The sequence below is a fragment of the Dyella ginsengisoli LA-4 genome, from assembly GCF_000334915.1.
GTDB classification, from domain to species: domain Bacteria; phylum Pseudomonadota; class Gammaproteobacteria; order Xanthomonadales; family Rhodanobacteraceae; genus Dyella_A; species Dyella_A ginsengisoli_A.
This window is the reverse complement of sequence record NZ_AMSF01000055.1, coordinates 114,798-160,557: the sequence shown is the minus strand read 5'-3', so window position 1 is coordinate 160,557 and position 45,760 is coordinate 114,798. Positions and strand designations below refer to the sequence as shown.

The following is a 45,760-nucleotide window of genomic DNA, read 5'->3' as shown; positions in this document are numbered from 1 at the left end:
CCGCCAGGTTGCCACGGAACTCGTTGCCCTGCGGAATCCGCGCCAGCGCGTACGGCACCGGCTCGCCATCGACCAGCAGCACGCGCTTGTCGCCGGCGCTGATCTGCGGAATGAATTTCTGCGCCACCGCGAACTGCCGACCCTGGCCGTGCGAATCGCCACCCAGCAAGGTCTCCAGCATCGAATTGAGGTTCGGGTCGCCGGCCTTCACGCGGAAGATCCCCCGCCCGCCCATGCCATCCAGCGGCTTGAGCACCGCCTCGCCGTGTTCGGCGACGAAGGCGCGCAGTTCGGCCGGATCGCGTGCCACCAGGGTCGGTGCCATGCATTGCGGGAAATGCAGGGCGAACACCTTCTCGTTGCAGTCGCGCAGCGAGCGCGGGTCGTTGATCACCTGGGTGCCGGCCCGCTGTGCGGCCTCCAGCACCATGGTGTCGTACAGGAACTGCTGGTCGACCGGGGGATCCTTGCGCATCAGCACCACGTCGATATCACGCAGGTCCTGCCACTGCGCCGTTTCCAGTTCGAACCAGCCGGAGGGATCGTCCTTCACCTTCAGCGTGGCCAGCCGCGCCCATGGCAGGCCATCGCGCAGGGCGAGGTCGCCCTGTTCCATGTAGAGCAGCCGATGGCCTCGCCGCTGCGCTTCCAGCAGCATGGCGAAGGTGGTGTCCTTCACGATCTTGATGGCACTGATGGGGTCCATCAGCACGGCGACCGAGAGCGGCATGGGCTTCTCCGGGGTGGGGCGGGGGCGTTGCGGGGACAGGCATGTTCGCCGACCCGTCGATGCTGGGCAAGGCGCGCCGGCCCCCTCGAAGGGGCCGGTTGACCGTTTTCGCAAGCGCGACACACTGGGCAGCCAGCAGCCTTTCGGCTTGACGGGCCGGGGGGCAAGCGGTAAACAGCAACGACTGATCGGCGTTCTACGAAAAAACGCGTCATAACAACACCAAGCTGGACATTTTTAATCTGCTGCGATAGCGCCGAAGGCTGCCAAGGCGCTAACGCTGCTTCACCTGAGCCTGGGGCGGGCCGCAGGGGGATTGAGTGAACTTGAACGTGAGTGCTAACGGTCTGGCCGGTCTGAAGGTCATGGTGATCGACGACTCCAAGACCATCCGGCGCACCGCCGAGACCTTGCTGAAGAAGGAAGGCTGCGACGTGCTGACCGCCGTCGACGGCTTCGAGGCGCTGGCCAAGATCTCCGACCAGAAACCGGCGATCATCTTCGTCGACATCATGATGCCGCGCCTGGACGGCTATCAGACCTGCGCGCTGATCAAGAACAACCCGCTGTTCCGCTCCACGCCTGTCATCATGCTCAGCTCGAAGGACGGCCTGTTCGACAAGGCCCGCGGCCGCATCGTCGGCGCCGAGCAGTATCTGACCAAGCCGTTCACGCGCGACGAGCTGCTCGGGGCGATTCACCGTCATGTCGGTGCGGCGGCCTGACATGCACGACTACGGCGTCTGAGGGGAGGCCTGTGGCAAAGATTCTCATCATCGACGACTCGCCGACCGACGTGCGGGTCTTCACGACCCTCCTGGAGGGGGCCGGTCATGCCGTCTCGGCGGTCAGCACGGCCGAGGAAGGCATCGAGCGGGTGCGCGGCGACATGCCGGACCTGGTGATCATGGACGTGATCATGCCGGGTATGAACGGCTTCCAGGCGACCCGTACGCTGACGCGCGATCCGGCGACCTCGAACATCCCGATCGTGATGATCACCACCAAGTCGATGGAAACCGATCGTGTCTGGGGATTGCGCCAGGGTGCCCGGGCCTTCATCACCAAGCCGGTGAAGGAAAAGGAATTGCTGGCCTGCATCAACGACCTTTTGCCGAGTGCTGCATGAACGAGGCGGCCAATCTCTCCCCATTCGAGGTTCTTGCCCGCTACGAGCGTCTGTCGCTGGCCCATACCTCCGATACCCGGCAGACGATGGAGGCGCCCGGTCTGTGGCGCGGCATCGGCTATCGCGTGGGCTCGCGGTTGTTCGTGAGCAGCATCGACGAGATCAACGAACTGCTTGCGGTGCCGGTGATGACCACGGTTCCAGGCACGCAGCCCTGGCTGCTGGGCGTGGCCAACGTGCGCGGCAACCTGGTCCCGGTGATCGATCTGGGCCGGTTCCTGTTCGATGCGCGCACCCAGGTCACCGAGCGCACCCGCCTGCTGATCGTTCGGCAGGGCGGTGGCAATGTGGCATTGATGGTCGACGAGGTGTTTGGCCAGCGCACGGTGGACGAGATCCAGCGCCGCGATGCCGAGCCGGAGGACGACCCGCGTCTGGCGCGCTTCGTCGACGACCGTGTCGGCGAACAGAAACTGGCGTTGTTCAGCATGGGGCGGCTGGTTCGCGCTCCGGATTTCCGTCAGGCCGCGGCTTGACGGACGGAATCATGGTTGGGACGGCGTCCACCGACGCCGGAACAGGGGCGGCAAGTCTCGGGTTCGGGCACCTGACAGGGCTGGCGCGCAAACCCACAAGTTGTGGAAGGGTGAGGTGAACATGAGCACTACAGGGGGCATCGGCAAGGAACGCGGCTATACCGGCCTGATCGTTCTGCTGCTGATCTCGATCGGTTTGGCGGCCGTGGACTTCGTGCTGCTCAACCAGAAGAACGCCGAGGATCGCGAGGCGGTTGGCCTGACCACGCAGATCCAGGTGCTTTCGCAGCAGACCGCGAAGTACGCGATCGAGTCGGCCGACGGTAACGTCAACTCCTTCCAGGAGCTGGCCAGCACGCGCAATGCCATCGACTCGGCCGTGCAGCGGTTGACCAAGGGCGATCCCGCCGGCGGCATGCAGCCATACGCGGACAACAATGCCTCGCCGGCCGGCCGGGCGGTGACCGCATTGCAGAATGCCTGGTCCCAGCTCGACGGCGATATCGGCAAGATCCTGTCGAACAAGGCGGTCGTGCTCGATTCGGCGAGCCGTGCCGATACCCTTTCCAAGCAGATCCCGCTGCTCAACTCCAGCACCGAGCAGGTGGTCAACATCCTGCAGCAGCGCAACGGCAGCGCCGACCAGATGCTCGGCTCCTCGCGCCAGATGCTGGTGGCCGACCGCATGATCCGCCGCGTGCAGGAGGTGCTGCAGGGTGGTGACTCCGCGCAGTCCGCCGCCGATGGCCTCGCGCGCGACGCCCAGCTCTACGGCACGGTGCTCAACGGCCTGCTGGAGGGCGATAGCGCCGCCGGCATCCGGGCGATGAACGACGCCAACGCGCAGAAGATTCTCAAGGGCATGCAGCAGAGCTGGACGCAGTTGCAGGATCCGGTGTCCAAACTGGTGTCCGCGGCCGGCAACATCATCGACGTGAAGAGCGCCGGCAACCAGGCCTCGCTGGACTCGCAGAACGTGCTGCTGCGCGCCAACGAGCTGGCCGACCAGATCGGCAAGCTGCCACTGAGGCGCCTGTTCCCGAACCTGTGGTGGGGCATCTTCGGCGCGATCGGCACCGTCGCCTTCGCGCTGCTGCTGGTGTTCCAGCTGGTGCGCGACCAGCGTCGCCGCTTCCAGGACTCGGCCGAGCTGAACCAGCGCAACCAGGAGGCGATCATGCGCCTGCTGGACGAGATGGGCTCGCTCGCCGAAGGCGATCTGACGGTGAAGACCACCGTGTCGGAGGACATCACCGGCGCGATCGCCGACTCGGTGAACTACGCCATCGACGAGCTGCGCACCCTGGTGACCACCATCAACGAGACCTCCGAGCAGGTGTCCTCGTCGGCACAGGAAACCCAGACCACCGCCCGCCAGCTGGCCGAATCGGCGCAGGCACAGGCGCAGCGGATCAGCACCGCGACCTCGGCGATCAACCAGATCGCCAGCTCGATGGACAACGTGTCGAAGGACTCCGCCGAATCGGCCGACGTGGCCGAGCGCTCGGTGCAGATCGCCTCGCGCGGCGCCGAGGTGGTGCGCGAGACGATCTCGGGCATGGACTCGATCCGCGACCAGATCCAGGAAACCTCCAAGCGCATCAAGCGACTGGGTGAGTCCTCCCAGGAAATCGGCTCGATCGTGGAACTGATCAACGACATCGCCGAGCAGACCAACATCCTCGCGTTGAACGCGGCGATCCAGGCGGCCTCGGCCGGCGAGGCGGGTCGCGGTTTCGCGGTGGTGGCGGACGAAGTGCAGCGCCTCGCCGAACGCTCGGCGAGCGCGACCAAGCGCATCGAGACGCTGGTGCAGGCGATTCAGTCCGACACCAACGAGGCGGTGAGTTCGATGGAGCAGACCACTGCCGAGGTGGTGTCCGGAGCCCGCAAGGCCGAGGACGCCGGCAGCGCGCTGGGCGACATCGAGCGCGTGTCGCACGACCTGTCCGCACTGATTCAGAACATCTCCACCGCGGCGCGCCAGCAGTCCGCGGCGGCGACCGACATCTCCCAGTCGATGAACGCGATCCAGGAAATCACCTCGCAGACCTCGCAGGGTGCTAGCCAGACCGCTGACTCGATCGGTTATCTGGCGCAGTTGGCGAGCGATCTGCGCCGCTCGGTGGCGCACTTCAAGCTGCCGGGTTGATTCGGGCATTCACGACAGGGGGCAACCTCGCCGGTTGCGCTATGCCTTAAAGGCGCAGCCGCAGAGAGGGGCGCATGAGACTTCAAGACCACATCGATTTCACCACCCTGCAGTGGGTCAAGCCCGAGCTGGACGACACGCTCGCGGCTGCCCGTGACGCACTGGAGTCGTACGTCGACAATCCGGGCAACCGGGATGCGATGCGCTCGTGCGCGGACAGCCTGCACCAGGTGCACGGCACATTGCAGATGGTCGAGCTGTACGGCGCGGCGATGGTTGCCGACGAGATGGAGACGCTCTCCATCGCCCTGCTCGAGGACCACGTCGCCGAACGCGAGGAAGCCTACGCCGCGCTGATGCGCGGACTGATGCAGCTGCCGGACTATCTCGAGCGCCTGTCCAGCGGGCATCGTGACGTGCCGGTGGTGCTGCTGCCGTTGCTCAACGACCTGCGCGCCAGTCGCAAGGTGGCCGCGCTGACCGAGGTGGCGTTGTTCAGCCCTCGGCTGGACAACCCGCTGCCGGCCGAGGCGCCGCCGGCGGTCAGCGAGGCCCAGGCACACGCGCTGCGCAGCCGGGTCGCCGATCTGCGTCTGCGTTTCCAGCAGCATCTGCTCGGCTGGTTCCGTGGCCAGAATCCGGCGCAGCAGCTGCAGGGCATGCGCGACACCCTCAACGCCATCACCGGCTGCTGCCACAGCACTGCCGGTCGCCGCCTGTGGTGGATCGCCGCCGGCACCGTCGAAGGGCTCGAGCAGGGTTGCCTGAAGGAGCAATCGGCCGAAGTACGCCAACTGATCGGCAAGGTCGATCGCAGCATCCGCCAGATGCTCGAGCATGGCGAGGAAAGCCTGCGTGGCGGCGATGCCGACGATCTGGCCCGGAAGCTGTTGTTCATCGTGGCGCAGGCCAAGCAGCGCAGCCCCCAGATGGAACTGCTGCGCCGGACCTACGCGCTGGACAGCCTGCTGCCGGACGCCGCGGAGCTGGAGCACGCGCGTGGCTCGATGGCCGGCCACAATCGGGCGCTGCTCGATTCGGTGTCGCGGGCGCTGAAGGACGACCTGCTGCGCGTGAAGGAAGCGCTGGACCTGTTCCTGCGCCAGAGCGACGCCGACCCGGCACAGCTGGCCGCGCAGAGCGAGGTGCTCGAGCGCGTCGGCGACACGCTGGGCATGCTTGCACTGACCGTGCCGCGCCGGGTGGTCAACGAGCAGCGCCGCGTACTCGAGGAAATCGCCAGCCGCATGCGTGCGCCGGAAGACGAGACGCTGCTCGATGTCGCGGGCGCGCTGCTCTATGTCGAGGCGTCGCTGGACGATCACATCGAAAGCCTCGGCAGCAACGAGGACGAGCTGGCCTCCGACGCGCAGGCAGCGCCGACGCTGCCGCGCAGCGAGGCCCGTCACATCCTGTCCACGCTGATGCAGGAAGCCACCTCCAACACCACGCGCGTCAAGGACGCGATCGTCGGTTTCGTGGAGTCCGGATGGCAGCACCAGCACCTGAAGGACGCGCCGGCGCAGATGGACGAGGTGGCCGGCGCCCTGCGCATGCTGGCCAACAGCCGCCCGGCCGAACTGGCCGAGGGCATCGGTCGCTTCATCGGCAACGAATTGCTGGTCGACCGCCGAGTGCCCGGCAGCGTCCAGATGGATCATCTCGCCGACGCGCTGGCCGCCTTGGAGTACTACCTCGAGGCGGCGCGTGAGCATCGCGGTGGACTCGAGCACATCCTCGATGTCGCCGAGCACAGCCTGCAGATGCTCGGCTACTGGCCGGTGCCGCCCGCACGCGAGCCGCTGGTCGCCGAGATGGACGAGGCCGACGGCACCGCCACTGGCGACCATGGCGTCAATGAAGTCCCCTCCGCGTTGGCCGGGCTGGACGAGGAGCTTGCATCCCAGCCGGCGCTGTCGGAGTCGGTCAGTCTGGCCGGTGGCGATGATCTGGGGGCACTTGTTATCGGCGAAGCCACTGCGCCCGCCGAGCCGGCAGACGACGTGGCCGGCCTGCGCCTGGCAGAGACCGAGCACTCGGTGATGCCCGATGGCGCCGCGCCGGACGGCGGCGACGAATGGGTGGAGGTCGAGGAAGAGATCGTCGAGCAGCGACAGGCTTCCGATCCACTGGCCTCCCAGGCCGGTTTCCAGGACTCTTCCGACGGCATCGACGACGACATCCGCGAGATCTTCCTGGAGGAAATGCAGGAAGAGATCGACAACCTGATCAAGGCCGAACAGGCCTGGCTGGCCGATCCATCGCAGATCGCCGCGCTGACTCCGATCCGCCGTTCGTTCCACACCCTCAAGGGGTCCGGGCGCCTGGTCGGCGCGAGCGTGCTGGGCGAGTTCGCCTGGCGCGTGGAGAACATGCTCAATCGGGTGCTCGACCATACCGTCGAGCCGCACGATGGGGTCGTCGCGGTGGTGCGCCATGCCATCGAGGCGCTGCCACAGCTTCGCCAGGCCCTGAGCGGTGAAGGCACTCCGACTGCACCGCTGAGCGGCATCATGCGGGCGGCCGATCAGGTTGCCGCCGGGGAGCGCCCGGATCTGGCGGCCCTGCTGGCCACCAGCAGCGAGACCGTTCGCCGGGTCGTGCGTCGCCGCGTGCCGCGTTCGGCCGCTGCCGCCGCCGAGGTCCCGCCGGCGACGCTGGCCCATGTGGAGGAATCCGCGCCGCCCGCGCCCGCCGCACCGGAAGAGAGCATTCCGATGCCGGTGCTGCCCCCGGTGGATTCGGTCCTGTTGGAGATCCTGCGCAGCGAGGTGGCGCAATACCTGCAGACGATCCGCTCCTACGTCAGCCGCAGCAGCGAAGAGCTGCGCGTGGAAGACGGCCTGTTGCGTGCGGTGCACACGTTGCACGGCGCGATCGCCATGGTCGACATTCCCCTGCTGACCCAGTTGCTGTCGCCACTGGAAAGTCTGCTCAAGCGCCTGCGCGCCGCGCGGGTCCCGCTGTCGTCGGAAGGCGTGCACCTGTTGGCGCAGTCGGCCGATGCGGTGGATCAGGTGATGGCGCAGTTCGACGCCGCCGATCCCCAGCTGCCCGATTGCGACGCGTTGATCGCGCGCCTGAACGAGCTGCGTGATGCCCAGCCCGAGCCGCAGGTGGCACACGCGGTCTTCGATGCGCACGAGGACGAGGAGGCGCACGAAGAGGCGGAGGCCGCTGAGACCTCCTCCGCGGAGGAGGCGGAGCGTGACCAGGCGCTGGAAGACGCCCATCACGACCAGTTGGCCAGCGAGATGCTGGCAGCGCTGGACGCATTCGACCCGCGCGGACAGGCCGAGCCCCCGCCGGAGCCGCCGGTCGCGCCGCCTGCCGCCGAGGACGATTTCGCGTCCATGTTCGCCGGGCTGGTCGACGGGCGTGAATTCGGCGAGACGCCGGAAGCCGCCCCGGCCGATGCCGCACCCGAGGATCAAGCGTCCGCAGCCGACGAGGTTGTCGAGTCGTCCGGTCTTGCCGATACGGCTGAGCCGGACGACGGCGCCGGGTCGGACGAGGCACTCGAAGCCGCTGAAGACGACGTCACCGAACCGCTGGATTCCACCGCTCAGTTCGACCAGGAGCCCGCCGCGGAACCCGTGGCCGAGAGCGAGCCTGAGCCCGAAGCCGAAGCCGTCGATGCCCGGGTTCCAGAGCCTGCCGCCGAGGCGGCGCCCGTCGCGATCGAGCCGGTGCCCGACGCCGGCGAGAGCGAGGACGAATCGGGCGAACTCTGGCACGGCGACATCGATCCGGACCTGCTGGAAGTGTTCACCGAAGAGGCGCGAGAGATCCTCGACCACGCCGACGGTGCGTTGGCCGAATGGCGTGCCGAGCCGGGCGATCTGGCCCAGGTCCCGGTGCTGCAGCGCGACCTGCACACACTCAAGGGCGGTGCCCGCATCGCCGGCTTCGTGCCGGTGGGCGACCTGGCGCACGCGATCGAGACGCTTCTCGAGAAGCCGATCAGTGGCGACCCGGAGCAGACGGCGGCGCTGATCGGCGCACTCGAGGGTGGCTTCGATCAGCTGCACGCGCTGGTGCAGCGGATCGGCCAGAACAAGGGCATCCGCTACCCGCAGGCGATGATCGACCGGCTGCTCGTCCTCGCTGGCGAGGAGGCCCTCGTCGAACGCGACGAAGAGTCGCCGGTGGCTGCCGCGGCGGTGTCCGCGCCAACCCCGGTTCCGGCAACGGAGAACCTGCCGGAACTGCTGCCCGACGTGGTCGCGGAAGGCTACGACGAGTCGCGCTCGCCGCAGGAACAGATCCGCGTCCGTGCAGAGTTGCTCGACAATCTGGTGAACCACGCCGGCGAGGTGGCCATCTACCGCTCGCGCCTGGAGCAGCAGGTCGCCGGTTACCGCTTCAACCTGGTCGAACTGGACCAGACGGTGGTGCGCCTGCGCAGCCAGCTGCGCATGCTGGAGATCGAGACCGAGGCGCAGATCATCGCGCGCTTCCAGCGCGAGCACCGCGAAGCCGGCATGGCAGTGTTCGATCCGCTCGAGCTGGACCGCTTCTCGCAGCTGCAGCAGTACTCGCGTGCGCTGGCCGAGTCGGTCTCCGACCTTGTGTCGATCCAGGGCATGCTCGACGAGCTGACCCGTCAGTCCGAGACGCTGCTGATCCAGCAGTCGCGCGTGAGCGCCGACCTGCAGGAAGGTCTGCTGCGGACCCGCATGCTGCCGTTCGACACGATGGTGCCGAACCTGCGCCGCACGCTGCGTCAGGCGGCACAGGAAGAAGGCAAGCGCGCCCAGCTGTTCGTCGAGGGTGCGCATGGCGAAATGGACCGCAACCTGCTCGACCGCATCAAGGCGCCGTTCGAGCACATGCTGCGCAACGCGATCGCCCACGGCATCGAGTCGCCGGAGGACCGCCGCAAGGCCGGCAAGCCGGAAGAGGGATCGGTACGCATTCGCGTCGCCCGCGAAGCCACCGAGGTGGTGATCCGCGTCACCGACGATGGCCGTGGCCTGAACCGCGAGGCGATCCGCAAGCGCGGCGTCGAGCGCGGCCTGCTTCGCGCCGAGGCGAAGCCCAGCGACGACCAGCTGCTCGCCCTGATCACCCAGCCGGGTTTCTCCACCGCCAGCGCGGTGACCCAGCTGGCCGGTCGCGGCGTGGGCATGGACGTGGTGGCCAACGAGATCAAACAGCTCGGTGGCTCGCTGTCGATCGAATCGCAGGAGGGCAAGGGCACCACCTTCGTGCTGCGCCTGCCGTTCACGCTCGCAGTGACCCAGGCGATCCTGGTGCGTATCGGCGAATCCACCTTCGCGATCCCGATGACCTCGGTGCAGGGCGTGGCCCGCATCACTCCGGACGAGCTGGCGATCCATCTCGCCTCGGACGAGCCGTCGTTCCTGCACAACGGCGAGGACTACGGCATCCACGACCTGGCCGAGCTGCTCGGCCTGCCGTCGAGCTACGCCGCGGACGAGCCGCAGCTGCCGCTGCTGCTGACCCGCGCCGGTGACCTGCGCGCGGCGATCCGCATCGATGCGGTGATCGGCTCGCGCGAAATCGTGGTGAAGTCGGTCGGCCCGCAGGTGAGTTCGGTGCCGGGCCTGCTCGGCGCCACCATCATGGGCGACGGCTCGGTGCTGATGATTCTCGACCTGCCGCCGCTGGTGCGCCACGGCATCGCCCGTCGCGAACAGCGCCTGGCCGAGGGTCTTGCGCCGGTGATGGCGCCGGTGGTGGAGGAGGTCCGCACCAAGCCGCTGGTGATGGTGGTGGACGACTCGATCACCATGCGCAAGGTCACCGGTCGCGTGCTCGAGCGCCACGACTTCGAGGTCAATACCGCGAAGGACGGCGTCGACGCGCTGGAGAAGCTGCACGAGCAGCGGGTGCCGGACCTGATGTTGCTGGACATCGAAATGCCGCGGATGGACGGCTACGAGCTGGCCGAGCACATGAAGGCGGATCCGCGCCTGCGCGATGTGCCGATCATCATGATCACTTCGCGCACGGGCGAGAAACACCGCCAGCGCGCGTTCGATCTGGGCGTGGACCGCTACCTCGGCAAGCCTTACCAGGAGGCCGACCTGCTGGCGCAGATCCACGAGGTACTGGAGCAGAAGGCGATGGAGCTGGCCAATGGCTGAAGGTACGGCCGTCGTCCTGCTGTTCGGTGACACGGATCTTGGGACGCTGCTGCGTGACGTGCTGCAGGAGCGTGGAGCCCGCATCGTCCACGAAGGTGGCCCCGACGAGCTCGATCGTGCATTGGTCGAGCGGGTCGGTGCCGACGTCGTGGTCATCAACCTGGGCGACGACGTCGACGAGGTGATGGATCGGCTCGATGCGGCGATCGAGGGAGACCACCCGCGGGTGGTTTTCAACGAGGCCGAGTCCAGCCGCGCGCTCGACGGTTGGGCGAGGGCACGTTGGGCGCGTCACCTGGCGGCCAAGGTGCTGGCCAGTCAGGACGTCGATCCGCCGCGTCCGCCGGGTGTCGCCGACGTCCCCGCTACGGAATCACCCGACGCGATGCAATCCGGAATGCATGGGGCCGGGGGCGCCGCAGAGGACGAGAGCTTGCCCAGCGGCCATGATGCCGAAGTCGCTGCGGAGTCCGAATCGCTCGAAGCGGAACTGGAGGCGTTGCTCTCGGGCGAGCCGCTGCCCGGCGACGATCCGGCTGCGGGCGACGCCGCCACGGCGACCGCGCCGGTCACGGCTTCGCAGCCGCCGGAAGGGGACGATGCGCTGGACGACTTCGAGCTCGACGAGCTGCTGCTCGATTCCCACGACCATCCGCCGCTCTACGACGGCAATTTCACCGATGGCGTCGCCGAAGCGGCCCCGCAGGAAAGTCCGGCATCGCCTGCCGCCGATGGCGTCGATGATGGCCTGATCGAGGACGTGCTGCGGCTGGCCGATGCGGATGACGACAGTCCCCATGCCGTGCCGGCAGCGCCGCCGGCCGGTGGCGCCGCCGAGCTTTTCCAGCGAACCGACAGCTGGTCGCTGATCGACGATGACGATACCGTGGGGCCGCCGCCGCTTCCGGCCTCACCGAAGCCTTCGGCCGACGAGTTCGGGATCGAGAAGATCAGCGCGCTGGATTTCCTGGCGCCGGAGTCCGGGGACGAGACACTGCACGTCGAGCCACGCATGACGCTCGAGCTGGTGTCGATGGAAGAGGCGGTCGCGCCGAAGCCCTATGAACCCGTCGGCGGCGGCGAAATGATGCTCGAGGAGCTCAGTGGCGGACTCAGCCGGGTCGTGCTGCTGGGGGCGACGTTCGCCAGCAACGATTCGGTGCGCTCGTTCCTGTCGCAACTGCCGGCGGGCATGCGGGCGACGATCATCCACGTGCAGCATCAGGGCGATCGGCCGGTGGACGAGTTGCTGCAGTCGCTCGCGCCGTCCTGCAAGTTGAACAGCCGCATCGCCCAGCAGGGCGAGCAGGCCCGGGTCGGCGACCTGATCGTGGTGCCTGCCGATCATCAGCTCCGCGTCACGCGCGATGGCCGGATGGAACTGAAGCCGGCGCAGGCAACGCCCTCGGCGACGCCGTCCATCGACGCCACCTTCAGCGCCATGGCCAACGTGTTCGGCGTGGACGCCCTGGCGATCGTTTTCGCCGGGCAGGCCAACGATGCGGTCGCAGGCTGTCAGGCCGTGCATGACCGTGGTGGTCGGATCTGGGTGGAGGATGCCCCGGGCGAACATTTTGCCGACATGGTCAGCGGAGTGATGGCCGAGCACCTGGTCGACTTTTCCGGCACGCCGGCCGAATTGGCGGCGCGCCTGATCGAGGAATACTGATGAGCGAACAGCCCCTACCGCGCGAGATCCGCTGCGTGCTGGTGCCGGCCGGCGACCTGCGCCTGCTGCTGCCGAACGCCACGATCGCCGAAGTAATCACCATGCCGGCGCTCGAGCCGGTCGAAGGTGCCCCGGAGTGGGTGCTCGGACGCATCGCCTGGCGTGGCTGGAGGGTGCCCCTGGTGGCTTTCACCAAGCTGGCCGGTGCCGGCGAAGGCGATCAGGAACTGGCCGTCCGCGTCGCCGTGCTGAAGGCACTGGGCGACAACCCGGAACTGCCATTCATCGCCGTGGTGACGCGGGGTTTCCCCCGCCTGACCACGCTCAACGCCGAACTGATCATTCCTACCCACGATGGCACGGCGCTGCCTCCGGGGGTACGCGCCCAGGTGCTGGTGCGCGACGATCTGGCGGTGATTCCCGACCTGGAGATGCTCGAGCGCGAACTCACCGGCGTGCTCGTCGCCGAGGCCTGAGCCGGCTGCATCCCTGGAGGACGGCGCGCCCTATGGGCGCGCCGTTCGTCTTTTCGCGATCAGAAATCGCCGTGCAGCGCCTGCAGTGCAGCCAGTGCCGCCAGCCCTGCGGTTTCCGTGCGAAGGATGCGCGGACCCAACTGCAGTCCGCGGAAACCGTTTGCCTCGAGGCTGGCGACATCGCGTTCGCCCAGGCCGCCCTCCGGCCCCACGACCAGGATCGCCCCCGCGGCAGGTGGTACCAGATCGCGCCCGCGGCCGTCGCCCTCCGGCAGCAGCGCGAGGCGCAGGGCACCGTCATCCGGCAGTGCGCCGAGCCAGGTCGCCAATGGCAGCGGGGCGACGATGCGCGGGAGGACGGCTCTCCCGCACTGCTCGCAGGCGCTGGCGATCACCGCCTGCCAGTGCGCCAGGCGCTTGGCAGCCCGCTCGCCGTCCAGCTTCACCTCGGAGCGCTCGGTGACCAGCGGTACGATCGCCGCCACGCCCAGTTCGGTGGCCTTCTGCACGATCAGGTCCATCTTCTCGCCGCGCGCCACGCCCTGGGCCAGCACCAGCGGCAGCGGCGATTCGCAGGTGACTGGTGCGCGGCTCTCCACGGCCACTGTCACCTGCCGCTTGCCCACCTCGGCGAGGCGCCCGGCGTAGTCGTGGCCGTCGCCGTTGAACAGCACCACCGGTTCGCCGGCGGCCAGCCGCAGCACGCGTGCGACATGCTCGGCCGCCTGCGCCGGCAGCGTGACCGCGGAGCCGGGTGCCAGGGGCTGTTCGACGTGGATACGAATCGTGCGCATGAAGTGGCCCGGAAATGTTCAGCGTGCGAGCGCGTGCTCGATGCCCGCGAGGGCGGTGTCGACCAGGTGATCGAGTTCCGCCTGCGTCGTGACGTAGGGCGGCATGAAGTAGACGATGTTGCCGAGCGGGCGGAGCAGCGCCTCGTGTTCGAGTCCGTAGAGGTAGACCTCCAGCCCGCGCCGCTCGCCGGCCGGGAACGGCGTGCGGCTGGCCTTGTCGGCGACCAGTTCGACCGCGGCGATCATCCCGGTCTGGCGCACATCGGCCACGTGGGGATGGTCGCGCAGCGGCGCCAGCCGCCCGGCCAGATGCGCGGCCAGCGCGCGGTTGCGCTCCAGCACCGGCTCGTCGCGGAAGATCGCCAGCGTCTCCAGCGCCACCCGGCAGGCCAGCGGATTGCCGGTGTAGCTGTGCGAATGCAGGAAGGCCTTGCCGGCGCTGTACTCGGCGTAGAACGCGTCGTAGACGCCGTCGGTGGTGAGCACCACCGCCAGCGGCAGGGTGCCTGCGGTGAGTCCCTTGGACAGGCACATGAAGTCCGGCGAGACGCCGGCCTGTTCGCAGGCGAACATCGTGCCGGTACGGCCGAAACCCACCGCGATCTCGTCGGCGATGAAGTGCACGTCGAACTCGTCGCACAGCGTGCGCAGGCCGGCGAGGTAGTCCGGGTGATACATCCGCATGCCGCCGGCGCACTGCACCAGCGGCTCGACGATCACCGCACAGGTTTCGTGCGCGTGCTGCTCCAGCAGGGTGCGCAGCTCGCCCAGCCGGCGCGCCGCGATCTGTGCCGGCGTCTCGCCCGGCTCGCCCTCGTAGGTGTCGGCCGAGGGTGCCAGGATCGGCGTCAGCAGCAGCGGCGCGTAGGTCTTGCGGTACAGCGCCACGTCGCTGACCGACAGCGCGCCCAGCGTCTCGCCGTGGTAGCTGCCGGTGAGCGCGATGAAGCGGGTCTTCTCGCCGTGGCCCCGGTTGAGCCAGTAGTGGAAGCTCATCTTCAGCGCCACTTCGATCGCCGCCGAGCCGTTGTCGGCGAAGAACACCCGCTCCAGTCCCGGCGGGGTGAGGCGCACCAGCTCCTCGGCCAGCGCGATCGCCGGCTCGTGGGTGAAGCCGGCGAAGATCACGTGTTCGAGCTGACGGGCCTGGTCGGCCAGCGCCGCGGCGATGCGCGGGTTGGCGTGGCCGAACAGGTTGGTCCACCAGGAACTGATCCCGTCGAGGTAGCGGCGGCCGTCGGCATCGATCAGCCAGGCGCCTTCGCCGCGGACGATCGGCACCATCGGGACGCGTTCGTGGTCGTGCATCTGGGTGCAGGGGTGCCAGACGTGGCGGAGATCGCGCGCGGCGAGCGCGCGGTTGCTGCGGTCGTGCTTGTTCATCCGGCTATGATCGTGGGCTGGCGCCGGGCACTCAAGCCGCGGCATCGCCCGATCCCGGAGTCCGGCCCGTTGAAGTGGTGGAAAGTCCTGCTGCTGTGCCTGGCGACGCTGCTGCTGGCGCTCGCGCTGCTGGTGTGGTCCGCGCCGGCGCGCTGGGTTGCGCCCTGGCTCAACGCACGCATGCACGGCGTTGCGCTGCGTGGCGTTTCCGGCAGCGTCTGGGACGGCCAGGCGGAGGCGCTCGTGGCGGCCGACGGCACCGATCTGGGGCGACTGCGCTGGACGCTGTCGCGCCGCGCCCTGCTGGGTCGGCCGCAGGGCAGTGTCGAGCTCGCCGGGTCGATGCTCGATGCGCAGGGCGGCTTCTTCCGCGAAGACGACACGCTACGCTGGCATGACGTGCGGCTTCGGCTGGCGCTGGATCGCCTCGTGCCGCCGCCGGCCACGCCGTTCGGACGGCCGCGGGGCGAACTGCGCGGCCAGCTGGCGCATGCCACCCTGCGCGGCGGCTGGCCGGTATCGATGGATGGCCAGCTGCGCTGGCTGGACGCGGCGGTCGACGGTGCGGATGGCCTGTTGCCGCTGGGCAACCTGGCCGCGACGCTCACCGCCCGCGCGGGGGTGATCCAGGCGAGCCTGCACGATGATGGGCACGGGCCGCTGCAGCTGGACGGACGCCTCCAGGCCAGTCCGCTGGGCTGGCGTCTGCAGGCCGAGCTGGCGCCGCGCGGCGACCACCCTGCGCTGGCCCGCTGGCTGGCCCGCTTCGGTCCACCGGACGCCCAGGGCGTCGTCCACCTGCAGCGCGGTGCCGGACTCGGCGCCGTCCCCGCTTCCAACGGAGTCTCCCGATGAGCCACCCCGATCTCGCCCCCGCCCTGGCCGCTGCCCGCGAAGCCGCCGCCGCCGCCGCCGAGGTGATCCTGCACTACTGGCGCCGGGGCGTGGACGTGGAGCTGAAATCCGACGACACCCCGGTGACCGTGGCCGACCGCGAGGCCGAGCTGGCGATCCGCGCCATCCTCACCCGGGCACTGCCGGAGGCGGCGATCTACGGCGAGGAGTTCGGCCTGGATGGCGATCGCGACGGTCTGCTGTGGCTGGTCGATCCGCTGGACGGCACCAAGAGCTTCGTCCGCCGCACGCCGTTCTTCTCCACCCAGATCGCGCTGATGTACCGGGGCGAACTGGTACTGGGCGTGTCCAGCGCGCCGGTATACGGCGAGACGATGTGGGCGCATGCAGGCGGGGGTGCCTGGCTGGACGGCAACCGCGTCCAGGTGGCGCCGACGGCGACGATGGCGCAGGCGGCGATCTCCACCGGCAACGTCAAGACGCTGACCGCCGACGCGCGCTGGGACGCGCTGGGCCAGTTGATCCGCGATTCCAACCGCATCCGCGGTTACGGCGACTTCTGTCACTACCACTTGCTGGCGCGTGGCGGCGTGGATCTGGTGATCGAGTCGGACGTGAACATCCTCGATGTGGCCGCGCTGGCGGTGATCGTGCGCGAGGCCGGCGGCGTGTTCACCGACCTGGAGGGAGCGCCGCCGACGCTCGATACGCGCGGCGTGCTGGCCGGTGTGCCGGCGATCCACGCCGAGGCGCTGTTGCGACTGCGCCGCTGAGTCGCAGCCGGGCGGCAAGGGACGGGCTACAATCGTCCGATGGCCAAGCTCCCGATCATCCACGCCCGGCGCGACGTCGCGCAGAGCACCTTCCTGCGCGCCGAGCAGCTCGACCTGGAGTTCTCCAACGGCGAGCGGCGCACCTACGAGCGGCTGAAGTCGCATGGCCTCGGTGCGGTGATCATCGTGCCGATGATCGACGACCGGACGGTGCTGCTGGTCAACGAGTACGCCGCCGGTCTCGGTCGCTACGAACTGGGGCTGCCCAAGGGGCGGCTGGACCAGGACGAAACGGTCGAGCAGGGCGCCGACCGCGAGCTGAAGGAAGAAGTCGGCTACGGCGCGCGCAAGCTCACCATCCTGCACCACCTGTCGCTCGCACCCGCCTACATGACCCACATGGCGCACGTGGTGCTGGCGCAGGACCTGTATCCCGAACGCCTGCAGGGCGACGAACCGGAGGAACTGGAAGTGGTGCCCTGGAAACTGGATGAGCTGCACGCCCTGATCGCCCGCGACGACGTCACCGAGGGACGCTCGATCGCCGCCCTGTTCATGGCGCGCGAATACCTCGCCGGCCGGTTCGAACGCTCATGAGCGCCGTGCCATTCTCCCCGCTGCTGGCCCGTGTCGCCGCCATCGCCCGCCAGGCGGGCGAGGCGATCATGACCGTCTACGCCAGCGATTTCGACGTCGAGCACAAGGACGACCGCTCGCCGTTGACGGCCGCCGATCTCGCCGCGCAGGCGGTCATCGCCCAGGGCCTGGCGTCACTGGACGAGGTGCTTCCGGTGATCTCCGAGGAAGCCCGCGCCTGCGACTGGGACGTGCGCCGGGGCTGGGATCGCTACTGGCTGGTCGATCCGCTCGACGGCACCCGCGAGTTCGTCAAGCGCAACGGCGAGTTCACCGTGAACATCGCGCTGATCGACCATCACCGTCCCGTGCTCGGCGTGGTGCTGGCGCCGGCGATGGACGAGGTCTACGCCGCCGAGCGCGGTGGTGGTGCGTGGATGCGCCGCGACGACGAGGGCTGGTTGCCGATGCGCAGCCGGGCGCTGTCCGATCCGCCGGTGGTCGCCGGCAGCCGCTCGCACGGCGGCAGCGATGCGGTGCTGCTCGAGCAGTTGCTGGGCGGCCCGTTCACCACGCTGGCGATGGGCTCGTCGCTGAAGTTCTGCCTGATCGCCCGCGCCGACGCCGACCTCTACCTGCGCCGCGGCCCGACCAGCGAGTGGGACACGGCTGCCGCGCAGTGCGTGCTGGAGGAGGCCGGCGGGGCGGTGCTCGATCTGGAAGGCATGCCGCTGCGCTACAACCGGGGCGAGTCGCTGCTCAACCCCGAGTTCGTTGCCGTCGGCGACTCGGAAATCGATTGGGCCGAGCGACTGGCAAGAGCTCAGGAGTGAGTGGAGGGGAGTGAGGAGTGAGTGGAGAGGAGTGAGAAGTGAGAGAGAGCAGGTGTCCGGTGTTGGTGCTGTTTCCTTGACTCGCATGCGGATGCGACGCTCCACTCTCACTCCTCACTCCTCACTCCTCTTCACTCACTTCTCCCACCCATGACTCAACGCCACAGCCTCGACGATCTGCTCGCCATCATGGCCCGCCTGCGCGATCCGCAGGGCGGCTGCCCGTGGGATCTGCAGCAGGATTTCGCCACCATCGCCCCGTACACGATCGAGGAGGCCTACGAGGTCGCCGACGCGATCGATCGCCAGGACTGGCCCGACCTGCGCGACGAACTCGGCGACCTGCTGCTGCAGGTGGTGTTTCATGCGCAGATGGCGCGCGAGCGCGGACTGTTCGAGTTTGCCGATGTCGCGCATGCGATCAGCGACAAGATGATCCGCCGCCATCCGCATGTGTTCGGCGATGTCGCCTACGACGACGTCGAGGCGCAGAAGGCGGCGTGGGAGGCGATCAAGGCCGAGGAGCGCGCGGCCAGGGGCGAGACGCACGATGCCAGCGCGCTGGCCGGCGTGTCGCGCGGCCTGCCGGAGTGGAAGCGGGCGCAGAAGCTGCAGGAGAAGGCCGCGCGGACCGGCTTCGAGTGGCCGGACCCGGCGCCGGTGCTGGACAAGCTGGCCGAGGAGGTCGAGGAGGTACGCGCGGAGTTTGCCGCCGGCGCCGATACCGGACGGCTGGAGGACGAGATCGGCGACGTCGCCTTCGTACTGGTCAATCTCGCCCGGCATGCGGGCGTGGATTTTTCGCAGGCCCTGCGCCGGGCCAACGCCAAGTTCGAGCGCCGCTTCCGGCGCATGGAGGCATTGGCGGACGAGGCGGGCCAGCCGCTGGACCAGCGCGATCTGGCGGCACAGGAACTGCTCTGGAACGCCGTCAAGCGCGAAGAGGATCGCGGCGGCCAGGCGTAGGACGCAGGTATCGCCCGCACCCGCCGCCGCCGTCCGCGGCTTTAACTGCCGCCGCCATCCTTTGCCGTCGCACCCTGCTTCTGCTCCCAGCGCGCGCGCATCCGTTCCATCTCGGCCCGGTGCTTCGCCTCGTTGGCCAGGCTCTCGTCCAGGCTCTTGCGCATGGTGGCGATGGCGGCATCGAGGTTGGTCGGCTGTGCCTGCACGCGCGCCAGCTGGTGGTAGGCGTAGGCGCGCACCCGCGGATCCTGTGACTTGGCCAGCACCTCGTCGTACACGGCGGCGAGGTCGCGGGTGCGGCCGGCCTGGCGGTAGAGGTGCTCCAGTCCGCGCAGGTCGGCGATCACGCCGCGGCCCTCGTCACCCATCCGGTGCATGCCGGGACCGTGGCGCATCCAGTCGCCGTGGCGGCCCATGCCGGGTGCGCCGGGCATGCCGTGCGGGCCGGCCATCGGTGCCGGCGGAGCCGGGGGCGTCTTGTCCTGCGCGAAGGCGAGGGAAGCGCTACCCGCGATCAGCAGGGCCAGGGTGGAAGCGAGCAGGGTCTTGTGCTGCATGGGGATCTCCACGGGAATGCGTGGACGTCATGAACGTGGTGCCCCCGTCGCCGTTGACCGGTCGCAGCGATTGCAACCTTTCGGCGCCGGGGTGCATCTGAGCGGGGTATTCCTTCCATCGGAGATCGACATGCGCCACCTCCTGCTGTTCGCCGCCCTGCTCGCCCCGCTGCCCGTGCTGGCGGCCAACCAATGCAAGTACGAGGCGCCGCGCCAGCTGCACGACGACCTGAAGGGCGTGCGCAGCGTGCAGATCGCCGTGCATGCCGAAGACCTGCACGTGACCGGCAGCCCGTCCGCCACGGCGCTCACCCTGGATGGCCGCGCCTGCGCCTCCAGCAAGGACGTGCTCGACAGCCTCACGGTGGAATCGCATCGCGACGGCGACCAGCTAATCATCGAACTGGCCCGCCACGAGGGCATGCACTTCAACCTGTTCGGCAGCTCGTACAGCAGCCTCGACGTCAACGTCCAGCTGCCGGCCGGCATGCCGCTCACCGTGGCCGTGGGCTCGGGCGACGCCGATGTGAGCGACGTGCAGCAACTGGACAGCCAGGTCGGCTCCGGCGACCTGCATGTCAAGCGCATCGCCGGGCGCTTCGCCACCAGCGTGGGCTCCGGCGACGTCGACGCCAACGACATCGGCAGCCTGTCGATCGGTTCGGTCGGTTCGGGCGATGCCCGTATCGATGGCGTGCGCGGCGATGCCCGCGTGGGCAGCATCGGTTCGGGCGATGTGACCATCAAGCGCGTCGGTGGCAGCGTGCGTGCCGATACGCTCGGCTCGGGCGACCTCAACGTGCGCGATGTCACCGGTGATCTCTCTCTCGGTGCCAAGGGCAGCGGCGATGTCGACTACAGCGGCGTGAAGGGCAAGGTCAGCGTGCCCCGCGACGACGACTGAGCCGTCGGCCTCAGGCCAACCAGCGCGCCGCCAGGTAGACCAGCGGCGCGCACACCAGCAGGAATGGGATCGACACGCGGTGGAATTGCCGCAGGCCCTGCGGCAGGCGCGCCAGCCGCAGGGCGATCAGGTTGGCCAGCGAGCCGACCACCAGCCCGAAGCCACCGACGTTGACGGCGGTGGCCAGGGCGAGCGGATCGTGCGCGCGGCCCAGCAGCAGCACGGTGGCCGGTACGTTGCTGATCAGCTGGGAACCGAGCAGGCCGCCGAGGAACAGGGTCAGTGGCTGCCCGAAGTCGAAGTGATCCAGGACCGCACCCACGGCCGGCAATGCGCTGAAATGGCCGAGCCCGGCGAAGATCGCCGCAAAGGTCGCCAGCAAGGGCCAGTCGATCCGCTTCAGGCTGTCGCGTGCCAGCAGGGCGAACGGCAGCAGCAGGCCGAGCGCGCCTTCCAGCGCCAGCCCGTGTTCCATCATCAGCACCATCGAGGCCAGCGCCACCAGCGACAGCACGGCCAGCGGCGGGAACAGCGGTCGTCCGTCCAGGGCGTAACGATCCAGCGTGATCCTGCCGCTCGGCAGCCACAGCGCGGTGAGGGCCAACAGCAGCAGCGATGCCACCACCGAAGCCGTCAGCATGCCCTGTACGAAGGCCAGGAACGGCAGGTGCGAGGACTGCCACAACAGCAGGTTCTGCGGGTTGCCGATCGGGCTGAGCATCGATCCGGCGTTCACCGCCAGTGCTTCCAGCACCACCATCCGCGCCAGCGGCAGGTTGGACAGGCCGGCGATGGCGACGGTCAACGGCACCAGCAGAAACAGGCTGACGTCGTTGGTCAGGACCATGGCCAGCACTTCGGCGCTGGCCACCAGCATCAGTCCCAGCCCGCGCAGCGAGTGCGCACGAGTCACCAGCACGATTGCCGCACGCTGCACCAGGCCGCTGTCGCGGATGCCCTGGATGGCGATCATCAGGCCCATCAGGCCGGCCAGGGTCGGCACCTGCAGCCAGCCCTGGTAGCGGTCCAGCGGCTGCGGATCGGCCAGCGCGAGCAGGACGGCGAGCGAGCCGAATGCGGCCAGCAACCACTCGGTGCGCAGCCAAGGCAGCAGGCGCGACTCGAACGCGTCGCGCAGGGACCTCACCACCCGCTCAATCCCTCGACCGCGTATACCTGCTGCCAACTGGGGCGGGCGCGGATCAGCTCGGCCAGGCGCGCCAGTGCCGGCCACTGGCTGGCCGGACGCGGCATGTTGCGCGACCAGCGCATCAGCATCGCCAGCAGCAGGTCGGCGGCGCTGAAGTCGTCGCCGAGCAGGTAAGGGCCATTCGCCGCCAGCTCGCGGTCGAGGTAATCCCACACGCCCTCGATCTTCGCCGCCAGCGCGGCGCGGACCTGCGGCGGATGCTCGGTCGCGCCCAGGTCCGGTGGGTAGAACCAGAAGCGGAACGTCGACATCAGCGTGTTGCTGAGGTAGACCAGCCACTGCTCGAAGGCGTCGTGGGCGGCGGTGCCGGGCGCAGGGGCGAGGCCGGCCTGCGGATGGCGGTCGGCCAGCATCATCAGCAGCGCGGCGGACTCGTGCCGCGGCTGGCCATCGATCATCAGGGTCGGCACCACGCCACGGGGGTTCAGCGCGAGATAGGCCGGGTCGCGTTGCGCGCCGCGCTCGATGTCCACGAGCTGCAGCTCGAACGGCGCACCGCTCTCGATCAGCGCCATGTGCACCACCATGCTGGCGGTGCCGGGGGAGTAGTAGAGCGTGTACATGGCGTACCTCGAGGCCGGGGAGTCGCTGATGGTGGCGGCGTGCTCAGCCCTCGCGCAAGAGTCGCATCGGCGACGTGCGGGTCACCCGCCGCGTACCCGCCAGGCCGAGCAGCATCACCACGACCGCGGCAACCAGCGCGTCCAGCGCCAGCGCGCCGAGCGGCGGCACGAAGTGCTCGATGTGAAACACCGCGCGACCCAGCCACCAGCCGGCGCCGGCCGCTCCGATCGCCGCCGTCAGTCCGGCCACCGCTCCGAGCAGGGCGAACTCGCAGGCCGCCGCCACCCGCAGTTGCCCGCGCCGGGCGCCCAGGGTGCGCAGCAGCGCCGCTTCGTGCCGGCGCTCGGCGGCGCTGGAGGCGAGCGCCGCCGCCAGCACCAGCGCTCCGGCCAGCAGGCTGAAGCCGAGGATCCAGCGCACGGCATTGCTCACCCGCTGCACGATCTCGCGCACACGGTCGAGCAGGGAGTCGACATCGACCAGGCTCAGGTTGCTGTAGTCGCGTGACACCCGCGCCAGTCCGTCGGCCTGGTCGCGCGGCAGGTAGAAACTCGCCAGCCAGGTGTGCGGCAGGGTATCGGCGTGCGCCGGATCCAGCAGCAGGAAGAAGTTCACCCGGAACGAGCTCCAGTCGACCTGGCGCACGCTGGTGACGGTGGCATCCAGGCTGCGCTCGCCGATGGTGAAGCGCATCGTGTCGCCGAGCTTCAGGTGGAACATGTCCCGCCACATCGTATCCACCGAAACCTCGGCGTGCGCCGGATGCGCAGCGAACCAGGCGCCGGCGACCACCTGGTTCGACGGCGGCAGCGCGCCGGCCCAGGACACGCGCAGCTGGCGGTCGACCCAGTCCTTCGCGCGTGGGTCGGTGAACGTCAGCTGGTCGGCGGGCACGCCGTTGATCGCAGCCAGCTTGCCTACCGCCAGCGGCAGCATGTTGAGCTCTTTCGCCCCCAGCTTCCGCACCGCGTCGTCGAAGCCGCTGCGCTGGTCGTCCTGCAGGTTCAGCACGAACCAGTTCGGCGTGTCGGCCGGCAACTCACGGCGCCAGCCGTCCAGCAGCGAGGGCGCGACCACGGCGAGCAGCAGCAGGGCGACCAGTCCCAGGCTCAGCGCGGTGGCCTGGATCAGGCTCAGTCCCCGGCGCCGGGCCAGTGCGGCAAGGCCGAGGCGAAGGGCGGGATGCGCCCCGGGCGCCACCCGCCGCGCCAGCCACAGCAGCAGCGCCGCGAGGGCAGCCGCGAACGCGGCCACCCCGAGCAGGCTGGCGGCGAGGATGCCGGCCATCTTCAGCGAATCGCTCTGCAGCCAGATCAGCGCGGCGGCCACCGCCAGCGGCACCAGGTACAGCACGTCGAAGCGGCGCACACGGCGGGCCAGGCTGGCACGGAACACGGCCACCGGCGGTACGTCGGCGAGCCGGGCCAGTGGTGGCAGGGCGAAACCGGCCAGCACCGCCAGGCTCACCGCCGCGGCGGCGAGAGCGGGCAACAACGGCAGCTCGGTCGGCACGTTGCCGAACAGTTGGCTGGCCACCAGCCATGCTCCCTGCGCGAGGGCGAGGGTCAGGGCGATCCCCAGCGCCACGGTCGGCAACGCCAGCGCACCGAGCGTGCCGAGCAGCAGCGCCAGCACGCGCCGCCGCGGCGTGCCCAGCGCGCGCAGCAGGGCGACTTCCGGAGTCTTGCGGCGGGCATAGCGCTGCGCCGCCAGGGCGATCGCCACGCCGGCCAGCAGCGCCGAGAGCAGGGCGGTCAGTCGCAGGAAGGCGCTGGCGCGGTCGAAGGCGGTGCGCATGCGCTCCTGGGCCTGTTCCGGCGTGATCAGCTGCGCCCCCTGCGGCAGCGTCCGGGACTTGGCCCAGCGTCGCCAGCGCTGCACCTGGTCCGGCTCGCCGGACAGCAGCAGGCGATGTCGCGCGCGGCTGCCGACGCCGAGCAGACCGGCCGCCTCGGCGTCGGCCAGACTCATGATCGCCCGCGGCGCCAGCGCAAAAAGCTCGCCACCATCAGGCTGGCGAACCAGTTCCGCGGCGATCTGCAGGTCGCGCCCGCCCACCTGTACCGTGTCGCCGACCTGCAGGCCCAGCGCGACCAGTGCGCGATGATCGAGGTAGACCGAGCCGGTGCCAGGTGCATGCCCCGGGCGTGTGAGACCCTGGCGATCGGCCAGTTCCAGCGTGCCGCGCAGCGGGTAGGTCGCGTCGGTGGCCTGCACGTCGAGCAGCTGGCTGTGACCGTCATGGAAGGCGACGCTGGGGAAGCTGGCGACGTGGTTGGTGCGCAGACCGTCGCGGCGCGCCTCGTCGGCGAAGGCGGGAGGGAGCGTCTGGGGCGCGCTGATGCCCACATCGCCGCCGATCAGCTCCGCCGCGCTGGCCAGCAGGCCGCGTTCGATGCGGGTGGCGAGCGTGGCCACCACGCCGAGCGCCACCACCGCCAGCACCAGCGAGGCGGCCAGCGTGCGCAGTTCCGGCAGGTGCCATTCGCGGCGCAGGCTGCGCAGGGCCAGCGGCATGATGTTCATGCGGTGGTGCCCTCGGCCGCATGCACCACGCGGCCTTCGGCCAGTTCGATGCGGCGCTGGCAGCGCGCGGCGAGCGCCGCGTCGTGGGTGACCAGCACGAGGGTGGTCCGGCGATCCCGGTTGAGCGCGAACAGCAGGTCGGCGACATGTCGGCCGGTACGCTGGTCGAGATTGCCGGTGGGCTCGTCGGCGAACAGCAGGCGCGGTCCGTGCACGAAGGCCCGGGCGATCGCCACGCGCTGCTGCTCGCCGCCGGACAGCTGGGCCGGATAGTGCCGTCGCCGCGGGGTCAGCCCGACTGCCTCCAGCGCGTCGCGCGCTCTGGTCCGTGCGTCGCGCGCGCCCTCCAGTTCCAGCGGCAGCATCACGTTCTCCTCGGCGGTGAGCGCGGGGAGCAGGTGGAAGGACTGGAACACGAAACCGACCAGCCGCCGACGCAGGTCGGCGCGGGCTTCCTCGTCGAGTGTCTCCAGCGGCTGGCCATCGAGGCGGATGTGGCCGCTGCTCGGCAGGTCCAGCCCGGCCAGCAGGCCGAGCAGGGTGGTCTTGCCCGAGCCGGAGGCGCCGACGATGGCGAAACTCTCGCCCTCGCGCACCGACAGGCTCACGCCCTGCAGAATCGCCAGCGTGCCCTCGGGGCCGCTCACCGACTTGCTAACATCGATCGCCTCGAGCACTGGAGCGGATGGATCACTCATGCGTCGTTTCCTCTACGCCTTGGGCCTGCTGCTGTGGGGAATGGCCGTCGCCCATGCGGCGCCGACCCGGAGCGTGCTGGTGCTGGGGGACTCGCTGTCGGCCGCGCACAACATTCCGGTCGAGTCCGGCTGGGTGAGCCTGCTGTACGGGCGTCTGGCCAAGATGGAGCCGCCGTGGCGCGTGGTCAATGCCAGCATCAGCGGCGAGACCTCGCTGAGCGGGCGCAACCATCTGCCCGGGTTGCTGGCGAAGGAGCGGCCGGCGGTGGTGGTGATCGAGCTGGGGGCCAACGACGGCCTGCGCGGCTTGCCGCTGGATGCGCTGCGCGACAACCTGGCCGCGATGATCGACATGGCCCACGAGGCCGGCGCGAAGGTGCTGCTGCTGGGAATCGAGCTGCCGGTGAACTACGGGCCGCAGTATCGCGATGGCTTGCGCTCCATCTATGCCGATCTCGCCCGGCAGAAGCACGTGGCTCTGGTGCCGTTCCTGCTCGACGGCGTGGCGCTCGATCCGTCGCTGATGCAGGACGACGGTCTGCACCCCACGGCTGCCGGCGAACCGCACGTTCTTCAGAACGTATGGCCTGCCCTCGAGCCCCTGCTGCGCAAGGCACCGCGTTGACCGCCGGGGCCCGTTTGACCGGCGGGTGAACGCGCGTCGAGATCCTTCACATCGTGGTCACCGGGTCGCCCGCTAGCCTTTCACAAACGTGAAAACAGCAACTGCAGGACGAGCATATGAGCACACGTGACGAACAGGCTGGACTGGTGCTTCTGGTGGAGGACAACCGCCAGATTGCCGAGATGGTGGGTGAATTCCTGGAGCGCCGCGGCTACTCGGTGGACTACGCCGCCGATGGCGTAAGTGGTCTGCATCTGGCCGTGACCAACAGCTACGACGTGGTGGTGCTCGACCTGATGCTGCCGGGCATGGACGGCCTGGAGGTCTGCCGCAAGCTGCGCAAGGACGCCAAGAAGTCCACCCCGGTGCTGATGCTGACCGCGCGCGACACGCTGGAAGACAAGCTGGTCGGCCTGGAGGCCGGCGCCGACGACTACCTGGTCAAGCCGTTCGAGGTACGCGAGCTCGAAGCCCGTCTGCGCGCCCTGATCCGCCGCGACCGCCGGCAGGTGTCGACCGAGGTGCTGACCGTGGGCGACATGACTCTGGACACCGCCACGTTGCGCCTGACCCGTGCCGGGCAGGAGCTGACCGTCTCGCCGATCGGGCTGAAGCTGCTGGCGATCCTGATGCGCGAATCGCCGCGCGTGGTCAGCCGCCGCGACATCGAGCGCGAGATCTGGGGCGACACACTGCCCGACTCGGACACCCTGCGCTCGCACCTCTACAACCTGCGCCGGGTGATCGACAAGCCGTTCGACAAGCCGCTGCTGCACACCATCCATTCGGCCGGCTACCGCCTCGCCGACCTCGAGGCCGAGGTGGCTGCCGCCACACAGCCGGCTTGATGCGAAGGAGGCCGCGCCACTCGGCAACATCATGAAAAGCAGGGGTTCGACTCAGCTATCGGGGGCGTTTCGCAAAGGAGCTTTCCAGCGGCGCATTGCGGGTATCTTCGTGTTGCAGCTGGTAGCGCTGGTGATCTGCGTCACCTTGGGTATGTTCAGCATGGCGCCGGTGGGCGCCGTGCTCGTATTGATCGTCATCGTGTCCGTGCTGGCCTGGCTGGCGGCACGGCGCGAGTGGCGACCGGTCAGTGCACTGGCGCGGCTGGTGGAGGGGTGGGACGAACACCCGGACATCGCCGCGCTGTCGCCGGATCGCCTCGGACGGGGCACCGACGCCGACCTGGCCTCTCTCGCGGGTGGACTGCATTCGTTCGCCCAGCGCATCGCCGGTTACACCGAGCGCGAACGCAACTTCACCCGCGATGCCAGCCACGAGCTGCGCAGTCCGCTCACGGTGATCAAGATGTCGGTGGACATGCTGGCCGAGGAGCAGGCGCTCAGCGGTTTCGGCGAGCGTTCGCTGCAGCGGATCCGACGTTCGGCGCGGGAGATGGAAGCGCTGGTGGAAGCGTTGTTGATCCTCGCCCGCGAGAAGGACAACGGCGTCGACGACGAAGTGTTCGTGGTCAACGATGCGATCGGCAGGGAGCTGGGTTTCGCCCGCGACATGCTGGCGGGGCGGCCGATCGAGTTCGAACTGGAGGAGCCCGCGCGATTCGCCCTGGAGGGGTCTCCGCGCGTCTTCGCCGTGCTGTTCTGGCAGCTCATCCGCAACGCCTGCCAGCAGACCGAGCGCGGCCGCGTGGTGGTGACGGTCATGCCGGATGCGGTGGTGGTATCCAACCGTACGGAGCCGTTGCCCGCCGACGCTGAAGCGGGCGGGCCGGCCCGGCCGAATGCCGATCGTCACGGCTTCGAGCTGGCGATTGCACGGCGGATCAGCGAACGCTTCGCCTGGCCGCTGGAGCTGCAGACCCGCGCGAGCGGCGAGAACGTCGCACGCATCCGTTTTCCGCAGGTCCGGGCGGCCTGAGACTCCCTCGCGCCGGCGCGAGGGAGCGTCGTGCCGGATCAGCCCCCCAGGGCGGGCGACACCGCAAAGCCGCAGCCGGTCTTCGCCTTCACCTCGTCGACCGTGACTCCCTCGTTGAGCTCGATCAGGGTCAGGCCCTGGCCCTTGGCCACCTCGAACACGCACAGATCGGTGATGATCAGGTCCACCACCTGCTTGCCGGTGAGCGGCAGGTCGCACTGCTGCTTGATCTTCGGCGAGCCATCCTTCGCGGTGTGCTCCATCAGCACCACCACGCGCTTGACGCCCGAGACCAGGTCCATCGCACCGCCGGGGCCCTTGACCATCTTGCCCGGCACCATCCAGTTGGCCAGGTCGCCGTGGCAGGACACTTCCAGGCCACCGAGGATCGACAGGTCGATGTGGCCGCCGCGGATCATCGCGAACGAGTCTGCGCTGGAGAAGAAGCTGGAGCCGGGCAGGGTGGTGATGGTCTGCTTGCCGGCGTTGATCAGGTCCGGGTCGACCTTGTCGTCGCTGGGGAACGGACCGATGCCGAGCAGGCCGTTCTCCGACTGCAGGGTCACGTCCATGCCCTCGGGGATGAAGTTCGCCACCAGGGTCGGGATGCCGATGCCCAGGTTGACGTAGAAGCCGTCACGCAGTTCCTTCGCCGCGCGCTGCGCCATCGCGGTGCGCGTCGGGTTTTCCTTGCCGGTGTTGGCGCCGGCGACGGTGCGGAACTCGATGCGCTTCTCGTAGCTCGCACCCTGGATGATGCGGTCGACGTAGATGCCCGGCACGTGGACCTGGTCCGGGTCGAGCTCGCCGACCTCGACCAGTTCCTCCACCTCGGCCACGCAGACCTTGCCGCAGGTGGCGATCATCGGGTTGAAGTTGCGCGCGGTCTTGCGGAAGACCAGGTTGCCCAGGCGGTCGCCCTTCCACGCCTTGACGATCGACACGTCGGCGTGGATCGCCTCCTCCAGCACGTATTCCTTGCCGTCGAAGGACTTGGTCTCCTTGCCCTCCGCCAGCTTGGTGCCGAACGCGGTGCGGGTATAGAAGCCGGGGATGCCGGCGCCGCCGGCGCGCAGCTTCTCGGCCAGGGTGCCCTGCGGCACCAGGTGCAGCTCCAGCTCGCCGGCCAGCACCTGGCGCTCGAACTCCTTGTTCTCGCCCACGTAGGACGCGTACACGCGCTTGACCTGGCGGGTTTTCAGCAGCGGGCCCATGCCGAAGTCGTCCACGCCGGCATTGTTGCCGACGATGGTCAGGCCCTTGGTGCCGGCATCGAGCAGGGCGCCGATCAGGTTCTCGGGAATGCCGCACAGGCCGAAGCCGCCGGCCGCGATCGTCATGCCGTCGAACAGCAGGCCGTCAAGTGCCTTGGTGGCGTTGGGGAACACCTTGTCCATCGCAGTGCCTTCTTCTGCTTGGGGAATCAGCCTTCAAGGATACGACGGATGGGTGTCGGCCTGCCTCGTACGAAGGTCCGATGGGGCGAACCGTGGTCGTTGGGCTTGCGCCAATCGTTTACGCGTGTAAACATAAATCAGTGATTACATGTGTAAACGGAGTGCGTCGTGATCAGCGAAGCCGAAGCGGTGGTGATGGAGGTGCTGTGGCGCAGCGCGCCGCGCAGTGCCGAGGAGATCCTGGCCGAGGTCGGCCAGGCCCAGCAATGGCAGGAGGGCACGGTGAAGTCGCTGCTCAACCGCCTGCTGAAGAAAAAGGCGGTGAAGGCCGAGCGTGACGGCCGCCGCTACCTGTATTCACCGCTGCTGGCCCGCGAAAAGTACGTGCACCAGACCAGCAAGAGCCTGCTCGACCGCCTGTTCGAAGGCCGCGTCGCCCCGCTGGTGGCGCACTTCTCCGAGCAGCGCAAATTGTCGAAGAAGGACATCGCCGAACTGCGCCAGTTGCTGGAGGAGCTCGACGATGAGCAGCCTTGAGGCACTGGCCTACGCCTGGATGAACCACGCGGTGCGGCTGACCTGGACCTTCACGCTCGCTACGGTGCTCGTGCTCGCCCTGCGGCGGCCGCTGCGGCGGCTCGCCGGCGCCGAAGTCGGCCCGGTGCTGTGGCTGCTGGTGCCGCTGTCCCTGCTCGCGGCGCTGGCCCCGCACCCGGCCATGCCGTTAGAAGCGCTGCCACCGGTAGTGGTGCGCATCGCCGGTGGCGGAGCCTGGGTGGCGCCTCCCGCACCGGCCGGGTGGACGGTTCCGTGGCACACGCTGGCGATGGCGGCATGGCTGCTCGGTGCGCTGGCCGTGCTTGCCTGCGTGGGCATTGTCCAGCGCCGCTACCTGCGCCGGCTCGCCGGTGCCCGCGCAATCGATGTTGCAGATACCCGCACCCCGGTATGGCAGGCCGCCGACAGCGATCTCGGGCCGGCCGTGGTTGGTGCCCTGGGCCTGCGCATCGTGCTGCCCGCCGATTTCCATACCCGCTACACCCGGACCGAGCAGGTGCTGATCCTTGCCCACGAGCAAGTGCATGCCCGGCGCCGCGACGGCCTCTGGCGCCTTCTCGCGCAGGGACTGGCCGCGCTGTTCTGGTTCCACCCTCTGGCCTGGTATGCGCTGGCCTGCCTGCGCCAGGACCAGGAGCTGGCCTGCGATGCCGTCGTGCTGCGCGAGCACGGTGCCCCGCGCCGGGACTACGCCAGCGCCATGCTGAAAACCCAGTCCTCGCCGCTGATGCTGCCGGTGGGGTGTTCCTGGTCCGCGCGTCACCCACTCACGGAGAGAGTCGCCATGCTGAAACTGCCCGTCCCCACGCATGCCCGCCGCCTGGCCGGCCGCGCCGCGCTCGGCATCATCGCGCTCGCCGGTTCGTTCGCCGTCTATGCCGCGCAGTCGGCGCCGCCAGTGCAGCACGCGCCAGTAGCGGCCTTCACGCTGGAGCTGGCGGTCAGTGTAGGCGGGCAAGCTCCGCATCTGCACGCCACCAGCTGCCTGAAGGGTGCCGACGACACCTACCGCTTCGTCAACCACGAGGACAAGGCGCTGCCGCCTTGGCAAGGGCAGGTCGGGATCGTGCCTGCACCCGATGGCCAGATGGAGATCCATGCCAGGATCACGGGCGGGTCACTCAAGGCACCGGTGACACCGACCGTGCGCACGCGTGTCGGCCCGACGGCGACGATACAGATCGGTCGGGTGGTAGCCGGCGTGGACCACACACTGCGCCTGGACCTCACTGCCTGGCCAGGGTGCGGCACGCCTCGCCCGACCGTCGATGACGGCAACGTGCACGAGCGGTTCGCTGGAAGCGCCCGCGCCGTGGCCCAAGGCATCGCACAACGGGCCGGCCTGACCATCGGAAATCCCGAGAGCCTCGACGATACCCGGCCCATCAAAGGAAACTTCGAGGGAGTGCCGCCTACCGTTGCTCTGTGGGTGATCGGCAACACGTTGGATATGAAGGTGGTCGTCGACGGCAAGACGGTTCGCTTCGTGCCCAAGTAACTTGGCCGAAAGGGTGCGTTGGCATCGCTATACTTCCTCCGTCACTCGGGAGTAGAAGATCGTGATGCCGCCGCGCCTGCTGATGCTTCTTGCCGCCGCCGGTCTCTCGGCGGCGGTTCACGCGGCCAGCCCGGTGCTGGTGATCCATGCCGGAGCCGGCGCGCCGCGCAAGGACATGCCGCCGGCGCGCGAGAAGGCCATCCGCGCCGCGTTGACGCAGGCGCTGCTGAAGGGCTACGCCGAGCTCAAGGCGGGCAAGCCGGCCATCGACGGCGTGACGGCCGCGCTGGTGGTGCTGGAGGACGATCCGCTGTTCAACGCCGGGCGCGGCTCGGTGTTCACGCACGCCGGCACGCTGGAAATGGATGCGGCGATCATGGACGGCTACACGCTGCGCGCCGGCTCCGTGGCCGCGATCGACCACGTCAGGAACCCGATCCTGGCGGCCCGTGCAGTGATGGAGCATTCGTCGCACGTGATGCTGGTTGGCGCCGGTGCCGAAGCCTTTGCCAGATCGCAGGGCCTGGCCATGGAGAGCGATGCCTGGTTCCGTACCGAGGAGCGCTGGCAGCAGCTGCAGCGTGCGCTGAAGGAGGATGCGGCCAACCAGCCGCATGCCGATGAGGCCACCGCCAAGCACTTCGGCACCGTGGGCGCGGTCGCGCTGGACGTGGACGGCCATCTCGCGGCGGGCACCTCCACTGGCGGCATGAACGACAAGCTGCCGGGCCGCGTGGGTGATTCGCCGATCATCGGCGCCGGCACCTACGCCAACTCCGGCTGCGCGGTGTCCGGCACAGGCTGGGGCGAGTTCTACATGCGCACCGTGGCCGCGCATGCGATCTGCATGCGGGTGACCCAGCTGCGCATGCCGATCGCCCGCGCCGCGGCCGAGGTGATCAACCAGGAGATTCCCGCGATGGGCGGCAACGGCGGCGCGATCGCGCTGGACGAGCGCGGCCATATCGCGATTCCGTTCAACACCGACGGCATGTTCCGCGGCTGGATCGATGGCTCCGGCCAGCCGCACGTGGCGATCTTTGGCGACGAGGACGACGGCACCGGCGAGCCTTTGCCCGCCCCGGCGCCGGACGATGCCGCCACCGGCCGCTGAGCGGCGCCGGTCAGTCCTCGCGATCCGGGCGTTCGCGCACCGGATGCTTGCTCAGCTTGCGCTGCAGCGTGCGGCGGTGCATGCCGAGCCGGCGCGCGGTTTCGGAAATGTTGCCGTCGCACTCGGTCAGCACGCGATGGATGTGTTCCCACTCCAGCCGCCGCAGTGCCAGCGGTGCCTCGGGCGTCTCGACCACCTCGTCGTCGTCGGCATGCGGGCCATCGCCCTCGGTGAGCGCGCGGACCACGGCATCTGCGTCCACCGGCTTGGCCAGGTAGTCGTGCGCACCGCGCTTGATCGCCTCCACCGCGGTGGCGATCGAGGCGTAGCCGGTGAGCAGCAGGATGCGCATGTCCGGCACCAGCCGGTGCAGGTCGGGAATCAGTCGCAGGCCGCTGTCCTCGCCGAGCTTGAGGTCGAGCACGCAGTAGCGCGGCTGGTGGCGCCGGGTCAGCGCGCGCGCCTCGTCGGCGTTGGTCGCGTTGATCACCTCGAAGCCCCGCGAGCCCATGGCCCTGGCCAGCACGCGACCGAAGGTCGGGTCGTCGTCGACGATCAGCAGGGGACGGGCGGAGGCGTTGAGGTCGGTCATCACGGTATCCACGTTGGCGTATCGCTCTATTTTGACGGCTGCGGGGCCTTGCGTGCACCCTCGCGGCGCGGCGGGGCCGGCGTGATCGATGTCAGCGGCAGGCGCATGCGGACCCGCGCGCCGTCCGCGGTGTTCTCCGCGGTGAGTTCGCCACTGAGACGGTCGGCGGTCGCTTCGGCCAGCGTCAGGCCGATGCCGAGCCCGCCCTGCTTGCCGCTGTAGCCGAGTGCGTGGCCCGGCTCGTCCGGCAGGAAGCCCGGGCCGCGGTCGCTCACGTCCAGCTCCAGCCAACCGCCATCCCGGCTTACCCGCAGTGCGACCCGGTTGGAGTCGCACATCGCCGAGGCGTCCGCCGCGTTGTTCAGCAGGTTGATCAGCGCGTGCCGCAGCCCGGGCGGGCTGCTCAACGCCGCCCCGGCCACCGCGTCGGCCATGTCCAGCTCCAGCTCGGCTTCCGGCCGCAGCAACTGGAAGCGCTCGAGGCAGCCATGCACGAAGCTGCCGACGTCCATCTGCTCCTCTTCCTGCGACAGCTGCGCCTTGCCGAAGGCGACCATCTCGCGAAGGATGCCGCGGCAACGCTCCACCTGCTCTTCGAGCAGTTCGAGATCCTCGGCCAGCGGCTGGTCGGTGGCGTGTTCGCGGCGCAGCTCGGGCAGCAGCATGCGCATGGTGGCCAGCGGGGTGTTCAGCTCATGCGCTGCACCCGCCGCCTGGGTCGCGATCGCCAGGATGCCCTCGTCGCGCAGCGCGCGCTCGCGCACCCGCTGCACCTCGTCCTGCTGCAGGCGCACGGCGGTGGCCAGGCGGTTGATGAAGAAGCCCAGCAGCATCGCGGTGATCGCGAAGTTCACCGCCATGCCCAGCACGTGCAGCTCGAAGCCCGCGCGGCCCTCCATCATCGGCGGCAGCGGCAGGTAGTGGCGCAGCAGGAATACGTAGGCCAGGCAGGTCAGTGCAGCCACGGTCAGCAGCGCCGGGATGGTGAGTGCGGCAGCACCGAGGGCGATCGGGATCAGCAACAGGGTGACGAACGGATTGGTGGCGCCGCCGGTGAGGTACAGCAGGGCCGAGAGCACCAGCGTGTCGGCGGCGATGTGGCCGATCGTCTCCCACTCGCGTACCCGCCACGGCATGGTCAGCCGGAACGAGGCGAAGGCCGCGAAGATGGCGTAGAGCCCGATCACCACCAGCAACGGCAGGACCGGGATCTCCATGCGCATCCACAGCGCCGCGAACAGCACGGCGCTGCTCTGGCCGGTGATCGCGCACAGGCGCAGCCAGGCCAGGGTGCGGGTCAGCGCCGATGGGGCGAAACGCTGGGGCGAGGCAGGATTGAGCAGGGGCATAAGTAAGAAGGCCCGCCGGGTGGCGGGCCTTGGTGGCTCACGGGGCGGGCGTATCGTAGCCCTCTTCGCTGCGCGAAGCGGGGAGTGGATCGTGATTGGTCGCCACGTCGGAGTGACTGGCCGACAGCCGGTTCATCAAAGGCAGCACCGCGATCGCGATCACCGTGCAGCCCACGCCGACCATGCCGAGCTTGTTGAACAGGCTGGTGTAGATGTCCAGCGACTGCACCGGATCCTTGATGCCTTCCGGAATGTGCGCATAGTTCGCCACGACGCTGCCCAGGTACTGCGAGATGCCCGAGGCCACGTAGTAGGCACCCATCATGAAGCCACCCATGCGCGCCGGCACATAGCGGGCGATCATCGCCAGGCCCAGGCCCGACACGAGCAGCTCGCCCAGCGAATACAGGCCGTAGCCCCACACCATGATCCACGACGACACCTGGCCGTTGACGGCCCAGCGCGCGCCGACGCCGTAGATGAAGAAGCCGATTGCCACCGCGGCGAAGCCCCAGGCGAACTTGGCGGCGACGGAGATGTCCTTGCCGGCGCGGCCCAGCGAGTTGTAGATCAATACCAGCACCGGGCTGAGCAGCACGATCCAGATCGCGTTGAGCGACTGGAACTGCTCCGGAATCCACGTGAAGACGTGCCAGCCGAACAGGCTGAAATCCAGGTTCACGTTCTTCTGCGCGAACAGGTTCAGCGACGTGGACATCTGCTGGTAGAAGATGAAGAAGAAGATCGTCTGCACCGTCAGCACCAGCGCGGCGGTGAGGCCGGCGCGCTCGTCGCGGTGGCTGGAACGGATCAGGTGGATGAAGATGCCCAGGATCACCACGCCGGCGGCGTACACGCACACGCGCGCGACCGCCTCGTTCTGCAGGATGAAGGCCGAGACGAACACCAGCACGATACCCGCGCCGAGCACGCCGGCGAGCTTCTTCAGGTCGACCGGCTTGTTGTCCGCCGGCGAACCGATGTGGGCGAGCGTGCGGCTCATCAGCGCGTAGTTGACCAGGCCCAGCGCGAGACCGACCGCGCAGGCGCCGAAGGCGGTGTGCCAGCCCCAGTCGTCGCCGTAGTGCTGGCCGACGTAGTCGCGGATCCACGGGGTGAGCAGCATCGAGATGGTCGAGCCGATGTTCACCGCCATGTAGTAGATGGTGAAGGCGCTGTCGATCTTGGTGTCGTCGCCCTCGTAGATCTTGCGCACGAGGTTGCCGGCGTTCGGCTTGAACATGCCGTTGCCGACGATGATCACGCCCAGCGAGATGTACAGGAAGCCGGCGCTCTCGGTGGGGATCCACAGCAGCGCATAGCCGAGCATCAGCACGATCGCGCCCATGCGCATGGTGCGGCGGGTGCCGATCAGCTTGTCGCCGACCCAGCCGCCGATCGCCGGCGTCACGTAGATCAGCGCCGCCGCCGCGCCCCACACCAGGTTGGAGCGGGTGTCGACAAAGCCGAGCTTCTTGATCATGTAGGTGACCATCAGCACCTGCATGCCGTAGAAGCCGAAGCGCTCCCACATTTCGATCAGGAAGACGGTACTGAAGGAGCGGGTCTGCGAGACGGGCGGATTCTGGATGGCCATACCTTTTCCGTGCGGGTTCATGCCTTGGCACCGCACGTGGCAGCACCTCTCGAGTGTGGCCCCGGGCAGGGCACAGCCTCGGAAGGGTACCCGATTCGGCCCGGCCTTGTAGTTGCACCGCAAAAGGGCAAAGGGCATCCGCAGGAACGTGTGGCATGATGCGGCCCACTCGCATCCCGCCCCTGCGGCGGGGGCTTCAGATTGATCCTGGAGAAAGAAACCGATGCCCGGCAGTGGATTTCGCGGCAACCCGCGCCAGCTCTGGAACGCGTTCCGCTGGTCGATGAAGGGGCTGCAGGCGGGCTGGCGGCACGAGGCGTCGTTCCGGCTCGAGGCCATGCTGGCGGTGGTGCTGGTGCCGCTGGGCCTGTGGCTGGGTCACGGGCCGCTGGAGAAGATCGCGCTGGTGCTGCCGGCGGTGCTGGTGCTCTCCGCCGAGCTGCTCAATTCGGCGATCGAGGCGGTGGTGGACAAGGTCAGTCCCGACTTCCACGAACTGGCCGGGCGCGCCAAGGACATGGGCTCGGCCGCCGTGTTCCTGCTGCTGCTGCTCACCGTGCTGTGCTGGGGGCTGATCCTGGGGCCGCGCTGGCTCTGAGCGGGCGGCATCGGCGCGGGCGTCGTATGCTGGTGGGGATCGGGGATTGCCCCGCCGTCTCCATTCACGGGAGTGAAGCGATGAAACTGCTGCGAACCTGCCTGATCCTGCTTCTGGTGGCCGGGCTGTCCGGCTGCGGCTACAACGCCATCCAGCGCCAGGACGAGGCGGTGAAGGCCTCGTGGTCCGAGGTCATCAACCAGTACCAGCGACGCGCCGACCTGGTGCCCAACCTGGTCGCCACCGTGAAGGGCTACGCCCAGCACGAGGAGAAGGTGTTCGTCGAGGTGACCGAGGCGCGCGCCAAGGTCGGCTCGATCAAGGTCGACGCCGACACCGTCAACGATGCGGCGAAGCTCAAGCAGTTCCAGGCGGCGCAGGGCGAGCTGTCCAGCGCGCTGTCGCGGCTGATGGTGGTCAGCGAGAACTACCCGCAGCTGAAGGCCGACGGCCTGTTCCAGAACCTGCAGGCCCAGCTGGAGGGCACCGAGAACCGGGTGACCGTGGCGCGCAACCGCTACGTGCAGGCGGTGCAGGCGTACAACACGCTGATCCGCACCTTCCCCAACAACCTCACGGCGAAGATGTTCGGCTACCAGGTCAAGCCCAACTTCAGCGTGGAGAACGAGCAGGCCATCTCCACCGCACCGAAGGTCGACTTCGGCTCCGCCGCGCCGGCCGCACCCGCCTCGGCGCATTGATCCGATGCGTCGCCTGACGCACCTGCTCCTGCTGCTCGCGCTGGCGTGCGTCACGCCGCTGCGTGCAGCGGACGTGCCGCACCTTACGCGCCACGTCACCGATCTCACCGGCACGCTCACGCCGCAGCAGGTCGACGCGCTGGACGCCAAGCTGGTGGCGCTGGAGCAGCGCAAGGGCGCCCAGCTGGTGGTGCTGATGGTGCCCTCGCTGGACGGCCAGGACATCGAGAGCTACTCACTGGCGGTGGCCGAGGCCAACAGGATCGGCCGCAAGGGCACCGACGACGGCATCCTGCTGCTGGTGGCCAAGAACGACCGCAAGGACCGCATCGAGGTCGGTTACGGGCTGGAGGGTGCGGTGCCGGACGCGGCCACCGCGAGGATCCGCCGTGAGTACATCGAGTCGCGCTTCAAGCAGGGCGATTTCTACGGCGGGCTGGATGCCGGCGTCGACGCGCTGACCAAGCTGATCGACGGGGAGCCCCTGCCGGCGCCCAAGGAGTCAAGCCGATCGCGGGGCGGTCTGGATATCGGGCATGCGATGCTGATCGGCCTGTTCGTGGCGTTGTTCCTGCGCCGCCTGTTCGGCCGGGCCCACGTGATCGTGCGCACGCCGCTGGGCGCGGCGCTGACCGGCGGCCTGCTGTGGCTGCTCGCCGCGACGGTGGGTGTGGGAGTGCTCGGTGCCGTCATCGGCGGCATCGTGATGCTGATGCCTGGCGGTGGCGGGCGTTCCATCGGTGGCGGTGGCTGGGGCGGCTGGGGCGGATTCGGCGGCGGCGGCTGGGGCGGCGGCGGGTTTGGAGGGGGCGGATTCGGCGGCGGCAGCGGCGGTGGCTTCGGTGGCGGCGGCTTCAGCGGTGGCGGCGGCAGCTTCGGCGGCGGCGGTTCTTCGGGGAGCTGGTGATGGGACGGATCGAGCGACTGTCACGCAACCTGTTCGGCGCCTGGTTCCAGCTGCGACGCTGCTTTCCTTCCACGCTGCTGGACGAGATGGCCACGGCGATCCACGACGGCGAGCGCCACCATTGCGGCGAGCTGCGTTTCGCAGTGGAGTCGCGCCTGTCGCCATCGGCAGTCTGGGCGGGAGTGACCGCACGCCAGCGGGCGCAGCAGGTGTTCTCCCAGTTGGGTGTGTGGGATACCGAGCTCAATACCGGTGTGTTGATCTACGTGCTGCTGGCGGAGCGCCGGATCGAGATCGTCGCTGATCGCGGTCTGGTCGAACGGGTGGAGCGGGGGGCATGGGAGCGTGTCTGCGCCGGAATGCGCGCGGCGTTCGCCGCCGGGCACTGGCGCGAAGGCAGCCTGGAAGGAATCACCGCGATCCATGCGTTGGCCGTGGCAAGTTTCCCCAGCGACGGCCGGGACAACCCGGACGAGCTGCCGGATCGTCCCGTGCTGCTCTGAAGAAAGAGGCCGCCCAGGGGCGGCCTCTTTCCTTTCGGGCGTCAAGGCTCAGCCGCCCTTGCCGATGTGCTTCTCGAGGAAGGCCTGCAGTGTGTTCAGCAGGTCGATGTTGTTCTTCTCGTCGTAGAAGCCGTGTCCTTCTCCCGGCTTGACCAGGGTCTGGTAAGGCTTGTGTGCCGCATCGAGCGCGGCGGTCATGGCCTTGAACTGGGCGAAGGGCGCGCGCTGGTCGTCTTCGCCGTGGATCAGCAGCACGGGGACGTCGATCTTGTCGGCGAGCTTGTCCGGCGAATTGGCGTCAAGCGTGGCGGTGTCGTCGCCCATTTCGGCGCGCAAGGCGTTGCGCCCCAGCTCGCTCTCGCGAGTGTCGCCCTTCTTGTAGCGCATGGCCATGTCGTAGATGCCGGCGTAGCCGACGGCGCACTTGAACAGGCCGGGGGCGCGGATCGGCGCCATCATCGCGGCATAGCCGCCGTAGCTGGCGCCATAGACGCAGATCCGCTTGGGATCGGCGTAGCCTTGGGCGATGGTCCACCTGGTCCCGTCGATCAGGTCCTGCACGATGCCGGTGCCCCACTGCTGGTAGCCGGCCTGCTGGAAGTCCACGCCGCGTCCGCCCGAACCGCGGAAATTGATCTGCAGTACCAGATAGCCGCGGTTGGCGAGGAACTGCGCGTCGCTGTCGTAGAACCAGTCGTCCTCGATGCCGATCGGGCCGCCATGCGGCAGCAGCACCATCGGCAGGTTCTTTTCGCCGGCGCCTCTGGGCAGCGTCAGGATCGCCTCGATCGGCGTGCCGTCGCGGGCGATGAAGGTCACCGGCCGCCGTTCGGCCATCTGCGCCGGATTGATCCATGGCTCCACGTCGAACAGCTTCTGCACCTTGTAGGTACGGGTATTGATGAGGAAGTAGGTGCCTGGCGTGCGGTCGCTGCTGACGCCGAACAGCAGCTCGCTGCCGTCGTCGCTGAAGTTGACGAAGTGCACGTAGCTGCCCGGGAACTTCAGGCTCAGCGCCCGGTGCAGCTTGGCCATCGGCGCGTTCGGATCGACGTAGCGGGGCGTCGGCACACCGGTAGCCAGCGTCGTCGCGAAGGGCTGTTCCGGCTTCGCCGTCCATTCGATCACGCCCACGCTGCCGAAGTCCGCGCGGGCGATCACCTGGCGGTCGCTGCCGTCCTCGGCCATCGATACGAGCGAACTGGGGCCGCCGTCAGCGCTGTAGGTCGCATACACGTGCTGGCCGTCGGGCGTGCTTTCCAGCGGGTTGAACCGGACGCCGACCTGGGACGGCGTCATCGGCGACCAGCTCGAGCCCACCCGGTGGTAGACGACGTAGTCGAAGTCGATGTTGGTGCCGAAGGCGTAATGTGCCTGGCCATCCTTGCCGACCATGAAGCTCATGCCCGACACGCCGATGTCACCGATCAGGTGTCGCGTGTTGCGCTCGGCATCCACGTCGTACAGCGAGCTCTGGTGGTTACTGTCCCAGCCTTCGGCGGCCATGTAGAAATGGCCGTTGGCGTGGTCCGGTTTGCCGTCGAAGAAGCCCCAGCCGCGGTCGGTGCCGCGGGTGGATGCGCGCCTCCCGTACTTCATGGCATCGATGCCGAACAGGTAATCCTGGTTCTTGCCGTCGAAGTCGGTAGCGAGGATCTCGCCGGTCAGCCTGGGCTGCTCGATCGAGCCGTACTCGCGGCCCTTCTCGATGATCAGCCGGGTCGGGCTTACCCAGACGAAATTGGCTGGCACCTCGTACTTGGGCATCCGCAGCATGCTGGCCGGATGGCTCATGTCGGCAACCTGGAAAACCACCAGCGCGTGCGCGCCATCGTCGCCATCCATGCGTACCGCGAGGTACTGGCCGTCCGGCGACAGGCGTGGCGTCGATATCGCGGGATGCCTGGCGAACGACTCGACTGGAATCAGATCGGTGGCGCCGGCGGCCACCGTCACGCAACCCAGCACTGCGCCCAACAGCGCCATCCCAAGATGCTTCTGCATGTGTATCCCCCTGGATGCTCCTCCATGCGCGACCGGGCGCGGAGGAGCCTCGCGCCCGGTGTCCCGGCAACTCGACCGGGTCCCCTGTTTCCCTGAATGGGCAGTATATCCATCCGCCGCGGCACCCCTTCGGTTTTCCGGAACGGCGGGCCGACGGCTAGACTTGCCCTTTTTGCCGTCGGCTCGCCATGACCCAGCCCTTTGTCGTCCAGTTCGATCCCGTGGCCTTCAGCCTCGGGCCATTGCAGGTGCACTGGTACGGACTGATGTACCTGTTAGGCTTTCTGCTGGTCGCGACGCTGGCCGAGTACCGTCGGCGCAGGGGCCGGTTGCCGGTGAGCCGCGACGCGCTGGGCGACCTGATGTTCTACGGCATGATGGGCGTGATCGTCGGCGGCCGCGTCTGGTACATGCTGTTCTACTACGCCGGCGGCCCCGGCTGGATCTGGCGCGACCCGCTGGCCCTGTTCAAGGTGTGGGACGGAGGCATGAGCTTTCACGGCGGCCTGCTCGGTGTGGTGCTGGCGGGCTGGTGGTGGTCGCGCCGGCACCGGCTGCATCCGTTCGACACGATCGATTTCGTGGCGCCGATGGTGCCTCTGGGTCTGGGGCTGGGGCGGCTGGGCAACTTCATCAACGGCGAGTTGTGGGGCAAGCCCGGCGACGTGCCGTGGGCGATGATTTTCCCCGGTTCACGCGAAGAGGATCTGCAACTGGCGGCCGGCAACCCCTCGTTGACCGAGCGCCTGCAGCAGTTCGGCGGCCTGCCACGTCACCCCTCGCAGCTGTACGAGCTGGCGCTGGAAGGCGTGTTGATGTTCGCGGTGCTTTGGCTGGTGTCGCTCAAGCCGCGGCCGCGCTATCTCGTCTCCGGCCTGTTCGCGCTGCTGTATGGCTGCTTCCGCTTCGCGGTGGAGTTCGTGCGCGTGCCGGATCCGCAGCTGGGCTACCTGGCCTGGGGTTGGCTGACCATGGGCCAGGTGCAGTCGATCCCGCTGATCGTCGTGGGGCTGGTGCTGCTCGCGATGTCGCGGCGCGCCCCGGTGCTGCCGCTGGCGGCCGGGTAGGAGCCCGCTCGCGGGCGATGCTCCTGCTCCTGATCCGCATCGAAGCGGGCAGGAAAGGCATCGCCCGCGAGCGGGCTCCTACCGTGTGACGAGCGCCTTGCGGGACCTCAGAAGTTGCGGTCGCCGCCGAGGATGTCGCCCAGTCCGCCGAGGATCGAACCCTCGCCGCGCCGCTGTCCGCCGCCCTGCGGCGCCGCCGCCAGCATGCGTCCGGCCATGCGCGAGAACGGCAGCGACTGCAGCCACACCGTGCCGGGCCCGGTCAGGGTTGCCAGGAACATGCCCTCGCCGCCGAAGAACATGCTCTTGATGCCGCCGACGGGCTTCACGTCCATGCTCACCGTATCGTGGAAGGCGACCACGCAGCCGGTGTCCACATCCAGCCGCTCGCCGGCCTTGAGCTCGCGCTGCACCACGGTGCCGCCGGCATGCACGAACACCCAGCCGTCGCCTTCGAGCTTCTGCATGATGAAGCCCTCGCCGCCGAACAGGCCGGTGAGGATCTTGCGCTGGAAGAAGATGCCCAGCTGCACGCCCCGCGCGCCGGCCAGGAACGAGTCCTTCTGGCAGATCAGCCGGCCGTTGTGCTCGGACAGCTTCATCGCCATCACCGTGCCGGGGTAGGGCGCGGCGAACGCCACCTTGGCCTTGCCGCTGCCGGCATGGGTGAATACGGTGGTGAACAGGCTTTCGCCGGTGATCACGCGCTTGCCGGCCGACAGCAGCTTGTCCATCAGGCCGCCGCCCTGGCTGGCGGCCGAGCCGTCGCCGAAGACCGTATCCATCTGGATGTCGGATTCCTTGTACATGAGGGCGCCGGCCTCGGCCACGGCGCTCTCGCCCGGGTCCAGCTCGATCTCGACGAACTGCATGTCGGTGCCGACGATGCGGTAGTCGATCTCGTCGGCGCCGGCTCCCTGCAGCGGCGGCGCCGGTGGTGGCATCGACGTCGTTCCCAGGCCGGAGGCCAGCTCGCCGACCGCGCGGACCGGCTTCCACTCGGTGAACCCCTCGCGCCAGCAGTAGCCGTCGGGCTGGCGCCGCGCCTGCTCGCGGGCCGCCATGTCGTCGAGCGGGCCGATCCGTTCGGCGTCCTTGCCGTAGCTGAAGTACCACTGGGCCATCTGCGTTGCCTCCCTGGGAAAAGTCCGAGTCTAGGCGCGTGCGCCGGTGCCGGGGAGTGACCCTTGTCATGCCTCCCGGTCGACGGGCGGCGGCTGGTAATCTTGGCGGATGCGCGCCTACCTCGACCTGCTTCGCCATGTGCTGGAACACGGCACCGAAAAATCCGACCGCACCGGCACCGGCACGCGCAGCGTGTTCGGCTGGCAGATGCGTTTCGACTTGGCGCGGGGCTTCCCGCTGGTCACCACCAAGAAGCTGCACCTGCGCTCGATCGTCCACGAGCTGATCTGGTTCCTGCGCGGCGAAACCAACATCGCCTACCTCAAGGAGAACGGGGTCAGCATCTGGGACGAGTGGGCCGATGCCCACGGCGATCTCGGGCCGGTCTACGGCGCGCAGTGGCGCAGCTGGCCCACGGCCGATGGTGGCGCGGTGGACCAGATCCGCTGGGTGGTGGACGAGATCCGCCGCAATCCCGATTCGCGCCGGCTGATCGTCAGCGCATGGAACGTGGGCGAGCTGCCGAAAATGGCGCTGATGCCCTGCCACACGCTGTTCCAGTTCTACGTCGCGGACGGGCGGCTGAGCTGCCAGCTGTACCAGCGCTCGGGCGACATCTTCCTCGGCGTGCCGTTCAACATCGCCAGCTACGCCCTGTTGACCCACATGGTGGCGCAGGTCTGCGGCCTCGAGGTCGGGGATTTCGTCCACACGCTGGGCGACGCGCACCTGTACAACAACCATTTGGAGCAGGCGAGGCTGCAGCTCACACGCGAGCCGCTGCCGCCGCCGACGCTGCGGCTGAACCCCGGGGTACGCTCGATCTTCGACTTCCGCTACGAGGACGTGGCCATCGAGGGTTACCAGTCGCATCCGGCGATCAAGGCCCCCGTGGCCGTCTGATCGACCCCGCATGACCGCCTGCGGGACCCCGTACCCGGCCGTCAAGGGTGCCGTGCCCGTCGATGCGCGGTAGAATCCGCCGGTTAACGGTGCGCCCCGGGCGCACTGCGTTGCCACTTTCGCAGCAAGGATTGTCATGGCCGTTTCGCTGATCGCCGCCCTCGACGAGAACTTCGCCATCGGCCGCAAGGGCCAGTTGCCCTGGCACTTGCCGGACGACCTGCGCTGGTTCAAGGAGCTCACCCTCGGCAAGTACGTGCTGATGGGCTACAACACCGCGCTGGCGATCGGCAAGGCGTTGCCGGGCCGCACCAATCTGGTGCTCAGCAAGCGCCACGAGGCGCCGTTTCCGGGGCAGGTCACGGTGCGCTCGATCGAGGAGGCGCGTGCGCGTGCCGACGGCACGGGCCTGATGGTGATCGGCGGTGGCCAGGTCTATGCCGAGGCGCTTCCGGTAGCCCAGCGCCTGTACCTGACCTGGGTGAACGCTGCAGTGGATGGCGCTGACACCTTTTTCCCGGGCGTCCATTTCAGCGAGTGGACCGAGGTTTCGCGGACCCACCACAAGGCGGACGCTGACCACGCGTACGACTTCGACATGGTCGAGTACATCCGCAACGCCTGATGGCCCTGCCCGGACCGCTGCATGTCATGGCCGGCGTGCTGCGCCGGCATGATGGTGCGGTGCTGGTCACCGAGCGCCCGCCCGGCAAGCATCTGGCCGGGCTATGGGAGTTTCCCGGTGGCAAGCTCGAGCCGGACGAGATTCCGTTCGCCGGACTCGTGCGCGAGCTGCGCGAGGAGCTGGGCATCGAGGTGCGCGAGGCGTATCCGCTGCTGGTGCTGCCCTGGCGGTACGACGCGTTTCACCTGTTGCTGGACACCTGGGTCGTGACCGCCTGGGACGGCACTCCCTGCCCGCTGGAGGGGCAGGGCCTGCAATGGCATCGACCCGAGGCGCTCACCCCCACGCAACTGGCGCCAGCCGACCAGGCGATTCTCCGGACCCTGCTCGGGAGCTGACTTCTCAGGCGCGGGCAAGCGCGAGATAGCGCGCATGCAGGGCGCGCACCTGCTCGTCCAGGGCGTCTTCGGGGCCGCCGTTGTCGATCACGTCGTCGGCGATGGCCAGTCGTTGTTCGCGCGATGCCTGGCTGGCCAGCATGCGCCGGGCCAGTGCCTCGTCCACGGCGTCGCGCCGCATCAGCCGGCGCACCTGTTCCTGCGGATCCACGTCGACCACCAGCACGCGATCGACCCAGCGGTAATGCGCCAGGTTTTCCACCAGCAGGGGGATGGCCAGGATGCAGTAAGGCCCCGGATCATCGTCGGCGCGGTCGCGCAGCCACTGGCGAACGCGTGGGTGGATGATCGCCTCGAGCGTATGGCGGGCATCGCGGTCGGCGAAAATGCGACGTCGCATGGATGGGCGGTCGAGGCGTCCGTCGGCGCCCAGCACCTCACCGCCGAAAGCCTCCACGATGGCGGCCAGGCCAGGTGTCTCCGGCTCGATCACCTCGCGTGCCGCGCGGTCGGCGTCGTGCACGCCGACGCCGAGGGCGCGGAAGCGGTCTTCCACGGCGCTCTTGCCCGCAGCGACGCCCCCGGTGAGTGCGACCACGAAGCCGGACACGGATGCCTCAGTGCAATCCGGTGAGGTGGGCGTAGGCCGCCCACAGCTGGTCGCCCGCGACGAACCAGACCCAGCCCGCGGCCGCGATGAAAGGACCGAACGGCATCGGGACATCGCGTTCGTGGCGCTTCAGCGCCATCAGCGTGCCACCCACGATCGCACCGATCAGCGACGACAGCAGCACGACCGGCAGCAGGCAGCCCAGCCCCATCCAGGCGCCAAGGGCGGCGAGCAGCTTGAAGTCGCCGTGTCCCATGCCCTCCT

The 45,760-nt window shown here is 68.7% G+C and carries 43 protein-coding genes (1 of these 43 running past the window's edge); 27 read left to right on the top strand and 16 right to left on the bottom strand.

The features are described from left to right. Positions 1-730: glutathione synthase (gshB, locus tag C693_RS0113150; protein WP_017462748.1), on the bottom strand; the 730-nt coding region annotated here is incomplete at its 3' end. A 365-nt stretch (positions 731-1,095) separates the two neighbouring features. Between gshB and pilG the strand changes: the two genes are divergently transcribed. From pilG to C693_RS0113115, 7 genes are all read left to right on the top strand, one after another. Further along, a complete protein-coding gene (pilG, locus tag C693_RS0113145) occupies positions 1,096-1,455 on the top strand; it encodes a twitching motility response regulator PilG (protein WP_052329397.1) in 360 nt (119 codons plus the stop codon). Between the two features lie 32 nt (positions 1,456-1,487). After that, complete coding sequence (locus C693_RS0113140; protein ID WP_017462746.1) at positions 1,488-1,859, top strand: response regulator; 372 nt, start codon at positions 1,488-1,490, stop codon at positions 1,857-1,859. Beyond that, a complete protein-coding gene (locus tag C693_RS0113135) occupies positions 1,856-2,395 on the top strand; it encodes a chemotaxis protein CheW (RefSeq protein ID WP_017462745.1) in 540 nt (179 codons plus the stop codon). The genes C693_RS0113140 and C693_RS0113135 overlap by 4 nt, the downstream gene beginning before the upstream one ends. A gap of 121 nt (positions 2,396-2,516) precedes the next feature. Further along, positions 2,517-4,547, top strand: coding sequence for a methyl-accepting chemotaxis protein (locus C693_RS0113130; protein WP_017462744.1), 2,031 nt, complete (start codon positions 2,517-2,519; stop codon positions 4,545-4,547). Positions 4,548-4,621: 74 nt separating this feature from the next. Further along, the gene (locus C693_RS0113125; RefSeq protein ID WP_017462743.1) at positions 4,622-10,660 is read left to right on the top strand and encodes an Hpt domain-containing protein; all 6,039 of its coding nucleotides are present in this window, start codon (positions 4,622-4,624) and stop codon (positions 10,658-10,660) included. Further along, a complete protein-coding gene (locus C693_RS0113120) occupies positions 10,653-12,329 on the top strand; it encodes a chemotaxis protein CheB (RefSeq protein ID WP_017462742.1) in 1,677 nt (558 codons plus the stop codon). Before C693_RS0113125 ends, C693_RS0113120 begins: the two co-directional genes overlap by 8 nt. Further along, positions 12,329-12,805 carry a chemotaxis protein CheW gene (locus C693_RS0113115; protein ID WP_017462741.1) on the top strand — a complete coding sequence of 159 codons (477 nt, stop codon included), beginning with the start codon at positions 12,329-12,331 and terminating at the stop codon, positions 12,803-12,805. The genes C693_RS0113120 and C693_RS0113115 overlap by 1 nt, the downstream gene beginning before the upstream one ends. Positions 12,806-12,864: 59 nt before the next feature. On the opposite strand, the gene C693_RS0113110 is transcribed toward C693_RS0113115, so the two are convergent. Next, positions 12,865-13,599, bottom strand: a complete 735-nt coding sequence (locus C693_RS0113110) for a 16S rRNA (uracil(1498)-N(3))-methyltransferase (protein WP_017462740.1) — start codon at positions 13,597-13,599, stop codon at positions 12,865-12,867. Positions 13,600-13,617: 18 nt separating this feature from the next. After that, entirely contained in the window at positions 13,618-14,982 is a 1,365-nt protein-coding gene (locus C693_RS0113105; RefSeq protein ID WP_017462739.1) for an adenosylmethionine--8-amino-7-oxononanoate transaminase, read from the bottom strand. Between the two features lie 69 nt (positions 14,983-15,051). On the opposite strand from C693_RS0113105, the gene C693_RS0113100 reads away from it, so the two are divergent. The 5 genes from C693_RS0113100 to mazG all read left to right on the top strand — a co-directional run bounded on the left by C693_RS0113100 (position 15,052) and on the right by mazG (position 18,985). Beyond that, on the top strand, positions 15,052-15,837 hold the full coding sequence (locus tag C693_RS0113100) for a type II secretion system protein N (RefSeq protein ID WP_026107405.1): 786 nt from the start codon (positions 15,052-15,054) through the stop codon (positions 15,835-15,837). Further along, a complete protein-coding gene (locus tag C693_RS0113095; RefSeq protein WP_017462737.1) occupies positions 15,834-16,610 on the top strand; it encodes an inositol monophosphatase family protein in 777 nt (258 codons plus the stop codon). The genes C693_RS0113100 and C693_RS0113095 overlap by 4 nt, the downstream gene beginning before the upstream one ends. Positions 16,611-16,649: 39 nt before the next feature. Continuing rightward, on the top strand, positions 16,650-17,207 hold the full coding sequence (nudE, locus tag C693_RS0113090; protein ID WP_017462736.1) for an ADP compounds hydrolase NudE: 558 nt from the start codon (positions 16,650-16,652) through the stop codon (positions 17,205-17,207). After that, the gene (gene cysQ, locus C693_RS0113085) at positions 17,204-18,019 is read left to right on the top strand and encodes a 3'(2'),5'-bisphosphate nucleotidase CysQ (RefSeq protein WP_017462735.1); all 816 of its coding nucleotides are present in this window, start codon (positions 17,204-17,206) and stop codon (positions 18,017-18,019) included. The genes nudE and cysQ overlap by 4 nt, the downstream gene beginning before the upstream one ends. A gap of 150 nt (positions 18,020-18,169) precedes the next feature. Then, the gene (gene mazG, locus C693_RS0113080) at positions 18,170-18,985 is read left to right on the top strand and encodes a nucleoside triphosphate pyrophosphohydrolase (RefSeq protein WP_026107404.1); all 816 of its coding nucleotides are present in this window, start codon (positions 18,170-18,172) and stop codon (positions 18,983-18,985) included. 41 nt (positions 18,986-19,026) lie between these two features. On the opposite strand, the gene C693_RS0113075 is transcribed toward mazG, so the two are convergent. Next, positions 19,027-19,542 (bottom strand): hypothetical protein, encoded by a 516-nt coding sequence (locus C693_RS0113075; protein WP_017462733.1) that lies wholly within the window; start codon positions 19,540-19,542, stop codon positions 19,027-19,029. Positions 19,543-19,672: 130 nt separating this feature from the next. Between C693_RS0113075 and C693_RS0113070 the strand changes: the two genes are divergently transcribed. Next, positions 19,673-20,446, top strand: coding sequence for a DUF4097 family beta strand repeat-containing protein (locus tag C693_RS0113070; protein WP_017462732.1), 774 nt, complete (start codon positions 19,673-19,675; stop codon positions 20,444-20,446). Positions 20,447-20,456: 10 nt separating this feature from the next. Here C693_RS0113070 and C693_RS0113065 read toward each other — a convergent pair whose 3' ends face one another. From C693_RS0113065 to C693_RS0113050, 4 genes are read right to left on the bottom strand one after another with little or no spacing between them, the layout of a single operon-like run. Next, the gene (locus C693_RS0113065; RefSeq protein ID WP_017462731.1) at positions 20,457-21,596 is read right to left on the bottom strand and encodes an SLC13 family permease; all 1,140 of its coding nucleotides are present in this window, start codon (positions 21,594-21,596) and stop codon (positions 20,457-20,459) included. Then, the gene (locus tag C693_RS0113060; protein WP_017462730.1) at positions 21,590-22,219 is read right to left on the bottom strand and encodes a glutathione S-transferase family protein; all 630 of its coding nucleotides are present in this window, start codon (positions 22,217-22,219) and stop codon (positions 21,590-21,592) included. The genes C693_RS0113065 and C693_RS0113060 overlap by 7 nt, the downstream gene beginning before the upstream one ends. A gap of 43 nt (positions 22,220-22,262) precedes the next feature. Beyond that, positions 22,263-24,746 (bottom strand): ABC transporter permease, encoded by a 2,484-nt coding sequence (locus tag C693_RS0113055; RefSeq protein WP_017462729.1) that lies wholly within the window; start codon positions 24,744-24,746, stop codon positions 22,263-22,265. Beyond that, positions 24,743-25,444: an ABC transporter ATP-binding protein gene (locus C693_RS0113050; RefSeq protein ID WP_026107403.1), complete on the bottom strand. Its 702-nt coding sequence runs from the start codon at positions 25,442-25,444 to the stop codon at positions 24,743-24,745. The genes C693_RS0113055 and C693_RS0113050 overlap by 4 nt, the downstream gene beginning before the upstream one ends. Here C693_RS0113050 and C693_RS0113045 point away from each other — a divergent pair. The 3 genes from C693_RS0113045 to C693_RS0113035 all read left to right on the top strand — a co-directional run bounded on the left by C693_RS0113045 (position 25,443) and on the right by C693_RS0113035 (position 27,950). Next, positions 25,443-26,069 carry an arylesterase gene (locus C693_RS0113045; protein WP_017462727.1) on the top strand — a complete coding sequence of 209 codons (627 nt, stop codon included), beginning with the start codon at positions 25,443-25,445 and terminating at the stop codon, positions 26,067-26,069. The genes C693_RS0113050 and C693_RS0113045 overlap by 2 nt on opposite strands. Positions 26,070-26,185: 116 nt before the next feature. Continuing rightward, positions 26,186-26,917, top strand: coding sequence for a response regulator transcription factor (locus tag C693_RS0113040; RefSeq protein WP_017462726.1), 732 nt, complete (start codon positions 26,186-26,188; stop codon positions 26,915-26,917). A gap of 109 nt (positions 26,918-27,026) precedes the next feature. Further along, positions 27,027-27,950 (top strand): histidine kinase dimerization/phospho-acceptor domain-containing protein, encoded by a 924-nt coding sequence (locus C693_RS0113035; RefSeq protein ID WP_017462725.1) that lies wholly within the window; start codon positions 27,027-27,029, stop codon positions 27,948-27,950. A 38-nt stretch (positions 27,951-27,988) separates the two neighbouring features. Here the strand turns inward: C693_RS0113035 and C693_RS24500 are convergent, their stop codons facing one another. Next, positions 27,989-29,347, bottom strand: coding sequence for a 3-oxoacid CoA-transferase (locus C693_RS24500; protein WP_017462724.1), 1,359 nt, complete (start codon positions 29,345-29,347; stop codon positions 27,989-27,991). A gap of 168 nt (positions 29,348-29,515) precedes the next feature. Between C693_RS24500 and C693_RS0113025 the strand changes: the two genes are divergently transcribed. From C693_RS0113025 to C693_RS0113015, 3 genes are all read left to right on the top strand, one after another. After that, a complete protein-coding gene (locus C693_RS0113025; protein WP_017462723.1) occupies positions 29,516-29,884 on the top strand; it encodes a BlaI/MecI/CopY family transcriptional regulator in 369 nt (122 codons plus the stop codon). Beyond that, positions 29,871-31,403 (top strand): M56 family metallopeptidase, encoded by a 1,533-nt coding sequence (locus C693_RS0113020; protein WP_017462722.1) that lies wholly within the window; start codon positions 29,871-29,873, stop codon positions 31,401-31,403. Before C693_RS0113025 ends, C693_RS0113020 begins: the two co-directional genes overlap by 14 nt. 64 nt (positions 31,404-31,467) lie before the next feature. After that, on the top strand, positions 31,468-32,517 hold the full coding sequence (locus C693_RS0113015; protein WP_017462721.1) for an isoaspartyl peptidase/L-asparaginase family protein: 1,050 nt from the start codon (positions 31,468-31,470) through the stop codon (positions 32,515-32,517). 10 nt (positions 32,518-32,527) lie between these two features. Here C693_RS0113015 and C693_RS0113010 read toward each other — a convergent pair whose 3' ends face one another. Genes C693_RS0113010 through C693_RS0113000 form a run of 3 tightly spaced genes read right to left on the bottom strand, consistent with a single transcriptional unit; the run spans position 32,528 to position 36,055 of the window. Then, a complete protein-coding gene (locus tag C693_RS0113010; protein WP_017462720.1) occupies positions 32,528-33,109 on the bottom strand; it encodes a response regulator transcription factor in 582 nt (193 codons plus the stop codon). Positions 33,110-33,135: 26 nt separating this feature from the next. Next, positions 33,136-34,458, bottom strand: coding sequence for an ATP-binding protein (locus C693_RS0113005; RefSeq protein WP_017462719.1), 1,323 nt, complete (start codon positions 34,456-34,458; stop codon positions 33,136-33,138). 37 nt (positions 34,459-34,495) lie between these two features. After that, the gene (locus tag C693_RS0113000) at positions 34,496-36,055 is read right to left on the bottom strand and encodes a peptide MFS transporter (protein WP_017462718.1); all 1,560 of its coding nucleotides are present in this window, start codon (positions 36,053-36,055) and stop codon (positions 34,496-34,498) included. A 223-nt stretch (positions 36,056-36,278) separates the two neighbouring features. Between C693_RS0113000 and C693_RS0112995 the strand changes: the two genes are divergently transcribed. The 4 genes from C693_RS0112995 to C693_RS0112980 all read left to right on the top strand — a co-directional run bounded on the left by C693_RS0112995 (position 36,279) and on the right by C693_RS0112980 (position 38,764). Next, positions 36,279-36,653, top strand: coding sequence for a diacylglycerol kinase (locus tag C693_RS0112995; RefSeq protein ID WP_017462717.1), 375 nt, complete (start codon positions 36,279-36,281; stop codon positions 36,651-36,653). An 80-nt stretch (positions 36,654-36,733) separates the two neighbouring features. Beyond that, positions 36,734-37,354 carry a LemA family protein gene (locus tag C693_RS0112990; protein ID WP_017462716.1) on the top strand — a complete coding sequence of 207 codons (621 nt, stop codon included), beginning with the start codon at positions 36,734-36,736 and terminating at the stop codon, positions 37,352-37,354. A 4-nt stretch (positions 37,355-37,358) separates the two neighbouring features. Beyond that, complete coding sequence (locus C693_RS0112985; RefSeq protein ID WP_017462715.1) at positions 37,359-38,261, top strand: TPM domain-containing protein; 903 nt, start codon at positions 37,359-37,361, stop codon at positions 38,259-38,261. Beyond that, complete coding sequence (locus C693_RS0112980; RefSeq protein ID WP_017462714.1) at positions 38,261-38,764, top strand: TPM domain-containing protein; 504 nt, start codon at positions 38,261-38,263, stop codon at positions 38,762-38,764. Before C693_RS0112985 ends, C693_RS0112980 begins: the two co-directional genes overlap by 1 nt. A gap of 48 nt (positions 38,765-38,812) precedes the next feature. Here C693_RS0112980 and C693_RS0112975 read toward each other — a convergent pair whose 3' ends face one another. Beyond that, positions 38,813-40,768, bottom strand: coding sequence for an alpha/beta hydrolase family protein (locus C693_RS0112975; RefSeq protein ID WP_017462713.1), 1,956 nt, complete (start codon positions 40,766-40,768; stop codon positions 38,813-38,815). Positions 40,769-40,956: 188 nt separating this feature from the next. Here C693_RS0112975 and lgt point away from each other — a divergent pair, with 188 nt between their 5' ends. Then, the gene (gene lgt / locus C693_RS0112970; protein WP_017462712.1) at positions 40,957-41,835 is read left to right on the top strand and encodes a prolipoprotein diacylglyceryl transferase; all 879 of its coding nucleotides are present in this window, start codon (positions 40,957-40,959) and stop codon (positions 41,833-41,835) included. Positions 41,836-41,942: 107 nt separating this feature from the next. Here the strand turns inward: lgt and C693_RS0112965 are convergent, their stop codons facing one another. Beyond that, entirely contained in the window at positions 41,943-42,959 is a 1,017-nt protein-coding gene (locus tag C693_RS0112965; protein WP_017462711.1) for a TIGR00266 family protein, read from the bottom strand. A gap of 109 nt (positions 42,960-43,068) precedes the next feature. On the opposite strand from C693_RS0112965, the gene C693_RS0112960 reads away from it, so the two are divergent. The 3 genes from C693_RS0112960 to C693_RS0112950 all read left to right on the top strand — a co-directional run bounded on the left by C693_RS0112960 (position 43,069) and on the right by C693_RS0112950 (position 44,886). Continuing rightward, entirely contained in the window at positions 43,069-43,863 is a 795-nt protein-coding gene (locus C693_RS0112960; RefSeq protein WP_017462710.1) for a thymidylate synthase, read from the top strand. Positions 43,864-43,999: 136 nt separating this feature from the next. Beyond that, the gene (locus C693_RS0112955; RefSeq protein WP_017462709.1) at positions 44,000-44,488 is read left to right on the top strand and encodes a dihydrofolate reductase; all 489 of its coding nucleotides are present in this window, start codon (positions 44,000-44,002) and stop codon (positions 44,486-44,488) included. After that, on the top strand, positions 44,488-44,886 hold the full coding sequence (locus tag C693_RS0112950) for an NUDIX domain-containing protein (RefSeq protein WP_017462708.1): 399 nt from the start codon (positions 44,488-44,490) through the stop codon (positions 44,884-44,886). Before C693_RS0112955 ends, C693_RS0112950 begins: the two co-directional genes overlap by 1 nt. Positions 44,887-44,890: 4 nt before the next feature. On the opposite strand, the gene coaE is transcribed toward C693_RS0112950, so the two are convergent. Together coaE and C693_RS0112940 are read right to left on the bottom strand one after the other, a co-directional pair. Next, the gene (gene coaE / locus C693_RS0112945; RefSeq protein ID WP_017462707.1) at positions 44,891-45,496 is read right to left on the bottom strand and encodes a dephospho-CoA kinase; all 606 of its coding nucleotides are present in this window, start codon (positions 45,494-45,496) and stop codon (positions 44,891-44,893) included. 7 nt (positions 45,497-45,503) lie between these two features. Then, positions 45,504-45,760: the end of a prepilin peptidase gene (locus C693_RS0112940; protein WP_017462706.1), read on the bottom strand. The gene runs 601 nt beyond the window's last position; the window shows 257 of its 858 coding nt (coding positions 602-858); its start codon lies off the right edge, out of view; the stop codon is at positions 45,504-45,506.

Coding starts and splice junctions, on each gene's coding strand:
- C693_RS0113010 (WP_017462720.1), bottom strand. CDS start 33,109: ATGACCGACCTCAACGCCTCCGCCCGTCCCCTGCTGATCGTCGACGAC.
- C693_RS0113015 (WP_017462721.1), top strand. CDS start 31,468: ATGCCGCCGCGCCTGCTGATGCTTCTTGCCGCCGCCGGTCTCTCGGCG.
- C693_RS0113130 (WP_017462744.1), top strand. CDS start 2,517: ATGAGCACTACAGGGGGCATCGGCAAGGAACGCGGCTATACCGGCCTG.
- C693_RS0113070 (WP_017462732.1), top strand. CDS start 19,673: ATGCGCCACCTCCTGCTGTTCGCCGCCCTGCTCGCCCCGCTGCCCGTG.
- pilG (WP_052329397.1), top strand. CDS start 1,096: ATGGTGATCGACGACTCCAAGACCATCCGGCGCACCGCCGAGACCTTG.
- C693_RS0113040 (WP_017462726.1), top strand. CDS start 26,186: ATGAGCACACGTGACGAACAGGCTGGACTGGTGCTTCTGGTGGAGGAC.
- C693_RS0113105 (WP_017462739.1), bottom strand. CDS start 14,982: ATGAACAAGCACGACCGCAGCAACCGCGCGCTCGCCGCGCGCGATCTC.
- C693_RS0113125 (WP_017462743.1), top strand. CDS start 4,622: ATGAGACTTCAAGACCACATCGATTTCACCACCCTGCAGTGGGTCAAG.
- C693_RS0113075 (WP_017462733.1), bottom strand. CDS start 19,542: ATGCAGCACAAGACCCTGCTCGCTTCCACCCTGGCCCTGCTGATCGCG.
- C693_RS0113005 (WP_017462719.1), bottom strand. CDS start 34,458: ATGCCCCTGCTCAATCCTGCCTCGCCCCAGCGTTTCGCCCCATCGGCG.
- C693_RS0113045 (WP_017462727.1), top strand. CDS start 25,443: ATGCGTCGTTTCCTCTACGCCTTGGGCCTGCTGCTGTGGGGAATGGCC.
- C693_RS0113135 (WP_017462745.1), top strand. CDS start 1,856: ATGAACGAGGCGGCCAATCTCTCCCCATTCGAGGTTCTTGCCCGCTAC.
- lgt (WP_017462712.1), top strand. CDS start 40,957: ATGACCCAGCCCTTTGTCGTCCAGTTCGATCCCGTGGCCTTCAGCCTC.
- C693_RS0112975 (WP_017462713.1), bottom strand. CDS start 40,768: ATGCAGAAGCATCTTGGGATGGCGCTGTTGGGCGCAGTGCTGGGTTGC.
- C693_RS0113020 (WP_017462722.1), top strand. CDS start 29,871: ATGAGCAGCCTTGAGGCACTGGCCTACGCCTGGATGAACCACGCGGTG.
- C693_RS0112955 (WP_017462709.1), top strand. CDS start 44,000: ATGGCCGTTTCGCTGATCGCCGCCCTCGACGAGAACTTCGCCATCGGC.
- C693_RS0113120 (WP_017462742.1), top strand. CDS start 10,653: ATGGCTGAAGGTACGGCCGTCGTCCTGCTGTTCGGTGACACGGATCTT.
- C693_RS0112990 (WP_017462716.1), top strand. CDS start 36,734: ATGAAACTGCTGCGAACCTGCCTGATCCTGCTTCTGGTGGCCGGGCTG.
- cysQ (WP_017462735.1), top strand. CDS start 17,204: ATGAGCGCCGTGCCATTCTCCCCGCTGCTGGCCCGTGTCGCCGCCATC.
- C693_RS0113055 (WP_017462729.1), bottom strand. CDS start 24,746: ATGAACATCATGCCGCTGGCCCTGCGCAGCCTGCGCCGCGAATGGCAC.
- C693_RS0113115 (WP_017462741.1), top strand. CDS start 12,329: ATGAGCGAACAGCCCCTACCGCGCGAGATCCGCTGCGTGCTGGTGCCG.
- C693_RS0112950 (WP_017462708.1), top strand. CDS start 44,488: ATGGCCCTGCCCGGACCGCTGCATGTCATGGCCGGCGTGCTGCGCCGG.
- mazG (WP_026107404.1), top strand. CDS start 18,170: ATGACTCAACGCCACAGCCTCGACGATCTGCTCGCCATCATGGCCCGC.
- C693_RS0113050 (WP_026107403.1), bottom strand. CDS start 25,444: ATGAGTGATCCATCCGCTCCAGTGCTCGAGGCGATCGATGTTAGCAAG.
- C693_RS0112965 (WP_017462711.1), bottom strand. CDS start 42,959: ATGGCCCAGTGGTACTTCAGCTACGGCAAGGACGCCGAACGGATCGGC.
- C693_RS0112980 (WP_017462714.1), top strand. CDS start 38,261: ATGGGACGGATCGAGCGACTGTCACGCAACCTGTTCGGCGCCTGGTTC.
- C693_RS0112985 (WP_017462715.1), top strand. CDS start 37,359: ATGCGTCGCCTGACGCACCTGCTCCTGCTGCTCGCGCTGGCGTGCGTC.
- nudE (WP_017462736.1), top strand. CDS start 16,650: ATGGCCAAGCTCCCGATCATCCACGCCCGGCGCGACGTCGCGCAGAGC.
- C693_RS0113110 (WP_017462740.1), bottom strand. CDS start 13,599: ATGCGCACGATTCGTATCCACGTCGAACAGCCCCTGGCACCCGGCTCC.
- C693_RS0112960 (WP_017462710.1), top strand. CDS start 43,069: ATGCGCGCCTACCTCGACCTGCTTCGCCATGTGCTGGAACACGGCACC.
- C693_RS0112995 (WP_017462717.1), top strand. CDS start 36,279: ATGCCCGGCAGTGGATTTCGCGGCAACCCGCGCCAGCTCTGGAACGCG.
- C693_RS0113095 (WP_017462737.1), top strand. CDS start 15,834: ATGAGCCACCCCGATCTCGCCCCCGCCCTGGCCGCTGCCCGCGAAGCC.
- C693_RS0113000 (WP_017462718.1), bottom strand. CDS start 36,055: ATGGCCATCCAGAATCCGCCCGTCTCGCAGACCCGCTCCTTCAGTACC.
- C693_RS24500 (WP_017462724.1), bottom strand. CDS start 29,347: ATGGACAAGGTGTTCCCCAACGCCACCAAGGCACTTGACGGCCTGCTG.
- C693_RS0113060 (WP_017462730.1), bottom strand. CDS start 22,219: ATGTACACGCTCTACTACTCCCCCGGCACCGCCAGCATGGTGGTGCAC.